The organism is Dysosmobacter sp. Sow4_B12 (genome assembly GCF_052116665.1).
GTDB lineage: Bacteria > Bacillota > Clostridia > Oscillospirales > Oscillospiraceae > Oscillibacter.
The window spans coordinates 1-56,863 of the sequence record NZ_JBQKKR010000010.1; the positions used below are offsets into that span (position 1 = coordinate 1).

Below are 56,863 nucleotides of genomic sequence, written 5' to 3' on the forward strand. Positions count from 1 at the left end.
GGCGGGGACCCCTCAATTTGAAAAAGCTCGGTGGAAATGAATTCCACCTTCGCCAAGGTTTTGCCTGGCGGCAAAACGCTTGAACGCGCAAAGCGCGAAAGGCGGCGGCCTGCGTCAGTTCTGGAAAAAGGCTTCGATCTCCGCCTTATTCGCCTGTACACTTCCCTGGGCAAAACCACCCCAGCCCTCCCCACCGAATGTCATTCGGCGGGGACCCCTCAATTTGAAAAAGCTCGGTGGAAATGAATTCCACCTTCGCCAAGGTTTTGCCTGGCGGCAAAACGCTTGAACGCGCAAAGCGCGAAAGGCGGCGGCCTTCGTCAGTGCTGGAAGAAGGCTTCAATTTCCGCTTTATTTGCCTGTACACTTCCCTGGGCAAAACCACCCCGGCCGCCGCCGCGGCCGTTGAGGGCGCGGTTGAGGTCCTTCACCAGGGGGGCGATGTCGCCGCCGTCGGTACGGACCAGGGCGTAGTTATACTTGTCGCCGTCGGCGCCGGCGAACACGGCGGCAAGGCCGCCGCAGCGGTGGGCCACGGCGTCCGCCAGCTTGCGGACGCTGTCGGACTTCATGGCGCTCTGGAACAGGACCGTGTCGCCCTTTCCGGTGTTTTCCTCCGCCATGTGGAAAAAGACCTGCTCTTCCAGGTGGGCCATGCGGACCTTGGCGGCGGTGAGCTCCTCCACCGTCCGCTCCACGGCGGCGGCGGTGTCCTGGGGCTTCACGCTCAGCTGCTGGCCAATGGCCTTGGCCTGGTCGTAGGTCCGGCCCAGGTACGCCAGGGCCCGCCGGCCGGAGATGATCTCCAGCCGGACGCCATCCCGGAACTTCTGGCAGGAGAGGACCTTCACCATGCCCACCTGGCCCGCACGCAGCACGTGGGTGCCGCAGCAGGCGCAGCAGTCCGCCCCCGGGAAGGTGACGATGCGGACCTGGCCGGTGAGCTCCTTTTTGCTGCGGTAGTCCAGGGCGTCCAGCGCCGCTTTGTCCGGGTAGGTGACCTCCACGGCCCGGTCCGCCCAGATGGACTCGTTGGCCTTCCGCTCCGCGTCCAGGGCCTGCTCCCAGGAGATGTCGGCGTTGTAGTCGATGGTCACCACGTCGGCCCCCAGGTGGAAGCCCACGTTGTCGCAGTGGTAGTCGGCGCAGAGGATGCCGGAGATGATGTGCTCTCCGGAGTGCTGCTGCATGTGGTCGAAGCGGCGGGCCCAGTCCAGTGTGCCGGTGACGGTGCTGCCGATTTCCACAGCTTTGTCGCAGGTGTGGAAAACGACGCCGTTTTTCTCGTGGACGTCGGTGACCCGGACGCCGCCCAGGGTGCCGTGGTCCGCCGGCTGTCCGCCGCCCTCGGGATAGAAAGCGGTGCGGTCCAGCGTCACGGCAAAGCCGCCCTTGGCCGCTTCACAGCCCAGGACCGTGGCGGTAAATTCCCGCAAAAAGGGGTCTGCGTAGTAGAGCTTTTCGGTTTCCATGGGGAAAACTTCCTTTCGTTACGAGATGGAGACGATGAATTTCCAGACAGGCTCCGCCAAAAACCAGCCCAAAACGGCGGAGCAGAGGTTGGCGGAGATGCCGTAAACCGTGGCGCGGCGCTTGCTGGTTTCCGTGAACAATCGGCGGTAGGCAACCGTCTCCGCCAGCAGGATGACCAGCTCCAGGGGGATGAACAGCAGGTAATAGCCGAAGCCCACGCCCTCTTTCAGGGCGGTGGTGCCTAAAATGAGGAACATGGCCAGCTGGGTGGCCACGTTGGCCGCCAGGAACACCAGAAGGTTCCGCCGGTTCCAAAGGCCTAATAGGGCAAGAAGCAGCCCCTCCAGCAGCAGGGTGGGCACCAGGGTGGACAGCAGCTCCAAGGCGTAGCCCGCCCACAGCGGCGCCGCGGACAGGGATTTTGCCGCCCAGTACACCGTGACGGAGGACTGGAGCATCCGCCGGGTCTGGACCTCGGAGAGGAACACCTCTCCGGACTCCGTCACCATCAAAACCCGGTACGTCCAGGGGACGCCGTAGTAGCTGAAGGTGTGGCAGCCGTTCTCATCCGGCGTCAGTTCGCCCCAGATGGGGGCGCCGTCGGTGCCCTGGGACACGCAGCCGTGCCAGCCCGCCGGGATGGCGGCAAGCAAAGCGCTGTACAGCTCCGGGTCCAGGGCGGCCAGCTCCTCCTCCGTGAGGCTGGGGTGGCGGGGCGCACCTTCCATGGACAGGAGGTCCAGGTAATAGAGCTCCTGGGGGGCGTTTTTTACTTTGACCGTCAGCTTGGACTTGGGTCCCGTGTCCGCCAGGGCGGTGACGGTCAGCAGCGCCAGGGACAGGCAGGCCAGCAAAAACACGCGGGAAAAGCGTTTCATCAGGAGACCTCCTTGTTGTGTTCTGCCGAAAAGGACGAAAAAATCATGCGTCCGGTTCCGTGGGCAGCAGCCCCAGGGCTTGCTTCCACTGGAGGACCCGGCGGCAGGCGGTGTCGATGACGTCCTCTTCCAGGGTGCCGTTTTCCACGGCTTCTAAAACTTTGGGGATCTGGGCGCGGTAGTCGGTGGTCAGCACCAGGTCGTTGCCGGCCTGGAGGGCCATGACCGCCACGGCGCCGTCCTGGGCGTAGGCGCTTACGGCGTCCATGGCCAGGTCGTCGGTCATGACCACGCCGTCAAAGGAAAGGTGGTTTCGCAAAATATCGTGGACGGCGGGGGAAAGGGAGGCGGGGAGGTCCGGGTCCATACATTCCACAATGTTGTGGGACACCAGCACGGCGGTTTTGTCCCCGCCGGCGGCTATGCCGGAAAGAAACGGGAGGAAGTCGCCGTTTACGAAGTCCTCGTAGGGCCGGTCATCCAGGGCGATGCCGGTGTGGGTGTCGGTGTTGCTGCCGTAGCCGGGGAAGTGCTTTAAGACGCTGCCCATGGTATCGGCCCGCATCTGCGCCGTGACGGCGGAGACATAGTCCGCCGTGGCGGCATCGTCCTGGCCGAAGGCGCGGGAATAAATGAAGTCGGCGGGGTCGGTGGACACGTCCGCCACCGGAGCCAGATTCACGTTGAAGCCCAGGGCGTGGAGCAAAACGTCCTTTTCCCGGGTATCGGCGGTGACGGCGTCCAGTCCGCCTTTGGCGAACAGCTTTTGAGGGGAGGCAAATTTTTCGCTGCGGAGGTGGGGGTTAGAGCTGAGGCGGACCACGGTGCCGCCCTCCTCATCCACGCCGATCAGCAGGGGGACGGAGGCGGCGTCCTGGTAGTGCTGGATGGTTTGAATGAGTTCGTTGGCTGTCTTGTCCTTCGTGTCCCGGCCAAAGAGAATGTAGCCCCCCAGGTGGTAGGCGGCAACGTCCTCCGCGGCGTTTTCCGCCGGACAGCGGACGAAGAACACCTGGCCCACCTTTTCTTCCAGTGTCATGGAGGAGAGCAGGTCCTCCACCACCTGGGCGGACAGCTCCTCCGCCGTGGGGGCAGGGGGGATCTCCTCCGGCTCCTGGACAGGGGCCGGCTCCGCAGGGGCGGGAGTTTCCGGTTGTTCCTGTGCGCCGCAGGCGGAGAGGGCGCAGAGGGTCAGGGCGGCCAGAATGGCGGCAAGTATCGATCGCATAGGAACCTCCTGGTGGGGGATGGGGATAGTGTATCACAGTTGTGCGTAAAAAGAAAGGTTGTCAACGCCGATGGACGTTGGGCAGACGCGACCCATTTCTCTCGCCGAGAGAAACGGGTCGCCCCCAAAGAGAGGCCAGGGGGAAACCCTTTCGGCTGGGTTTCCCCCTGGACCCCTTTCCTGAACGACCAGAAGGAAGGGACTGCGGCCCCTTCCTTTGGAATCCATCCCCATGGAGCGGCAGCGGGGCCAGAGGTAAGGCGTTTCGACAAGCACCCTGGAATTTGAAGAGACGTGACAGCTTGCGGCATAAGCGTGGGCGGAGAGGCGCGTTACAGCGCACCTGGATGGAACTGGGTAAATCTGCAGAAAGCTGGCTATCAGCCGCCGCATCCCCAAACTTGCCAGGACGGGCAAGTTTGGACCAAGCGGCTTTTTCTTCCACCGTGCACGGCCCGCCAAGGTGAGCCACGCAGCGGCGAGAAGGCCCTCTGGAGGGTTTTCTTTGGCAAGACCAACGGGGCCCCCGCGAAAACCCAGCGAAGCGGTTTTCGTGGGGAGAGGAGAAAGAAGCGGAGCGGTACGAACCCTGCCATTTAGGCGGGGCGAGTGTAGTGCAGCTTTTTTCGACGACAATGGGGGGTGCAAACTCCACGCCGCAAGTCTGCGGCAGCAAAAAAGGACCGGCCCTTTCGGGCCGGCCCTCCTGCGCCGCAAGCAAAAACCAGCGTTTATTCCTCGGGCTTCACCAGGGCGATATGCAGCTCATCCAGCTGCTTCTGGGTGACTTCCCAAAATGGACGGAGCCATTTTGGGAGCCCTTACACGATCAACATGCTCGGCGGAAATGAATTCCGCCTGCGCCAAGGTTTTGCCTGGTGGCAAAACACTTGTACGCGCCTGACGGCGCGGCTCGCCGATGGCTCGCGCGAAGTCACCGGGGGGAAGCTGGTGCGGTATTATTCCTCGGGCTTCACCAGGGCGATATGCAGCTCATCCAGCTGCTTCTGGGTGACTTCGCTGGGAGCGCTCATCATCACATCCTGGGCGTTTTTGTTCATGGGGAAGGGGATGATCTCCCGGATGGAGTCCTCGCCGGCCAGCAGCATGACCATGCGGTCCACGCCGGGGGCGATGCCTGCGTGGGGAGGCGCGCCATAGGTGAAGGCGTTGTACATGGCGGGGAACTTGGCCTTCACGTCCTCCTCGCCCAGGCGGACCAGCTCAAAGGCCTTGATCATGATCTCCGGGTCGTGGTTCCGGACGGCGCCGGAGCTGAGCTCCACGCCGTTGCACACCAGGTCGTACTGGTCGGCGGTGATGCTCAGGGGATCGATCTCGCCCCGCTCCGCCTTCAGCAGCACGTCCAGGCCGCCGGAGGGCATGGAGAACGGGTTGTGGCAGAACTCCAGCTCGCCGGACTCCTCGCCGATCTCGTACATGGGGAAGTCCACGATCCAGCAGAAGGCGTACTGCTCCTTATCCATGTGGCCGGGCACGGCGGCACCCAGCGTCTTCACCAGCACGCCGGCGGTTTTCTGGGCGGCGCCCAGAGTGCCGGCGGACAGGGCCACGAAATCGTTGGGCTTCAGATTCAGCGCGGACACCACCTGCTCCTTGATGGGGCTGACAAACTTGGCGATGCCGCCCACGAGCTCGCCCTTCTCATCCAGGCGGAACCAGTAGGGCTTGCCGCCGGAGACCACCTCCACGTCGGAGAGGGTCTTGTCGATGAACTTGCGGGTCTCGTGGAAGTCGCTGACCACCACGGCCTTCACCACGTTGCCCTCGAAGGGGCCGAAGCCGCAGCCGCCCAGGACTGCCGTCACGTCCTGCACCGTCAGGTCGATGCGCAGGTCCGGCTTGTCGGAGCCGTACTTCTCCATGGCTTCCAGGTAGGGGATGCGGACAAAGGGCGCGCCGCTGGCCCGGTCATAGGTGCCGTACTGGGCAAAGATGGGAGGCAGCACGTCCTCGCACACGGCGAACACGTCCTCCTGGGAGGCGAAGGCCATTTCCATATCCAGTTGGTAGAACTCGCCGGGAGAGCGGTCAGCACGGGCGTCCTCGTCCCGGAAGCAGGGGGCGATCTGGAAATAGCGGTCGAAGCCGGAGGTCATCAGCAGCTGCTTGAACTGCTGGGGGGCCTGGGGCAGGGCGTAGAACTTGCCGGGGTGGTTCCGGGCGGGGACCAGGTAGTCCCGGGCGCCCTCGGGGGAGGAGGCGGTGAGGATGGGGGTGGTGATCTCCAGGAAGCCGTGCTCCATCATGGCCTTGCGCAGGGCGGCCACCACGTTGCACCGCAGGACAATGTTCTTCTTCACGGCGGGGTTGCGCAGGTCCAGATAGCGGTACTTCAGCCGCTGGGCCTCGTCGGCCTCCCGGCTGCGGTTGATCTGGAAGGGCAGCTCGTTGTGCTGGCAGCGGCCCAGGACCTCTACCTTGGCGGGGACCACCTCAATGTCGCCGGTGGCCATTTTCGTGGTCTTGGAGTCACGCTCCCGGACGGTGCCCTCCACGGAGATGGTGGATTCCTTTGTGATGGCCTTGAAGGTGTTCACCATGTCCTCGGTCTCCGCCACCACCTGGGTGGTGCCGTAGAAGTCCCGGACCACCACGAAGGCCAGGCTGCCGGAGACCACGCGGACATTCTCCATCCAGCCCACGATTTTGACCTGCTTGCCTGCGTCAGAGAGCCGCAGCTCCCCGCAGGTATGGGTACGATTCTGCATCATAGTGTATTCGTTCCTTTCCTGTTAGAAAATCATTTGAAGTCGTATTGAACAAAAGCGCCCTTAGAAGGTGCCGCCCCAGTAGGGCAGAGCCTTCACACGGCAGGAGAGCTCGGAGAGGGGCAGGGTATCCCAGATCTCCGCAAACTCCGGCTGGGGCAGACGCTCGGCGGGAATGATACGTTCTCCCAGCCGGTCCAGGACTGCCTGCAGGAGACGCTCGTGGTACTGCTGCCATTCCTGGCCGTGGGCGGTGAGACCTTGATAGCCGGAGAAGTACACGGTGTTGGAGGGCGGGACATCCAGCTCCAGCTCCTCCGCCAGCGCTTCACACAGCACCAGCCTGCATACGGTGTCCACCGCCTCGTCCAGGGGAGTGCGGCCGCTCTGCTCCAGCATCATGGAGCCAAAGTGGGAATGGTTGTATGAGCTTTCCGTGCCCACCAGCGTGGGCATGAACTCCTCGGCGGTGATCTCCCGCCCAGAGATGGTCATCAGCACGGTGTCCGGGTCCACCGCCAGCAGCTCCCGGCAAAGCTCCAAAGGCTCCAGCTCCAGCGTCAGACGCTGGGCGGGGTCGATGAGGCGGGCCAGCATAGCCGCCGCCGCGCCCCGGCTGAGGGCGTCATCGCCCCGCAGCGTGCCGTATTTGTCCTTTCCGCCCAGGACACCCCAGCGGTAGAACGAAAGAATATCCTGGTCACAGCAGTCCGGCACGGCGTAAATGGTGTTGCGCTCCGGCAGAGAAGTACCGGCGGCCTTCACCACGGCGGAGAGCAGGTGGAAAAACTCGGACCGGCAACAGATGAATGTGGGCGTTTCCCGGATGCCGGCGTAGACGGTATCCTCTGCCAAGGCGGGGAGCTGTTCCTGAAGATAGCCGTCGTAAGGGGTCCACCGATCGGCGCCCTTTAAGGAGATGGGTTCGAAGTAGTCCAGGGTCCCGCCGGTGAGCAGCCGGTGGAGCCGGGCGGAGATGACAATGACCTGCGCATGGCTGAGGCCGCTGGAGGGCAGGAAGTGGCGGCTGTCCACGCCGTCCATCAGCCCCGCCCGGCAGCAGGTGGCCGCCGCCTCCTCGCAGATGGTGCCGGAGGTATCGGTAAAATCCCGGTACGCCCGCATGGGTGGGATGAGCCAGTCCTCACTTTCCGCCGCCAAGGCGGACGCAGGAAGCAGCGTCAGCAGCATTACCAAGGCCAGCAATGCGGCCAAAACGCGGCATTTTCTCATTAAAAACACTCCTAACCGTATAATTATAGAATAATATTACGATTTGGATTCAGCAGACTGTGCGGTGTTCGTCAGCCCAGAATGACGGCGCCCTTTTCCCGCTCCGCCAGGCCCGCCTTGATGCGGTAGATGGTGGCGGCGGGCTCCAGCTTCGTCTGCTCGCCGGTGGACATATCCTTGCAGGCCACCACGCCGGCGTTGATCTCGTCCTCCCCCAGGAAGATAACGTAGGGGATGCCCAGCTTGTCGGCGTAGGAGACCTTCTGCTTGAACTTCTTCTCCTCGCAGTGGAGCTGGGTGCGGATGCCGTTTTCCCGCAGGGCCGTGGCCAGGGAGATGGCGGCGGAGAGGTCGTCGGTCATGGGGAGGATGAGAACGTCGGCGGGAGCGGTGGGCAGGTCGGGGTTCAGCATGCCCTGCTCGCCCAGGACGTAAAACAGCCGGGTCAAGCCGATGGAGATGCCGGCACCGGGAAGCTGGCGATCGGTGTAGTACTCCGCCAGGTTGTCGTACCGTCCGCCGGAGCACACAGAGCCGATCTCCGGGTGGTCCAGGAGGGTGGTCTCGTAGACGGTGCCGGTGTAGTAGTCCAGGCCCCGGGCGATGGTCAGGTCCACGGCGAAGTTTTCCGCCGGGACGCCGAAGGAGGCCAGGTACTTCACCACGGTCTTCAGCTCGGCAAGGCCCTGGTCGAACATCTCATTGCGGCCCTGGTACCCCTCCAGGGCGGCCAGGACGGCGTCGTTGCCGCCGCCGATGGCGATGAATTTCAAGATCTCATCGGCGTCGGCTCCGCTGACGGCAAAATCCTCCACCAGGATGGCCTTCACCTTTTCGGGGCCGATCTTGTCCAGCTTGTCCACGGTGCGCATGATGTCGCCGGACTTTTCCGTGAGGCCCAGACAGGCATAAAAGCCGTTGAGAATTTTCCGGTTGTTCACCCGAATCTGGAAGCGCTTGAGGCCCAGGGTGGAGAAGGTCTTGTAAATGATGGCGGGGATCTCCGCCTCGTTGATGATGGAGAGCTTGCCGTCGCCGATGATGTCGATGTCCGCCTGGTAGAACTCCCGGAAGCGGCCCCGCTGGGCCCGCTCCCCCCGGTAGACCTTGCCGATCTGATAGCGGCGGAAGGGGAAGGAGAGGTCGTTGTAGTGCAGGGCCACGTATTTGGCCAGGGGGACCGTCAAGTCGAACCGCAGGCTCAGGTCCGCGTCGCCCTTCTGGAAGCGGTAGATCTGCTTTTCCGTCTCGCCGCCGCCCTTGGCCAGCAGCACGTCGCTGGATTCAATGACGGGGGTGTCCAGGGGGGTGAAGCCGTACAGGGAGTAGGTGCGGCGGAGGACCTCCATGATGCGCTCCATCTGCTGCTGGGGCGCCGGGAGAAGCTCCATAAAGCCGGACAGCGTCCGGGGGGTCATTTTCGCCATGATGATTGTCTCCTTTTTCAGAATATGCGCTGCCGATAGCGCCGCTTATGCGGCGTACAAGCATTTTTGCGGCAGCAAAAAATCTTGAAATCGACCAAATTCATTTCGGGCGATTTGAGTTAAATTGCGGGGGACCCCGGCGAATCAGAGATTCGCTGGGGCGGAAAAAATAATGCTCCCGTCCCAAGGCTTTTGGGACGAGAGCGAAAAACGCTTCGTGGTGCCACCCAAATTCGGGGCGCAATGCCCCCTTTGGCCTCCTTTTGCACGGGGAGGGCGCCGTGGGCGTTTCCGCCCCCGCTCCGCCGCTGTCCTTCGTCCAGGCCGGCCGGGGCGCTCTCAGCGCTGCGTCCCTCTCTGTGGGCCGATGATTGGAGTACTGCTGCGGCATCGTCGCGGTATGAACGATTGTAGGCGTTTTCAGCCGGCTTGTCAAGCGATGGGCCGGGTGGAGGGGTTCACGATGCAGCGCCAGTCCAGGTCGCCCCGGGCCAGGCCCAGCACCAGCATCTCCGCCGTGGCGATGTTGCTGGCGAAGGGGATGTTGTTCTGGTCGCACAGCCGGGAGATGTAGGACACGGCGCCGGCCATTTTCTCGTTGCTGGGATCGTTGAAGAACAGGACGAGATCGAACTCATTATAGGCAATGCGGGCGCCGATCTGCTGGCTGCCGCCGTGGTCATAGGACAAAAAGCAGTGGACGTTGAGGCCGGTGGCATCGGCCACCATGTGTCCCGTGGCGTTGGTGGCGTAAATGCTGTGCTGGGAGAGGATACCGGCGTAGGCGGTGCAGAACTGGACCATCAGTTCCTTTTTGTTATCATGAGACATGAGAGCGATGTTCATTGGCAGAACTCCTTTCTTCTCTGTTATTTGATCCGCAGCAGGGGCACGTGGATGCCCTGGATGCGTTTTGCAATGTTTCGGTAGGCGGTGGCGGCCATGCCGCTGTCCGCCAGCAGGAGGGGCACGCCCCGGTTCAGGCTCAGAGGGAGGGCGTCGTCCTCCGGCACCACCCCCAGCAGGGGCAGGCCCGCCTTGTCGATGGCGTCGTCGATGGTGGCGTGGAGCTGGCGGAGCATTTTCTTCCGCACCCGGTTGACGATGAGGTGCAGCGACCCGTTGGGGAAGCGCTTCAGCTCCATGACGGTGTGCTGGGCGTCCCGCAGGGAGGAGGCGTCCGTACAGGTGACCACCACGCAGCGGTCGGCGGCGCAGGTGGCCAGCTGAAAGCCGGTGCCGAGGCCCGCCGGCGCGTCCAGCAGGCAGTAGTCAAACCGCTTGCGCACCTCCCGCAGCAGGGCGGCCATCTGCTCCGGAGAGACCGGGCGGCCCCGGGTGCGGACCGGCGCCGTCAGCAAATACAGCCCCGGGATGCGGGAGTGCTCCACCACGGCGGTATCCAGGCCGCAGCGGTCCTGGGCCACGTCGGAAAAGTCCATGAGGGCCTTGTCGCTGAGGCCCAGGGCCAGGTCCAGGTTCCGCAGGCCGATGTCGCAGTCCAGGCACAGCACCCGCTTGCCGCCAAGGGCCAACGCGGCGCCGGCGCCCGCCACGAAGGAGGTCTTTCCCGTGCCGCCCTTGCCGGACACCACGGCGATACATTGTCCATGGGATGCCATGCGAGACCTCCTTACCACATTTTTGTCCTAAACGTTTCCAATACGTATTATAACGGATTCTTCTTGATCTTTGCAAATGGTCTGGGATATTTTTTTGGAGTTTCTTTGATTTTTTTGATAAAAATTACCCGGTGGGACACGCCAATTCCCGGAATTTGGTAATTTTCCGATTTGACCACCTCGCCGCCCAGGGTGGCGATGGCGCGGGCGGCGGACTGGAGCTCCTGGTCGGAGTCCACGGACTTCATGGCGAGAAACCAGCCGCCGGGCTTCACCAGGGGCAGGCACAGCTCCGAAAGCAGAGGCAGGGAGGCCACGGCCCGGGAGGTGGCGATGTCGAAGGACTCCCGGTGGGCGGCGGCGAACTCCTCGGCCCTGGCGTGGACGCAGTCCACATCGGAAAAGCCCAGCTCATCGCACACGCCCCGCAAAAACGCAATGCGCTTATTTAGGGAGTCCAGCAGCGTCAGATGAATGGAGGGCTCCAGAATGCGCAGAGGCATGCCGGGAAAGCCGGCGCCGGTGCCTACGTCCACCACCGACTTGTTCCGGAAATCCGCCAGGGTCAAAAGGGCGGCGCTGTCCAGAAAATGCAGGGCGGCGATGTCCGCCGGCTCGGTGATGGCGGTGAGGTTCATGACCTTGTTGGTCTCCACCAGCATGTCCGCGTAGCGGAGCAGGGCGGGGACGCCCTCCCCGGGCAGGCCCAGGGAGGTAAGACCGTCGCGCAGGAGCTGTTCCATTACTTCTGGTCCTTCAGCAGGTCCCGGATCTCCGTGAGGAGCTTTTCCTCGGCGGAGGGCTCGGGAGGAGCGGGAGGCGCGGCGGGGGCCTCCTCCTTCTTGCGGTGGAGGTTGTTGAGGAACTTGATCATGCAGAACACCGCGAAGGCGATGATGATGAAGTCCAGGATGGTGGAGAGGAAGGTGCCGTAGTTGATGGCCACGGCGGGAGCCAGCTCTGTGACGCCGTCAGCGTCCAGCACGGCCTGCTTCAAAACGATCTTCCAGTCGCTGAAGTTGATGCCGCCCACCAGCATGGACACGGCGGGCATGATGATGTCATTGACCAGGGAGGTGGAGATCTTGCCGAAGGCGCCGCCGATGATGACGCCGACAGCCATGTCCATCACGTTGCCCCGGGCGATGAATTTCTTGAATTCCGCGAAAAAGCCGGTGTCTTTTGCCATAGTGTGTGCCTCCTTATTGCTTTTGAAAAATGAGAGTTTCTCCAAACCCTTGCGGCCCAAGGGTTTCAGGCCACAGACCCGGATAGGGCCAACAGCGGGGGCCAAAATGGGGCTCCGGTGGTGCCGGAGGGCTCCCAGCGGCTGGAGAGCAGAGCGAATTTGGAAAAAATTACTATTTTCCTGCTTACTTCTTGGGGACCAGCACCTTGGTGCCGCCCATGTAGGGCCACAGCACCTCGGGGATCTTCACAGTGCCGTCAGCCTGGAGGTTGTTCTCCAGGAAGGCGATCAGCATGCGGGGAGGCGCCACGCAGGTGTTGTTGAGGGTGTGGCACAGCTGCATCTTGCCATTTTCGTCCTTGTAGCGGATGCGCAGGCGGCGGGCCTGGGCGTCGCCCAGGTTGGAGCAGGAGCAGACCTCGAAATACTTCTGCTGGCGGGGAGACCAGGCCTCGATGTCGCAGGACTTCACCTTCAGGTCAGCCAGGTCGCCGGAGCAGCATTCCAGCTGGCGGACGGGGATGTCCATGGAGCGGAACAGCTCCACAGAGTACTGCCACAGCTTCTCATACCAGTCCTTGGACTCCTCGGGCTTGCAGACCACGATCATCTCCTGCTTTTCGAACTGGTGGATGCGGTACACACCCCGCTCCTCAATGCCGTGGGAGCCCTTTTCCTTGCGGAAGCAGGGGGAGTAGGAGGTGAGGGTCTGGGGCAGCTTGTCGCTGGGGATGATCTGGTCGATGAAGCGGCCGATCATGGAGTGTTCGGAGGTGCCGATGAGGTACAGGTCCTCACCCTCAATCTTGTACATCATGGCGTCCATATCGGTCTGGCTCATGACGCCCTCCACCACGTTGCCGTGGATCATGAAGGGGGGGATGCAGTAGGTGAAGCCCTTGGAGATCATGAAGTCGCGGCCATAGGCCAGGACGGCCTCGTGGAGGCGGGCGATGTCGCCCAGCAGGTAATAGAAGCCGCTGCCGGAGACGCGGCCGGCGGCGTCCATATCAATGCCGTCAAAGGTCTCCATCAGGTCCACGTGGTAGGGGACGGGGAAGTCGGGCACCACGGGCTCACCGAAGCGCTGGACCTCCACGTTGCAGGAATCGTCGGGACCCAGAGGCACGGAGTCGTCGATGATCTGGGGAATGACCAGCATCCGCTTGTGGAGCTCGGCGTCCAGCTGGTCCTCCAGCTTCTCCAGGTCGGCCAGACGCTGGGCGTCCTCGGCCACTTCCTTCTTCACGGCCTCCGCTTCGGCCAGCTTGGAGGGGTCCTTCTTGGCCTGGCCCATCAGCATGCCGATCTTTTTGGACAGGGTATTGCGGGCGGAGCGGAGCTGGTCGGCCTCCACGATGGCGGCACGGCGCTTGGCGTCCAGCTCAATGACCTCATCCACCAGGGGCAGCTTTTCGTCCTGGAACTTCTTTTTGATGTTCTCCTTGACGATGTCGGGATTTTCCCGGATAAATTTGATGTCTAACATACGATCCTTCTCCTCAAATCTTTTGATGATTTATGCATATGTTTCACGTGAAACACAGGTCTTACTTATTTAAAACGGCTTCCTTCAGCTGCTCGTACCGCTGGGCGGGCGGCGTGACGTTGGGGTCCTCCTTGGGCAGCCGCTGGAGCAAGCCCTCGTCCTCCATCATCTGCATGGTGGAAAGGCAGGCGTCGTAATCGCCGGCGGCGTACTGCTGCTGCAGGGTGTACAGGGCCAGCAGGGCGTCCGCGTCCTTGGCGGCGTCAGCCACCGCCGCGTCCCGCTCCTGCAGCTGCTGGTTCAGCTCGTCCATCTGGTCCTCGGTCTTGTCCAGCTCTTCCTGCAGCTGGATGACCTTGTCCTGGACCGCCTGCACCTCCTGCATGGCGGTGACGGAGTTCTGGAGCTTGCCCAGGGCCTCCGTATTGCTGCGCTGGTGCATGAGGAACGACAGAGCCATCAGCAAAAACGCAACAATGAATAAAATCATAATATAGACAACAACGGGCTTTTTGCTGTGGGGCTCCTCCTGGGGGAGGGAGGTCTCCTCCGCTTCGCCGCTGCTGCGCTTTTCCAATTTCATTTGATTAGGTCCTTTCTTGGGATTTCTTCACTTGCAGGAGGGCCAGCGCCTCCAGCAGGTCGTTGAGGTCGTCCAGGCCGTAATATTCCAGCTCGATGCGGCCTTTTTTCCGGCCGTTGACGATCTTCACGCCCCGTCCCAGCCGGGAGCTGAGGTCCTTTTGGGCCTCGGCGGTGTAATCTACGCCGGCGGGGGGCGCTTTTTCGGGCTTTTTTTCGGCGGAGAGGCGCTTTGCCAGTGCCTCCGTCTGCCGGACGGACAATCCGCCCGACACCACGGCGCCGGCGGCGCTCTCCTGGAGGCTGGGGGACAGGGGCAGCAGGGCCCGGGCATGGCCGGCGGAGAGCTTGCCCTCCTCCACCAGCTTCCGCACGGCGGGGGTCAGTGACAGCAGACGCAGGGCGTTGGTGACGGCGCTGCGGGACTTGCCCACCCGGGATGCCGCCTCCTCCTGGGTCATGTGGTAGGTTTCGATGAGGGACTGGAAGCCGGCGGCCTCCTCCATGGGGTTCAAGTCCTCCCGCTGGAGGTTTTCGATCATGGCCAGCTCCGCGGCTTTCCGGTCGTCGGCTTCGATGACAATGACCGGCACCTCGCTAAGGCCTGCCAGGCGGGCGGCCCGCCAGCGGCGCTCGCCGGCAATGATCTGGTAATAGCCGGAGGCCAGCTTTCGCACCGTCAAGGGCTGAATGATGCCGTGTTCCTGGATGGAGGCGGCCAGCTCCGCCAGGGAAGCCTCGTCAAAGTGCTTCCGGGGCTGGGAGGAGCAGCTTTCCACCTGGGAGATGGGGAGGGACAGCGCGCCGGTGGTCTCGGTTTTCAAAACGTCGTCGCCCAGCAGGGCGCCGAGTCCCCGGCCGAGACCGGAGGGCTTTTTGGATGCCATGCAGATTCTCCTTTCGGATTCAGGCGTTCTGTTTCTTCAAAAATTCCGCGGCAAGGGCGGTGTAGGCCTCGGCGCCCCGGGAGGAGCGGTCATAGGCGGTGATGGGCTTGCCGTGGCTGGGCGCCTCGCTGAGGCGCACGTTGCGGGGAATGACGGTGGCGTAGACCTTGCCGGGGAAGTAGTGCTTCACTTCCTCCGCCACCTGGAGGGCCAGATTCGTCCGGCCGTCGAACATGGTCAGCAGCACGCCCTCCAGCTCCAGCCGGGGATTGAGGGACCGGCGGACGATGCGCACGGTGTTCATCAGATCGCTGAGCCCCTCCAGGGCGAAATACTCCCCCTGGACCGGCACCAGAATGGTGTCCGCCGCGCAGAGGGCGTTCAGCGTCAGCAGCTCCAGGGAGGGAGGGCAGTCGATGAACACGAAGTCGTAGCCGCCGCTCACCTGGGACAGGGCTTCCTTCAAAAGGTATTCCCGCCGCTCCATACCGATGAGCTCAATGCCGGCGCCGGCCAGGGCCTTGTTGGAGGGGAGCACGTCGCCGTACTTTGTGTGGGCCAGGGCGTCCCGGGCGGGAATGTCGCTGATGAGGACGTCGTAGACGCCCTTGGAGACGGTTTTGTCCACCCCCATGCCGGAGGTGGAGTTGGCCTGGGGGTCGAAATCACACAGGAGCACTTTTTTGCCGCGCTCCGTCAGAGCCGCCGCCAGGTTCACGCAGGTGGTGGTTTTGCCCACGCCGCCTTTTTGATTCACGATCGCAATGGTTTTTGCCACGCAGGCACCTACTTTCCTTTGAGATAAGGCGTTTTTACATACAGATACATTATATCAAGGTGTATAGGTGCTTGCAAGGCAAAAAGTGAAAAAGTGCGAAAAAAGAAGAAGGGGAATCCCCGTGAAAACGCCGAAACGGGGCAGCGAAAAAACCGGGAATGTTTCACGTGAAACATTCCCGGTTTTGGATGCTTTTAAACCAACAGCAGGCCGGTGCGGGGAGGGAGGCGCAGGGAGAGGACGCCGCTGGAGGCGGAGAACACACGGCCGGTCAAAAGGTCTTCGGCGGTCCCGCCGGACCAGGGCAGGCACAGCACCTCCGGCGTGGCACCGGCGTTCACCACGGTGACGGAGCGGGCGTCGCCCGCTTCCCGGGCGAAAGCCAGCAGGGAGCCTGCGGCGTGGAGGTAGCGGATGGTGCCGGTTTGCAGCTCTTCCCGCTCCAGCCGCAGCTTCCCCAGCAGGGTGAACCAGGTCTTTAGGCTCTTGTCCTCCCGGCCCCAGGGGTAGCCGCCCCGGTTGAAGGGGTCCTCAAAGCCCTCCATGCCGGCCTCGTCGCCGTAATAGACGGTGGGGGAGCCGGGGAAGGTGAACAGCACCAGGGCCGCCAGCTTCACCAGGGCCGCGCCCTTGGCCCGCTCGGCGGGGCTAAGGCGGTAATGGGCACGGTCGTCCTTGCTCTGGGGCACATGGTCGGCGCCCAGCACCGTCAGAATACGGCCGGTGTCGTGGGTGCCCAGAAAGTTCATGGCGGAGTAGAAAGCGGCGGGGGGATAGTTTTCCCGCAGGGTCTCCATGGCCTCCCGGAAGTCCTGGGCGATGCCCCCCTGGAGATAGGAGAGCAGGGCGGTGCGGAAGGGATAATTCATGACGCCGTGGAGCTCGCTGCCCTGGAGGTAGCGGCGGCGCTGGGAGTAGGCGATCTTGGTGCTGGCGTCCTCCCACACCTCGCCGATGAGGATGGCCTCCGGGTCCGTCTCCTCCACGACGGCGCGGATCTTCTGAATGAACCAGTCCGGCAGCTCGTCGGCCACGTCCAGCCGCCAGCCGGAGGCGCCGGCTCGGAGCCACCGGCGGATGATGGAGTCGTCGTTTTCGATGATGTAATCCACATAGCCGGGACACTCCTCCCGGACCGCCGGCAGGGTCTTGATGCCCCACCAGGCGTCATAGTCCTGGGGCCAGGGGTGGAAGGAGAACCAGTCGTAATAGGGGCTTTGTTGACTCTGGGCGGCGCCCAGAGTGGGATAAAAGCCGTCGGCGTTGAAGTAAAGGCTCTGGGAGCCGGTGTGGTTGAACACGCCGTCCAGAATCACCCGTATGCCCCGCTGCTTCGCCTGGGCGCAGAGGGTGCGGAAATCCTCCTCCGTACCCAGCATGGGGTCGATCTTTTTGTAGTCCGCCGTGTTGTAGCGGTGGTTGGAGGCGGATTCGAAAATGGGGCACAGGTATAGGGTGGTCACGCCCATGTCCCGCAGCTGGTCCAGCTTGGCGGTGATGCCCGCCAGCTGGCCGCCGAAGAAGTTGCGGTTGCGGATCTCGCCGTCGGGGTCCGGCCGCCACTCGGGGATGTCATCCCAGTTTTCCTGGATGTAACGGTCACCGATGAGGCCCTCCGGCTGGGGGGGCGTCACCTTGTGGAAGCGGTCTGGAAAAATTTGGTATGTCACGCCGGCGCCGAACCAGGAAGGGGTGCGGCTCTCCCGGTACACGGTCAGCTGCCAGGGGTCCGACCCGCCGTCGCTGCGGTAGCCGGTCCGGTCCAGGTCGCAGCCGGAGCCGTCCTCCCGCCACAGGCGGAAGTGATACCACACCAGCTCCGGCTCCGCCGGGGCCGGCAGCACCAGGGAAAAGAGGGTCCGGTCCCCCTCGGGGCCCACGCAGGTCAGCTCGTGGGACTCCTCGCAGCCCGCGAACTCCCGCCGCAGCACGATGGCGCAGTGGGTGAAGCCCTCCGCGGAAAGAGGGCGGCAGCGGTAGGTGACGGCGGTGGAGCAGGTGACGGCGCCGAAGGGATCTTTGCACAGGATACAGCGGGGATCGTATACAAAGGGTTCACTCATAGGGAACGGCTCCTTATTGCATCAGTTGATTTTCGCCCAGAATGGCGGTGCCGACCTCGTCGGCGGAGAAGTAGGCGTTGAGGATGTTCACAGCGGTGGAGGCCAGGGCGCTGCCGGAGCCGCCCTGCTCGATGACGATGGCGACGGCGATCTCCGGGTCGTCATAGGGGGCGAAGCACACGAACACGCCGTTGTTCTCCGTGTCCTTGTTGACCTGGGCGGTGCCGGTCTTGGCGCCGGCGTCCACCACGCAGTCCTTGAAGTAGGGGGACAGGGAGCCGGTGGTGGTCAAGTCGTGCATGCCCTTTTTCACGGCGGTCAGGGCCTCGCCGCTGATGTCCACGGTGTTTTTGGCATCGGAATTGCCGACGGAGAGCACCTGGGTGTTGTCGTAGGATTTCACGGCCTTCAAAAGGTGGGCCTCACAGTGCTTGCCGCCGGAGACCAACGTGGCGATGTAGTTGGCCAGCTGGATGGGGGTGAACAGGTAGGAGGCCTGGCCGAAGGCGGCCCAGGGAGCCTGGTTCTCGCCCACCCGGTTTTCCGTGAGGTTGCCGGCGGCGTCGCCGATCTCGATGCCGGTGTGCTCCCCCAGGCCGAAGGCCCTGGCGTATTCGTTCAGCTTGTCCAGCCCCAGGTAGTAGCCCATCTGGGCGAAGAAGTAGTTGCACGAGACCGTGATGGCCTCGGAGACGTTGATGCTGCCGTGATTGCCCCGGGAGGAGTTGTAGATCCAGCAGTTGGCGTAGCTGTTGGGATCGCCGGGGTAGGTCCAGTGGCCGGTGGTCTTGAGTTTTTGATAGGGGGTGATGATGCCCTCCATCAGCGCGGCCACCGCCGTCAGAGGCTTGAAGGTGGAGCCGGGGGCGTAGGTGCCCATGGTGGCCCGGTTCCACAGGGGCTTGGCCGGGTCGGTGGAGAGGATGTTGTAATCCTGGTTGTAGGTGGAAAGGTCAAAGTCCGGGTAGGAGGCCAGAGCCAGCACCTCGCCGGTGCCCACCTTGATGACGGTGGCGCCGGCGCCCCGGATGGTGTTGCCGTCCTTGGCGCTCATGGCGGAGACGGTCTGGGCCAGGGCGTCCTCCACAGACTTCTGGAGATTCAGGTCGATGGTCAGCTCCACGGTGCTGCCGGGCTGGGGCTCCTTTTCGTAGTATTCGCCGGTGATCTTGCCCTCGGCGTTGGTGGAGACGATGCGCTTGCCGTCAGTGCCCTTGAGGTACTCTTCAAAGGCCAGCTCCACGCCGGAGCGGCCGATGCGGTCGTTGTAGCCGTAGCCCTTGTCCTTCAGCTCCAGGTATTCCTCCCGCCAGATGGGGCCTACGGTGCCCAGGATGTGGGCGGCGGAGTCGGTCTTGTACTCCCGGACGGAGGAACTGGTGATCCTGGCGCCGGCGTAGGCGCCGTCATTCAAAAGGGAGATCATGGCGCTGTCGATGTCCTCCACCATGGCGTAGTCGGTGGTGCTCACCAGCTGGCGGATGGACAGCTCATACTGCACGCCGATGACCGCCCGGGCGTCCGCCAGGGAAAAGGAGCCGGGAATTTCGTATTTTTCCCGCAGCAGCTCCACCAGGGCATCCGCGTCCAGCCCCAGGCTCACCAGCAGGTCCTCGGTGATGCCGTCGGGGGAGAGGTTGGTGGACACCCGCTTGAGGTCCTTTTGCAGAAAGTCGGCGAAGCGGCTGCGTTGGGTGCTGTCCAGCGTGTCCAGCGTATAGGAGAAGGGGGCGGTGGAGGTGATGGGCAGATTGTCCGTCCATTGCACCTGCCGGGACTGACACAGCTTGATGAGCCGCAGGATGGCCAGGTTCTCGTCATCCCCCTCGCTCAGCAGGCTGGAATCAAAGGTCAGGTTATAGGAGGAGCGGCTGGAGACCAGCTCCCGGCCGTTGCGGTCGGTGATGACGCCCCGGGAGGCCTCCACCTTCTCCACACGGGTGATGGTGCGGATGGATTTGGCCAGGTAATAGTCGTGCTGGTTGACCTGGATGTTGTACAGCACGCCCACGTAAACCGTCAGCGCCGCCGCCAGAAGGCCGATCAAGATCAGCAGCCGTCTATGGTTGTTGGGAGGGGATTTGTGGTCCATGGGAACTCCTTAATCGTCCAGATGGGTCCGGCGGTAGACCGTCAGAAACAGCAGTGTCACGGGGATGGCCAGGGGCAGGCTCACCACCATCTCCCGCAGGCAGACAAACGCGCCGCTGCCCCAGGCGGCCTTGTCCCGGACCCACAGCAGCAGGCAGTGAAAGGCACCGGTGCACAAAAAGCCCAGGGCGCTGACGGCCAAGGAGCACAGGAAGCCGGCGGGAAGCCAGCTCTGGGAGATGAGGGCGGCGCACAGGCCCACCAGGGGGAACACGAGGGTATAAAAGCAGGGCAGAGCCTCCGGCAGCAGCAGGTCGCACACCACGCCCACAGCCAGGGCGAAGATGGTGCCGGGGACAGGGCCCTCGTAGGTGGCGGGCACCGCCGCCGCCACGGGATACACAAAGGGGATGACGCCCCAGATGGTGAGGCGCTGGAACAAAAAGGCCTGGGCCAGAAAGCACAGCAGCGTGGCCGCGGCGTACAGGGTCCACTTGAAGATCGTCTCGTTGCGCGCCAGCACGGCACGGCCTCCTTTCAATAGGGATGGACATTCCAAAATGACTTCCCCAGAGGGAGGTCACAGAGAGTCAAGTAACAATGTCGAAGGACTTGATGATGAACACCTCGCTGAGGGCGTCGAAGTCCGCCGCCGGGGCGATGACGGCGTAGGACGCGGAGCCGGACTCGTCCTTCTGGACCTCCTCGATGGTGCCGATGACCAGGTCCGAGGGGTAGTAGCCGCCCAGGCCCGACGTGACCACCAGGTCACCGCCCAGCAGCTGACAGTCCGCCGGCAAAAAGTCCAGCCGCAGACGTTCCTCGCCCATCATGGAGAAGTCGCCCTGGGCAAGGCCCAGGTCCTTGGTGCGGAACACCTGGGCGCCCAGGGAGGTGTCCGTGTCCACGATGGTCAGCACCGTGCACCAGTTGGACCCCACCTCGCTGACGATGCCCACCAGGTCGTTGGTGGAGGAGACCACGCAGTCCCCTGCCTCCACGCCGTGGACGGTGCCCCGGTCCAATGTCAGGGAGGAGGTCCAGTTGGTCACCGTGTGCTCCGTGATGACGGCGGATTCCAGCTCCAGCTCATATTTCTGCTCCCGCAGGTTCAGCCGCTCCCGCAGGAGCTTGTTTTCCTGGCTGTCCTTTTCCGCCTGGCGGGCGGCGGCCTCCAGCTCCGCGTTGCGCTTGCGCAGGGCCTCGTTTTCCGCCTCCAGAGCCTGCACGTCCTTAAAATAGGCCTGCTTGCCGTTGAACCAGGCGGCGGCGGAGGCGTAGGCGGAGCGGAAGGGGGAGGAGAGGGTCCCGGCCAGATTCACCAGGGGGGAGGAGGTGTTGGAGAAAAAGGACATGGCGGCCAGCGCCACGGAGATGACCGCCGCGGCGAACAGCACCCAGATGCCATGATCCTTCAAAAACTTTTTCAAAGCGAAGCCTCCTGCAAATCACGCAAAAAAGTGGACGCCGAACTGCTCCAGCATCCGGCTCAGCCGCAGCACCGGCAGGCCCATGACGTTGAAGTAATCGCCGTTGATCTTTTCCACCAGCAGCGAGCCCTTGCCCTGGATGCCGTAGGCGCCGGCCTTGTCCATGGGCTCGCCGGTGGCGATATAGCCCAGCAGCTCCTCCCGGGAGGCGGGGCGGAAATACACCTCCGTGGTCTCCGTCTCCGTCACGGAGCGGTCCCCCTGGCGAACGGTGACGCCGGTGCAGACCGTGTGGCGGCGGCCCTGGAGGGCCGTCAGCATCCGCAAGGCGTCCGCCTCGTCGGCGGGCTTGCCCAGGCGCGCCTCGTCCAGAAACACCATGGTGTCGGCGGTGATGACGATCTCCTCCGGCGTGCACAGCTTTGCCGCCGCCTCCGCCTTTTCCCGGGAGATGTAGGCCACCACCTGCTGGGGAGAGAGCCCCGCGGGAAAGGTCTCCTCCGTTTGGGGCACCCGGATGTCAAAGTCCGTGACGCCGATGTTCCGCAGCAGCTCCTGCCGCCGGGGAGAGCCGGAGGCCAATACGATGTGTGCCATGGCCGCCCTCACTTTCCCGTGGAGCCGAAGCCGCCCCGGTCGGGGCCGTCCAGACGCTCCACGCGGGTAAAGGTCAAGGGAGGCTGGTTGCGCACGATGCGGAACTGGCAGATGCGGGCGTTTTTTTCAATGGTCACGTCCCGGGTGGCGTAGACGGGCATCCGCCACTGGTCGTTGTCGCCCCGGTAGGAGCCGTCCACCACGCCCATGGAGTTGGTCTGCAAAATGCCGTAGTTTTTGAAGGTGGAGCTGCGGGGGACGATGTGGGCCTCGTAGCCCTCCGGCAGAGCCATGGCCACCCCCAGGGGGATGAGGCGAAACTCGCCCGCTTTTAAGGTGACCTCCTCGGCGGCGTGGAGGTCGATCCAGTCGGATTTGCCTGCCACGGCGCACAGCTCGTCAATGCCGTCCACAAAATATTTTACCTTGATCTCTTCCATGTGAAACTCCAAAAATAAAATACAATTTGTATAATTTTGATTGCATTATACAGTTTGTTTCCGAAATCGGCCTAAAAAGCCGGGCTCTTGCCTTATTCCACGCCCCGCTCGTAGAGGCCTCGGGTGAACTCCCCGGAGGCGGCGGCTCCCGCCAGGTAGTCCCGGAACACCCGGACGCATTCCTCCGGTGTCTCCGTGGTGAAGCGCAGGCGGGCGTAAACCAAACCCAGGCGGCGGTACTCCGGCCGGTCCGCCAGCCACAGCACCCGGCTGTTCTGGATCTCCGTCCGGTGGCCGTAGGCCGGCAGCAGGGGGAAGGCGGCGCCGGTGCGGTCCGTGAGGAAATTGGGGCGGTCGCAGCGGCACGCGCCGGCGTTTTCAATGAGGCAGTTCTCTGTGATCATCAATGGCAGCCGGCCGTAGACAATGGCCTCCGCCGGCAGGCACTTGGGCAGGTCCCGCAGCTGGGCGAAGCGCAGCTCAAAGGACAAGCAGGCGGAGGAGAGGCCCTTTTTCCGCAAGTAGTCCAAAGAGCGGCCGTTGAACACGTTGAGGCCGTAGTCGCCGTAAACGGCAAAGCCCATGTCCCGCACCAGGGACAAATGGCCGATGTTGCCTGCCAGCACGGCGGTGACGCCCAGGGACTTGGCGTGGTCCAGCCAGCGGCGAAGCTCCGCCTCGTCCCGGTCCCGCCAGACCCGGGGCAAAACGGCGCACCACTGTGTGTCCGCCTCCGGCAGGGCGGTGAAGGCGGCCAGCAGCTCCAAGGGCACATACACCCGGGCGGGGCCCAGGGCCAGCAGCTCCGGCGACAGCTGGGCGGCGGTGGTGACGGAAACGGTGAAGCGGGGGGAGGCAGCGGCACAATGTTCGACAGGCGGCGGGGGAACCGGCAGCTCCCGCCGCTGGGGGGGCGCTGTCCGGGCGTCTGTCAAGGCGGCCAGAGCGTCCCGCCGCAGGGCGTTGACGGCGCTGACGGGGAGGGAGAGCCCGTCGTCCACCTCCGCCGTGACTGCTTCGCAGCGGTAGGCGGTGCCGCCGGTCTTGCGCAGGCGCTGGCAAAGCTCCTCCGTCGTGACGGCCCGGGAACGGGCGGCCTCCGGCACGGGGCCGGTGACGGTGACGGCGTGGCCGTCCGGTGTGGCGGCTTCCAAAACGCAGGGGATGCCGGCGCGGACAGTGCAGCGGAAGCGGACCGGCACGGTCCGCAGACCGCCCTTTTCGTAGGCGGCCTTGGCCTGGGCGAACAGCTCCTTGGGCTCGGGGGCGTTTTCCGGCCGGGTGCCGAACATGCCGGCGCCGTGCTTGCCCTGCCAGTACCAGTCGGTAAAGCCGGAGCGGGAAAAGGCCTGCTCCAGCTCCGCTTTTTCAGCGGCGGTGGGCCTGCGGCCCTCGGCCAGGAGTCGGGCGTAGATGCGGGTGATGACGGCCACGTATTCCGGCCGCTTCATGCGGCCCTCCAGCTTGAGGCAGGCCACGCCCATCTCCGCCATCTCTCCCAGCCGGTCCGCCAGGCAGCTGTCCTTCAGGCTCAGGGGATAACTTTTTTTGGCAGGCTCATTGACACCATACGCCATCCTGCAGGGCTGGGCGCAGCGGCCGTCCCACCCGGCTTTCGCCGTGCGGGAACCCTTTGATCCATTTTCCTCGGCGGAAATGAATTCCGCCTGCGGCAAGGTTTTGCCTGCGGCAAAACGCTTGGACGCCGCTTGCGCGGCGCCGAGGCTTTGCTCCGGCGGGGCCGCGACCACGTCATAGGGCAGTCTGCACGGCTGGGCGCAGCGGCCCCGGTTGCCGGAGCGGCCGCCGATGAGGGCGCTCATCTCGCACTGGCCGGAATAGCACATGCAAAGGGCCCCGTGGACAAAGACCTCCACCTCCGCGGGACAGCTTTTGCAGATCGCGGCGGTATCCTCGGCGGAGCACTCCCGGGCGATGACCACCCGCTCGCAGCCGTCGGCGGCCATTTCCCGGCAGCCGCCGGAGGTGAACAGGCTCATCTGGGTGCTGGCGTGGAGGGGGAGGTCCGGCAGGGCCTGCCGCAGCAGGTCGAAAAGGCCCCAGTCCTGGACCAGCACGGAGTCCACCCCCATGCGGCAGGCGGCAGCGGCAGTCTCCAGAGCCTTGGGCAGCTCCCGGTCCGTCAAGAGGGTGTTCAGGGTCAAAAACACCCGCACACCCCGCTCGTGGCAGTACCGCAGGGCGTCGGCAAACTCCTCGTCGGAGAAGTTTTTGGCGTTTCGGCGGGCGTTGAAGTCGCCCCAGCCCAGGTACACGGCCCCGGCGCCGCTCTCCACAGCGGCCCGCAGGGACTCCGGAGATCCGGCGGGGGAGAGGAGCTCCATACTCATTCGCGGTTCCGGTTCAGACTGTCCAGCCGCTGCTGCAGGCGAAAGACCTCCCGCTTAAGCTCACTGGCCTCGCTCTGGGCCCGGCTGGCCTCGTCCAGATAGCCCTTGATCTGGGCGCGCAGCTGCTCGGAGGCGGCCTGGGCCTTGAACAGCTCGTCGGCGATGTTGGCGGCGGTGAGGATGGCGGCGTCGGTGCGGCCCACCTTGGCGCTGCTTAGGACCTCTTCCATTTTCTCACTGACATAGGAGCCCACCTTCTGCATATAGGCGGCGGATTCGTCCGCGATAAAGGTGTATTCCTCACCGCAGATACTGATGACCACACGGTTTGCCATAAAAAAGTCCTCCTCTTTTGTATTTACGAAACGGCGGGACACAGTCCGCCCATTTTTACAGCGTACAGTATATCATACCCGGCGGAAGTCTGCCAGAAAAAACGGGATGTTTTTCAAAAAAGTTCAAAAATGCCGGCGGCGGAAAAAGGAAGCGGCGACATTTTTGATCGGGTCTTGTCCTCCGGAGGAATTTCGTGTAGAATGAGGGGTACGAAAAACGGAAGGGAGGGACCACGGTGGCAAACGTACTGATCCGGACGGGGGACGAGAGCATCACCGTCACGGCCCAGGCGGCCCGGCGGCTGCTGGAAAAGGGCGACGGGGACGCGGCGCTTTTGTACCTGGCCCTCCTGCGTCACCAGGGCAACGTGCTGCCCCGCTCCCTGGCCGGGGAGCTGCGGTGGGACCGGGGCCGCATCGAGGCGGCGGAGGCCTCCCTCCGGGATCTGGGGCTCATCGCCCCGGCGGCGGATCTGCCGCCGGAGCCCGCCGACGAGCGCCCCGCTTACAGCCGGGACGACGTGGCGGAGCGGCTGGAAAGGAGCGGGGAGTTCCGCAACCTCACCGCCGAGGTGGAGCGGAAGCTGGGCAAGAAGCTCACCACGCCGGACGTCGCCGTGCTGCTGGGCCTCAACGACTATCTGGGCCTGCCCGCCGATGTCATCTATCTTCTGGTGTGCCACTGCGCCGAGCGGGTCCAGCGCCATTACGGCCCCGGCCGCCGGCCCGGCATGAAGCAGATCGAGAAGGAGGGCTACGCCTGGGCCCGCATGGGGATCGACACCCAGGCGGCCGCAGCGGAATATCTGAAAAAATACGCCCAGCGGCAGGCGTGTATTCCCCAGTACATGCGGGCGCTGCAGCTGGGGGACCGGCTGCCGGCCCCGTCGGAGGAGAAGTATCTCACCGCCTGGCAGGAGATGGGCTTCGGCCCGGAGGCGGTGGCCCTGGCCTACGACAAGACGGTTTTGAAGTGCCACGAGCTGAAGTGGGCCTACTGCAACGGCATTTTGAAGCGGTGGCATGAGGCGGGCCTCCACACGGTGGACCAGATCCAGTCCGGGGACCGGCCCGCTCCCCGGCAGGATGGACAGCCGGCGGCCATGGACGACGCCTGGAAATACGTGTAACAGCCGTGGAGGGTACATATGGCATACGACGGAAAGATCATGCGCCTGGCGCTCCAGGAATTTGAAAAGGACAAAAACGCCCGGGAGGCGGAGCTGCGGGACCGGCGGGAGCGTATTTTCCAGCGGCAGCCCCGGCTGCGGCAGATCGAGGGGGAGCTTCACTCCACTATGAGCCGCATCATCTCCGGCGCCCTCCGCCGGGGTACGGACCCCCGCCCGGCCATCGCCGCCCTGCGGGAGGAAAACCTCAGCCTCCAGGCGGAGAAGCGGGAACTGCTGGAGCGCATGGGCCTGCCGGAGGACTGCCTGGAGGAAGCGCCCGCCTGCCCCCTGTGCGGGGACACCGGCTACCGGGGCGGCCAGGTGTGCCGGTGCCTGCGGCGGTATTACGCCCGAGAGCAGCAAAAGGAGCTCTCCCACATGCTGGACCTGGGGAGCCAGAGCTTTGACACCTTCGACCTGGACTGGTACTCCGACCAGCTGCTGCCGGGGCAGAGCAAGTCCGAGCGGGAGCAGATGGAGGGGAAGGTGTACGAGACCTGTGTGGCCTTTGCCCACCAGTTCGGCCGCCGGGCGGAGAACCTGCTGCTGTTCGGTGCGCCGGGGCTGGGCAAGACCCACCTGTCCGCCGCCATCGCCCGGGACGTCAGCGACAAGGGCTTTTCCGTGGTGTACGACACCGCCTCCCACGTGTTCGAGCGGTTCGAGGCCCAGAAGTTCGGCGGCCGGGAGGACCAGGAGACGGCGGCGGATGTGGAGCGGGTGCTGAACTGCGACCTGCTGATCCTGGACGACCTGGGCACGGAGATGACCACCGCCTTCGTCCAGAGCGCCCTGTACCAGATCATCAACACCCGGCTCATGGAAAAGCGCTCCACCATCATCAGCACCAACCTGTCCCCGGATAAGCTGGCCCAGCGGTACACGCCCCAGATCGCCTCCCGCATCGAGGGGGAGTACCGGCTGCTGGCCTTCGTGGGGGAGGACATCCGCAAGCAGAAAAAGCGCCGGGAGATGGCCCGGTAAACATGCGAAGATACGAAAAATCAGCCAGCCCCAACGGGCTGGCTGATTTTTATGTGCTTACGCCGCCGGCTCCTCCGGGGCTATGACGATGATGGAGGGGCTTTCCTCCATGGGGACCTCCGGTTCTGCCACCGGCGTTTCCGGCTCCTGGACAGGCGGGGCGGCAGGCTCTGTGGGCGTGGTCTCCGCCGGTGCTGTGGGCGAGGTGGGGCTCTCCGGCACGGTGGTGCCGGAGGCGGGGACCTGGACCGCGGGACCCTTTACAATGACCTTGTTGCGGACCTTGTAGTCGCTGGAGGCCTCGAAGGAGGTGGAGAGGAGCTTGCCGTCCTTGTCATAAACGCTGCGGTAGCTCTTTACCTTGGCGCCGCCGTAGGGGGTCACCTTCACCTGCTCCGTGCCGGCGGGAAGGGTGTCGTCCTCCTCGTACACGGTCTCCCAGGCGGTTTTGGACAGGACCTCCGTGGTCATTTTCACGGAGGTGCCCTCCGCGTTGGTGCCCAGGACCTTCACGGTCAAATAGCCGTTGGAATAGGAGGTGACGATCTTCACGGGATAGTCCGTGTCGTTGGTGAACTTGTAGTCGGGGCCGCCCCAGGACACGGTGGCGTCCAGGCCCCAGTCGATGTAGGCGGGGGTGTAGCGGTGGGCGTAGCGCTCTGTAATGGCCAGGTTGGACCGCAGGCAGGCCAGGTACAGTGTGGAGGAGGTCTGGCAGATGCCGCCGCCGATCTCGTCCACCGTTTCGCCCTTGACGTAGGCGGGGGCCGCCTGGTAGCCCCGGGCGGCGGTCCGCTGGCCCACGGTCTCGTTGTAGGAGAACACGTCGCCGCAGTTGAGGACGGTGCCGTTGATGGTGGAGGCGGACAGCTTCACATTGGAGATGCGGGCCGCCGTGCCGCTGACATGGGTGGTGGCGGTGCCCAGCACGTCCCGGAAGAGGACGCCCTTCAAATCTTTCGCCGTCACACGGGGATGCTCGATCACGGCGTCCACCCGCACGGTGCTGCCGGGCTCCGCCGCGTCCAGGGCCGCCTGGGCGGCGTCCACGTCGAACTCCGCGCCCAGCTGCTCCGGGGTGATGGAATCCGTGGCGGCGTCGTAGCCGGCGTTTTTCATCTCGCCGGCGATCTCCTCGTGGACCTCCCGGGCGGTGAGGACCCGGGCGGGAACGGCGGTAAAGGAGAAGGGCACCTGGTAGCCGGTCTCGCTGTATGCAGCCACATCCGCCAAAGCGGTCTCCAAAGCGGCCGCGTCCAGGGTCCGGCCATCCCGGGCCTTGGTAAAGACCACGGCGTTCTCCGCCAGCTCCCAGCTGCCGTCCAGCGGCTCCCGGGAGAGGTCACCGGAAAGGCGGGTCACCGTTTCCCGCAGGGCCGCCCGGTCCATGTCCGGCCAGTTGGCGCCGCCGCTCCAGCGGCCCGTGGCGTAGGCGATGTAAGCCCAGCCCTTGCGGAAAAAGCCCATCTGCCGGTCCGTGTCCATCCAGAACCGGGCGTCACCGGCGAACTCGTCGGCTGTGTAGCCCAGGTCCGCCACGGTGATGACGGCCTGCGTCCCCGTATCGGGGTCGGTGAGGGTGATCTCCTGGGACAAAAGCGATGTCTCCAGGGTTTCCTGGGCCTGGTCCACGGTGAGGCCGCCCACGTCGATGCCGTTGATGCGGCGGTTCGGCTGGAAGGTGTCCCTGCCGGCGGCGTAGGCGCACAGGCCTATGTAGGCTGCCAATAGGACGGCCAGGACGGCGCCCACGATGATCAGCGGCGCCTTTCCGCCGGATTTCAGGCGTTTGCCGCCCTTGCTTTCCACAATGGCTTCTGTTGTTGTCTGTTCCATGAAGCCCTCCTGTTGTTACAAGTAATGGGGGACAGGCCGCACACAACCAGCCTATTCCACTGGCTACCCATTCTAGCACACTTTTGTGGAAAAAGCATTACAATCTCGTAACAACAGCGGCTGCCTTAAGCGCCGGGCCGCTTCTGCTTGGGGATGCGGATGGTTAGGAGAATGGCGTCCTCCGTCTCATCCCGTTTCGTCTGGGCGTCCACGCCCGCCTCCCGGATGAGCCGCAGCCCCCGGTCCACACTGTTGAGGAACAGCCGCACATCCTTGAGGATGAAGGTCCGGTGCCCGGCGGCGGGGGAGGACTGGATGGCCTCCAGCCGCCGGTCCACGTACTGCTCCGCCTGGGCCACATTCAGCTGGTGGTCCGCCATGTACCGGGCGGCCGCCAGCTGCTCCCCTTCGTCCTCCAGCCGCAGCAGGCAGCGGGCGTGTCGCTCCGTGAGGCCGGCGGCGGTGAGGGCCTCCCGGCAGGCGGGGGACAGCCGCAGCAGCCGCAGCTTGTTGGCCACGGCGGAGGGAGAGCGGCCCAGGGCCTGGGCGGCGGACTCCTGGGTGGCGCCGGTGCGGCGGAGGTAGGCGGCGATGGCCTCCGCCTCCTCGAAGTAGTGAAGGTCCTGCCGCTGAAGGTTCTCCACCAGGGCCAGCAGGGCGGAGCGCCGGTCATCCGCCGCGGTCTCCAGGCAGGGCACATGGGTGAGACCCGCCAGCTTGGCTGCCCGCAGCCTCCGCTCCCCGGCCACCAGCTCCCAGCCTCCCGCCGTACGCCGCACCGTCAAGGGCTGGAGGATGCCGTTTTGCCGGATAGAGGCCGCCAGGTCCTTTAGGCCCGCCTCCTGGAACACCTGCCGGGGCTGCATGGGATTGGGACGGATGGCATCCGTGGGGATGTCCAGCACCCGCCGTTTCGTCCTGTGGACCACAGGACCACCTCCTCTCGTTTTCCACCATTGTACAGCCCGGCGTGGAAAAAGGAGAAAGAACGGTGTCGAAGGTGTCGGACAAACGAAAAAAACACGCGCGAAAATTTCGCGCGTGCTTTTATTTGGCGGATTCCGCCTGCCGGTCAAATTCTTTTCCGCCTTTGGTGGCGTGAAGGATCTTCACAATGACGGCGGTGGTGGCCTGGAGAAACAGGGGGGAGAAGGCCACCGGAAACAGTACGTCCCCCGGAAAGTACTGGATGGCCAGCACGCTGCCGGCGGCGATGTTGCGGATGCCGCTGTTGAGGCTCATGGTGACGGCGGTGGGGAAGTCGACTTTCATGAGCAGTGCGGCCCGGTAGCCCAGGAAAAAGCCCAGCAGGCACAGCGCGAACACGGCGCAGATGAGCTTGATCAAAGTGGGGGTGATGCTCCGCAGGAAGGGGGCGCAGCCGGTGGCGTTGGCCAGCACCAGCACCAGCATGGTCAGCTTGGCGAAGGGGGCCAGCCGGGGCTTCACCGTGACGGCCGCCCGGCCGTGGGACAGCTGAAACAGCGTCATGGCGATGAGGGCCGGGATGGCCACCATGACCATCAAGTCTCCCATCATGGCAGCCGTGTCCATCTCCACCACGGACCCCAGCAGCAGCCGCAGCGTCAAGGGAATGACGAAGGGGGCCAGCAGGGTGTCCAGCAGCACCACGGAAAGGCACATGGAGGTGTTGCCCCGGCCAATGGATACCCACAGCAGGGAGGCAACGCCGGTGGGGATGGCGTATTCCAGCACCAGTCCCGTGGTGAACAGCGGCGCCTCGGGAAACAGCACGGAGCCCAGCGCCAGGGCCAGCAGGGGCATGGCCGCGTGGAGAATGGCGAAGATGACCACCACCGGCAAGGGGCGGCGGGCCACGGCGGCCATTTCCCGGAAGCCGCCGCCCAGGCTGTTGGCGAAGGTCATGAAGGCGAACAGGGCCACGGTGCGGTCATTGATGGGGGAGAAGACGTCCGGAAAGGTGATGCCCACCAGTACGAACGCCACGATGAGGACGGCCATGTGCTTTCCCAGAAAGGCGTCCAGTTTTTCCAAAGGGCTCAAGGGAAGGACCTCGCTTTGCAGGGGATGGGCCGCTCAGCGGCAGAGATAGGAGAACCAGCCGTCGGCACTGTAAGTCTCCTGGATGGTGAGGCCGGCGCTCCGGAGCTTTCCGGCCACCTCCTCCGCCCGGTCGTCGATGATGCCGGAGCAGAGGAAGTATCCGCCCGCCTTCAAAAGGGGACGCACCGCCGGCGCCAGGGCGATGATGACGTCGGCGACGATGTTGGCCAGCACGATGTCGTACCCGCCGCCGATGCGGGCTTTTAAAGCCTCGTCCGTCAGAATGTCGCCGGCCAGGACGGTGTAGCGGTCACGGCCGATGCCGTTCATGGCGGCGTTTTCATAGGCCACGTCCAGGCACTTGTCGTCGATGTCCACCGCCAGGGCGGTGTCCGCCCCCAGCTTCAGCGCGGCAATGGAGAGGATGCCGCTGCCGCAGCCCAGGTCCAGCACCCGCTGCCCGGGACCGGCCAGCTTTTCCAAGGCCGTCAGGCACAGCCGGGTGGTGGCGTGGCTGCCGGTGCCGAAGGTGAGGCCCGGCTCCAGGATGAGGGGTACCCGCCGGGCGCACTCCGCCCGGACCTGGGGGTCCTCCTGCTCCCACTGGGGGACCACCAGCAGCCGCTCGCCGATCTCCATGGGCTTATAATACTGCTTCCAGTTGTTCTCCCAGTCGGCGTCCTCCATGGTGTCCATGGTCATGAGCAGGGTGCCCAGGCCGGTTTGGGTCTTTTTCAGCTCCTCCAGCTTCAGCCGGACCTCCGCCATTTTGGCAAAGCCCTCGTCCCCGGCCTCCAGGTAAAAGGTGACGCGGGAGCGGCCCTGCATCCGCTGCTCCAGCGCCTCGTCCACATAGTCCCAGTACTGGTGGTTGTTTTCCAGAAAATCCTGGAACTCCGTTTCGTCATCGATGACCACGTTGTCGATGCCGAGGCCGGAGAGCATGGCCTCCACGGTGTCCAGCCCGGCGTGGTTGGTGTCAATATGCAGTTCCAGCCATTTCATGCGCGCTACCTCCTTGCGTTCGCGTTCCTCAGCGCTTGTGACCCACGAAGAACAGCGCCACGGTGCCGGGGCCGGCGTGGTTGCCGATGACAGGACCCACGTAGTTGAGGTGGATGTCGTTGTTGCCGAACCGGCGGACGATCTCGTCCGCCACCAGCAGGGCGTCCCCCTCGCAGTCGCCGTGGCTGATGAACACGGGGCCGTGGGCGGGGTCCACGGCGTTTTTCTCCATCTGGTCCACCAGGGCCAGCAAAGAGGCTTTCCGGCCCCGGGCCTTGCTGACGGGAGTCAGATGGCCGCCGTCGTCCACGTGCATGACGGGCTTGATGGAGAGCATGGTGCCGAACAGGGCGGTGGCGGCGCTGATGCGGCCGCCCCGCTTCAAGTGGTTCAGGTCGTCCACGGTGAACCAGTGGCAGATATTGCCCTTGGTGGCTTCCGCGTAGGCCCGGACCTCCCCGATGGAGCGGCCCTCCCGCTTCTGCTGGGCGCAGAGGTACAGCAAAAGCCCCTGGCCCAGGGAGGCGCACAGGGAGTCCACCACAAAGATCTTGGCCTCCGGGAACTCGGTGCGCAGGTCGCCGGCGGCGATGACGGCGGACTGGTAGGTGGTGGACAGGGCGGAGGAGAAGTTGATGCACAAAATGTCCTTCCCCTGGGCCAGAATGGGCCGCATGGCGTCCTCAAACTCCCCCACGCTGACGGCGGAGGTGGTGGCGGTCTCGCCGCCGCGGATGCGGGCGTAAAATTGTTCGAAGCCGATCTCCCGGCCGTCCAGCCAGTTGCGGTATACGTCCTGGCCCATATGGAGGCTCAGAGGCTGGACCACCAGGTCCAGCTCTTTGGCCATTTCGTCTGTCATGTCACAGCAGCTGTCCGTCATGATCACATAATCACGCATTTGATAACTCCCCTTCCTTGTCCTTCCTGCCTTTTTTGGGAGGCTTGCTTGCTTTTTCCGGCTGTTCCTTCCGCTGCCGCAGCAGCGCCACATAGCGGCTGCTGGCGGCGCCGGCGGCATAACTGATGAGGGCGAAGTGGATGGCGGCGTCCGCCAGGGCCTCCTCGTCCGTGTACTGCTCCATCTCCCGGGCCGTCAAGGTCAAGGCGCTGTCCAGGCTAGCGCAGAAGTCGCCGTAGCCCTGGGCAATGGTGCGCCCGCCTTGGAGCTCCTCATGGAAAAGGAGGTCGATGTCCCGGGTGCTCATCACGTGCTTGAGCACGCAGATGGCGGTGAGATAGGCCAAATGCTCCCGGCCGTACCGCTTGCCGGCGGCACGGGGCACCAGGCCGCTTTTCGTGTAGTTGTTTACCATGGCGGCGGTGAGACCGTCGTCCGCGTCAAAGCGGATCACCTGCCGGTCCATGTAGCTGAGGACCTGGTCCATGTACAGGGCGAAATCCGGCAGCTGGTCCCAGGCCACCGGCCGCTGGGAGCCGAGGCTTTCCCGCAGTTCCATCAGATCGTCCACGCTTGCGTCACTCCTTCACATCAGGTCTGAAATGATTTCTTCTCAAGTATAGCACCGTGATGTGGTTGTGTAAACCGGATTTTACGGGAGTGGGAACCACTTTCTCATTTTCCCACGCAAAACCGGGAGAAAATACGGGAGACGATCTCCTCTCTGGCGGTGCGGCCCGTCAGTTCGCCCAGGGCGTCCAGGGCCTCCTCCGCGTCGGTAAGGATGGCGTCGGGGGTCAGACCTGCCGCCAGTGCCTCCCTGGCCCGGCGGGTGGCGTCCCTGGCCCGGACCGCGGCCTCCTCCTGGCGGCGGTCCGTCAAAAGACTGCCGGAGTCTGTGTCCTCCCCGGCGGGGAACAGCGCCGCCACGGCATCTTCAAGACGCTCCAGTCCCTCGCCGGTGACGGCGGAGAGGGAAACGGAGGCGGCGGGGGCGTTTTCCCGGCCGATGACGCCCACGGAGCGGGCCTTGGTGTCCCAGAGGTCGCACTTGGAAAACACGGCGATCCACCGGGGGGCCTGGGCGGCCAGCCGCAGGACCTCCCGGTCCTCCTCCGTCATGGGGACGGACCCGTCCACCACCGCCAGCACCAGGTCGGCGGCCTCCGCCGCCTTGCGGCTGCGCTCCACACCCAAGCGCTCCACGGCGTCCTCTGTGTCCCGGATGCCAGCGGTGTCCGTCAGCCGCAGCAGCACGCCGCCGCAGAGGACGGATTCCTCCACCGTATCCCGGGTGGTGCCGGGGATGTCGGTGACGATGGCCCGGTCGTAGCCGGCCAGGGCGTTGAGCAGGGAGGACTTGCCGGCGTTGGGCCGGCCCACGATAGCCGTCCGCACGCCGGATTTGAGGACCTTACCCCGCCGGCAGGTGGCCAGCAGCCGGTCCAGGGCAGCGGCGGAGTCGTCCAGGGCCCGGGCCACCTGCTCCGGGCGGATGTCCTCGATGTCCTCGTCGGGGTAGTCCACCACGGCGTAGAAGCGGGAGGTGACGTCCAGCAGGGCGTCCTGGATGGGCTCCAGCACCCGCCGCAGCCCGCCGTCCAGCTGGGCGGCGGCGTTCCGGGCGGCGGCGGCGGTCTCCGCGTCGATGAGGTCAATGACGGCCTCGGCCTGGGTCAGGTCCAGGCGGCCATTCAAAAAGGCCCGCCGGGTGAACTCGCCGGCCTTGGCCTGCCGGGCACCGGCGGCGAACAGGGACCCCAGCAGCTCCCGCAGCACCACGGGGGAGCCGTGGCAGTGGAACTCGGCGGAGTCCTCGCCGGTGTAGCTGCGGGGGCCGGGAAAGCGGACGGCAAGGCCCTGGTCGATGACGCGGCCCTGGCTGTCCAGCATCTCGCCGAATACCATTTTCCGGGGCTCCTGCTGGGAGAACGGGCGGCCGTTAGCGGCCCGGAACACCCGGTCACAGCAGGCAAAGCAGCCCTCGCCGGACAGGCGGACGATGCCGATGGCGGTGGGGGAGTGGCCGGTGGCGATGGCGGCGATGGGGTCCATAAAGATCAGCTCCTTTTCGTAGGCAAGGATAGCATATTTCCGGGGAAAAGAAAAGGGGCATCCTCGCGGGATGGGGCAGGTGCGACCCATTTCTCTCGCCGAGAGAAACGGGTCGCCCCCAAAGAGAGGCCAGGAGGAAACCCTTTCGGCTGGGTTTCCCCCTGGACCCCTTTCCTAAACGACCAGAAGGAAGGGGCTGCGGCCCCTTCCTTTGGAATCCATCCCCGGCGGAGCGGCAGCGGGAAGAGAAGCTGAACGCATTGACAAGCACCCTGGAATGAGATATTACGTCGTAGCTTGCGGCATAAGCGTGGGTGGCGAGGCGCGTTACAGCGCACCTGGATGGAACTGGGCAAATCTGCGGAAAGCTGGCTATCAGCCGCCGCATCCCCAAACTTGCCCGTCCGGGCAAGTTTGGACCAAGCGGCTTTTTCTTCCACCGTGCACGGCCCATTTTCTTTGGCAAGACCAACGGGGCCCCCGCGAAAACCCAGCGAAGCGGTTTTCGTGGGGAGAGGAGAAAGAAGCGGAGCGGTACGAGCCCTGCCATTTAGGCGGGGCGAGTGTAGTGCAGCTTTTTTCGACGACAATGGGGGGTGCAATGCCCACGCCGCAAATCTGCGGCAGCAAAAAAGGACCGGCCCTTTCGGGCCGGCCCTCCAGCGATTCAAAAAAGCACAGCGAACTTACTTGATCCGCTCGCCGGCGGCCTCCTTGGCCTTGATCTCCTTCACGGCGTCCTTGTGAGAGAGGTTCACGCGGCCCTTCTCGTCGATGTCGGTGACCTTCACCCACATCATGTCGCCGATCTTGCAGGCGTCCTCCACCTTCTCAATGCGGTGGTCGGCCAGCTTGGAGATGTGCACCAGGCCGTCCTTGCCGGGCGCCAGCTCCACGAAGGCGCCGAAGGTCATCAGCCGCACCACGCGGCCGTAGTACAGGGCGCCCACCTCGGGCACGAACACGATGTCGTCGATGCACTTCTTGGCGGCGTCGCAGGAGGCGGCGTCCACGCCGGCGATGAAGATGGAGCCATCGTCGTTGATGTCGATCTTGGCGCCGGTGTCGGCCACGATCTTCTGGATGACCTTGCCGCCGGAGCCGATGACCTCCCGGATCTTGGAGGGGTCGATGTGCATGGTCAGCATCTTGGGAGCGTACTTGGAAACTTCCTTCCGGGGCTCGGAAATGCAGGGCAGCATGATCTGGTCCAGGATCTGGCAGCGGGCGTCGTAGGTGATGTCCAGGGCGTTGCGGATGATCTCCATGGTCAAGCCGTCGTTCTTCAAGTCCATCTGGATGGCGGTGATGCCCTTCTTGGTGCCGGCCACCTTGAAGTCCATCTCGCCGTGGAAGTCCTCCACGCCCTGGATGTCGATGAAGGTGGTGAAGGAGCCGTCGTCGTCCTGGATGAGGCCGCAGGAGATGCCGGCCACGGGGGCCTTGATGGGCACGCCGGCGTCCATGAGGGCCAGGGTGGAGCCGCAGATGGAGCCCTGGGAGGTGGAGCCGTTGGAGGAGACCACCTCGCTCACCACACGGATGGCGTAGGGGAACTCGTCCACGGAGGGGATGACGGGCAGCAGGGCCCGCTCGGCCAGCGCGCCGTGGCCGATCTCCCGGCGGCCGGGGCTGCGGGCGGGCTTGGCCTCACCCACGGAGTAGCCGGGGAAGTTGTAGTGGTGCATATAGCGCTTCTCGGTCTCTTCCCAGATGGTGTCCAGCTTCTGGTTGGCGGACAGGGTATCCAGGGTGCAGGCGGACAGGACCTGGGTCTGGCCGCGGGTGAACAGGCCGGAGCCGTGGACCCGGGGCAGCACGCCCACCTCGGCGCTGAGGGGACGGATCTCGTTCTTCTGGCGGCCGTCCACACGGTGGCCCTCCAGCAGCCAGGCCTTGACGATCTTCTTCTGGAACTTGTAGGTAATCTCCTCCAGGAACTGGTCCATGTCGGGATGGGTGTCCAGATACTTCTCGTGCCACTTCTCGATCATGGCGTTCCAGCGGGCCTCCCGGACGTTCTTGTCGTCGGTGTCCATGGCGGCCTTGGCCTCGTCCATGAAGTTGGCAACGATGTCGTCAAACAGCTCCTGGTCGAAGGCGGCGTGGGGGTAGTCGAACTTGGGCTTGCCGATCTCCGCCACCATCTGGTTGATGAGGGCGATCTGCTTCTGGTTCTCCTCGTGGGCCTTCTGAATGGCCTCGAACATCTTGTCGTTGGGGACCTCGTTGGCGCCGGCCTCGATCATGACCACCTTCTTACCGGTGGAGACCACGGTCACGTCCAGGTCGGAGACCTTCCGCTGCTCGCTGGTGGGGTTGAACACCAGCTCACCGTCCACCAGGCCCACCTTCAACGCGCCCACGGGGCCGTTCCAGGGAATGTCGGAAATGGCCAGGGCGGCGGAGGTGCCGATGAGGGCGGCGATCTCGGGAGAGCAGTCATGGTCCACGCTCATGACGGTGGCCATGATGGAAACGTCGTTGCGGAAGTCATAGGGGAACAAGGGGCGGATGGGCCGGTCGATGACGCGGGCAGTCAGGATGCCCTTTTCGCCGGGACGGCCCTCCCGGCGGTTGAAGGAGCCGGGGATGCGACCCACGGCGTACATCTTCTCCTCAAAGTCCACGCTGAGGGGGAAGAAGTCGATGCCGTCCCGGGGACGGGCGGAGGCAGTGGCGCACACCAGCACGCGGGTGTCGCCGTAGCCCACCATAACGGCGGCGTTGGCCAGCTCGGCCAGCTTGCCCACCTCCAGGAACAGGGGGCGGCCCGCCAGCTCCATCTCATAGCGGTGGTAGTTGGGGAACTGTCTTTTGGTGATGATGGTTGACATGGTTTTTCTCCTTTGCTTTGATGCTCGGGAGCGGCTCTTTTCGTATTTGAAAATATGTCCGAAAGCATCGGGCACAATTTCAAACACAAAAAGCAACGGCTCCCGGCGGAAATGATTTTTTTAATAAAGAGCGGCGCGGAATTCCGCGCCGCTCTTCGTTTCTTCTCGTCTATATATCCCGCCGAAGCCCAGCGAAGCGGGTTCGGTGGGAAGAGGAGGAGCAAGGGAGCGTGCGAAGTTTTCCGCAAAGCGGGAAACGCAGCTTAGCGGACTTTGCGACGACTTACTTGCGGATGCCCAGCTTGGCGATCAAGGCGCGGTAACGCTCGATGTCCTTCTTCTGCAGGTAGTCCAGCAGGCTGCGGCGCTTACCGACCATCTTCAGCAGGCCACGGTTGGAGTGCTTGTCCTGGGGGTTGTTGCGCATGTGCTCGGTCAGGACGTTGATGCGCTCGGTCAGAATGGCGATCTGGACCTCGGGAGAGCCGGTGTCGGTGGGATGGGTGCGGTTGGCGTCGATGATAGCGGTCTTCTGTTCTTTGCGGAGCATGGAATGATTCCACCTTTCAAAAAGATTCCCCACGGGACTGCGTTTCGGGCCGGTGAAAGTCCGCGAAACGAAGCGCCGGGGCGTTCGCGCACATTGGCGTGCTTTAAAAATATAACACAGGAAAATCCGCTTGTAAAGAGGGATTTCCGCCTTTTTCCTATAAAAATAAAGAAAAAACGGCCTAAAATCAGGGGTTGACAAGTGCTCTCCGGCGTAGTATCCTAACTGTACTAGAACGGTTAATACAGTTGACACAGGAGGCAACCATGGTTTTCAGCATTTCCCTGCTGGCGCTGGTGGGCGCGCTGGTGCTCGCGGGGGGCCATTTTCCTGGCATTTTTCTTGATTCGGTAAAGGAGGGAGCGGCGTGATCAGCCTGAATTACCGGGATTCCCGGCCCATCTACGAGCAGATCAAGGATGGCCTGCGGAAGCTGATCGTCACCGGCGCGCTGCGGCCGGATGAAAAGCTGCCGTCGGTGCGGGCCCTGGCGGCCCAGCTGGCCATCAACCCCAACACCATCCAGCGGGCATACAACGAGCTGGAGGGTGAGGGGTACATCTATTCCGTCCCCGGCAAGGGCAGCTTTGCCGCGGGGAACGCCGGCGCCGATGCCCAGCGCCGGACGGAGCTGCTGGCCCAGGTGCGGGAGCTGGCGGCGGAGCTGAACTATCTGGGCGTTTCCCGCCAAGAGCTGGAGACGCTGATCGAGGAGGCGTATGAATCATGATCGAAGTGAAAAACGTCGTCAAGCGCTTTGACGGCTTCACGGCCCTGGACGGCGCGTCGCTGTCCGTCCCCACCGGCAGTGTGTACGGCCTGGTGGGCCCCAACGGCGCCGGCAAATCCACCATCATCCGTCATTTGACGGGCATTTACCGCCAGGACGAGGGCAGTGTTACCATCGGCGGGGAGGACGTGTGGGAAAACGCGGCGCTGAAAGGGCGGATCGCCGCCATTCCCGACGACTGGTACTATTTCCTGCAGTCCACCGTACGGGATATGATGCGCTTTTACAGGGGTTTTTATCCCCGGTTTTCCGTGGAGCGGTATGAAAAGCTGAAGGAAGTGTTCAGCATCGATGAAAAGCGGGTCATCCGCCGCCTCAGCAAAGGTATGCAGAAGCAGGTGGCCTTCTGGCTGGCCCTCAGCTGCATGCCGGACTACCTCATTCTCGACGAGCCGGTGGATGGCCTGGACCCGGTCATGCGGCGGCAGGTGTGGTCCCTGGTGATGGGAGATGTGGCGGAGCGGGGCACCACGGTGCTGGTCTCCTCCCACAACCTGCGGGAGCTGGAGGACGTGTGCGACCACGTGGGCATCATGGACAAGGGCAAGGTGCTGCTGGAGCGGTCCCTGGCCCAGCTGCAGGACAACATGGTGAAAATGCAGGTGGTGTTCCGGGACGGCCAGGAGGTGCCGGCGGACCTGCCGGTGCTCCACGTGTCCCGGGTGGGCCGCATCCACACCCTCATCATGCGGATGAACGCCCAGGAGGCCGCCGCCCGGCTGGCGGTGTACGACCCTATGCTGGTGGACGCGGTGCCCCTAACGCTGGAGGAGATCTTCATTTACGAACTGGGAGGTGCGGACTATGCAGTCAAAGACATCGTTCTCTAAGTATTTCAACGCCACCCTCTTCCGCAGGAACCTAACCCGGTTCTGGCCCCTGTGGGGCATGGCGTCCTTCGCCGGGAGTTTGTTCCCCCTGGCCCTGCTGGTACAGTTCCTTCGCGACGAGGATTTTTACCTGTGGAACAGGCCCCTGGACTTCACGGAGATATACTACTACGCCGCGGCCTACGCGGTGCCCATCGTGTCGCTGCTGTACGCCATCTTCTGCGCCATGCTGGTGTGGAGCTACCTTTATAACAGCCGCAGCGTGGGACTGCTGCACACCCTGCCCATCCGGCGGGAGGGTCTGTTTTTCACCAACTTCCTCTCCGGCATGGCCATGATGCTCATCCCCTACGTCATCGTGGGCGGGCTGTGCGTGGTGGTGAGCCTGGTGGGCGGCTGCTTTGACGTCAAGGGCCTGGGCGTCACCATTCTGGCGGTGCTGGGACAGAGCTTTTTCTACTTCGCCACCGCCACAGCGGCGGCCTTCATCACCGGCAACGTCTTCGCCCTGCCGGCGGTGTACTTCCTGCTGCACTTCCTGGCGGTCATGCTGGACTGGCTGGTGTGCACCTTCTCCCAGGGCTTCATCTTCGGTCTCAGCGGCGGCTATTCCGGCGTGGTGGAGTGGCTGAGCCCCACGGTGTATCTGGAAAACCAGATGCGGGTGAGCGGCACCTATGAAGAGGTGTTCCAGCGGGGAGAGCTGACCGGCACGGGCTACTACACCGACGTCCTCACCTCTGTGGAGCTGCAGAACCTCTGGCTCATCGGCGTGTACGCCCTGGTGGGGGCTGCGCTGCTGGCCATCGCCTGGCTGCTGTACCGCCGGCGCCGCAGCGAGTCCGCCGGCGACGTGGTGGCCGTGGGCTGGATGAAGCCGCTGTTCCGCTACGGCGTCACGGGCCTTGCCGCCCTGCTGGGGGGATTGCTCCTCTACGAGCTGTTCTGGCGGAGCTTCCAGAGCGGCCGGTACTACGAGGTGGTGCCCCTGCTGGTGTGCATGCTGGTGGCGGGGACCATCGGCTACTACGCCGCCTCCATGCTGCTGGCCAAGTCCCTGCGGGTGTTCCGGGGCAGCTGGCGGGGCCTGCTCCTCACGGCGGCGGGCTGCGCCGTGGTGTGCGCCGTGCTGCACTTCGACCTCTTCGGCGTTGCCGACCGGGTGCCGGAGGTCAGTCGGGTGGAAAAGATGACGCTGTACACCGCCGACAATAATTATACCTTCTATCCTGATGAGGACACGGCGCTCATGGAGCGGGTGCGGGCCGTCCACCAGGCCATCACGGCGGACCGGGACTACATTGTGGGCTTCACCGGCCAGGAGGACTGGCGGAGCCAGCCGGTCATCGGGGAGGCGTCCTTCCATGTGACCTATTATCTTTCCAGCGGCCTGAAGGTGGACCGCAACTACTACCTGCCCATCTCCCGGCAGCGGTTGACCCAGGAAGGCACTTACGACAACCTGCTGGATTCCCTGGTGAACAGCAACGAGATGAAGGACCGCCGCATCCACCTGAATGACGCCCGCTTTGCGCCCTCCGGCGGCAGCGTCTACGTGGAGCGGCAGAAGATGGGCTACGACCTCAGCAGCCGGGAATGCGCCGCGCTGCAGGCGGCTGTGGCGAAGGACGCCGCGGCGGGCGCCTGGGGCCAGTACAGCTGGCTGGAATCGGATTGGGGCGGCGAGTACGCCCTGAGCCTGGAGCTGAGCTTTGCCTACACGGGCGAGGATGGGAATCCCCGCCGCGACTGGATCAGCATCACCCTTCGCCCCGGCATGGAGAACACCATCTCCTGTCTGAAGGAGCTGGGCTTCATCACGGAGGCGGATCTGGTGACCAACCGGGAGCTGTACCCCGAGGATACCTGGGAAATGGAGGAAAAGTTTACCCAGGAGATGGCGGCTGTTGAATCCGCGGACGTCATCGGCGGCGCCGACGGCTCCACCACCGTGTATGTCACCGACTGAGTTATGAGCGCGTACAAAAGAAAAAGGCGCCGGCGTCTGAACCCCCGGTTTGCCCTGCTGTGCCTGGCGCTGGTGCTGGGGGCCGCCGCCGTGGGCCTGTGGTGGGCGAGCCGGGGCCTGCCCGGGGAGGACATCGCCGTGCCGGACTACGTGGAGCGGGACTACATCCCCGTCAACGAGTGGTCCCGGCCCGGTACGCCCCTGGAGGACATCAACGCCGTGGTCATCCACTACGTAGGCAATCCCGGTACCACCGCCCGGGCCAACCGCAACTATTTCGCCTCCCTTTCCTCCGGGGAGGAGGGGACCTACGCCTCCAGCCACTTCGTGGTGGGCCTGGAGGGGGAGGTGGTCCAGTGCGTGCCCCTAACGGAGATCGCCTACGCCTCCAACGGCCGCAACGGCGACACCGTGTCCATTGAGGTGTGCCACCCGGACGAAACGGGGGAGTTTTCTTCCGTCACCTACGGCCGCTGTGTGGAGCTCACCGCCTGGCTGTGCCGGGAGTTCAAGCTGGACCCGGAAAAAGACGTCATCCGCCACTATGACGTGACGGGGAAGGAGTGCCCCCGGTACTACGTGGAAAACCCGGACGCCTGGGAACAGTTCAAGGCGGACGTGGCGGCGGAGCTGGCGGCCGGCGAAAAAAATTAAAAATTTTTTCGCGGAAGATGAAACAAACCGGGAAGTCAAATCGTCTTATAGACAGAAGCGCAAAGGAGCGTGTACGATGCAAGAAAGGAGCCTTCCTATGGAACCGAATCATGCCGTTGAAAATATGTGGCGCATTTGGGTGGACACCAAGCGCCGTATCGTCTCCTTCCACGAAGAGGAAGGCTGTCAGATGCTGGAGTTTCGCAATCACGACATGTTCCTCAGCTGCGTGGACCAGTACTCCGGGAAGCAGTACCGATACCAATAAATCAAAAAGGAACGCCCTTCGGGGCGTTCCTTTTTCGCGTGCAGGAGCGCAGAGTTGGACGTGACGTGGGGACTGCAAATGGAAAAACCGGCTTTGGCGCCTTTTTCGGGGAAGAAACGGTTGACAAACAGGCAAAACGTGATATTATGAATCAGGAATTGAACAGTTTGGCGTGGATAGGGACGAGTACGTCCCCGCCCCCTGGGAAGAGAGCCGCCGGTTGGTGCGAGGCGGAGAGGGGAGGGGCGGAAAATCACCCTGGAGCCTCCTGCTGAAAGACGACGCGAGTAGGTGTGGACGTGTGACGGGCGTTATACCGTCGGCCTGTGACAGCAGGCAGTGAGCGGTCGTGTCCGCAAGGCCACGGCAACCGAGAGTGGTACCGCAGAGTGTTGTTTTGAACGCTTTGTCTCTTGAAGGAGACAGGGCGTTTTTATTTTTTGCTTGTTCAATCAATTCACGATAGAAAAGGAGAAACGCGGATATGGATTACAACAAGACCATCAATCTGCCGAAAACCGACTTCCCCATGCGGGCGGGCCTGCCCAAGCGGGAGCCGGAGATGCTCAAGCGCTGGCAGGAGCAGGACGTGTACAACGAGATGCTGAAGAAGAACGAGGGCAAGCCCCTGTTCAACCTCCACGACGGCCCTCCGTTCTCCAACGGCGCGCTGCACATGGGCCACGCTCTCAACAAGTCCATCAAGGACTTCATTACCCGTTCCTACGCCATGCGGGGTTATTACACCCCCTATATCCCCGGCTGGGACAACCACGGCATGCCCATCGAGTCCGCCATCATCAAGCAGAACAAGCTTAACCGCAAGGAGATGAGCGTGCCCGATTTCCGCTCCGCCTGCCATGACTTCGCCAAGCACTACATGGATGTCCAGAGCGAGGGCTTCCAGCGGATGGGCGTCCTGGGCGACTGGGAGCACCCCTACGCCACCATGAACCCCGGCTTCGAGGCCGAGGAGGTGAAGGTGTTCGGCGAGATGTACAAGAAGGGCTACATCTACAAGGGCCTCAAGCCCGTGTACTGGTGCCCCCACGACGAGACCGCCCTGGCCGAGGCTGAGATCGAGTACCAGGACGACCCCTGCACCACCGTGTATGTGAAGTTCCCCATGCACGATGACTGCGGCAAGCTCCCCGGCTATGACAAGAGCAAGCTGTTCTTCGTCATTTGGACCACCACCATCTGGACCCTGCCCGGCAACCTGGCCATCGCCCTGCATCCCGACGAGTCCTACGCCCTGGTGAAGGTCCCCTCCGGCGACGTGTTCATCATGGCCGAGGCCCTGACGGAGAAGGTCATGGGCATCGGCGGCTATGAAAGCTATGAGATCGTGGAGACCCACCCCGGCTCCTTCTTCGAGAACATGCTGGCGGACCACCCCTTCCTGCCCAAGACCTCCCGCCTGCTGCTGGCGGACTACGTCACCATGGACTCCGGTACCGGCTGCGTCCACACCGCTCCCGGCTTCGGCGCCGACGACTACCAGACCTGCAAGCGCTACGGCATGGACATGGTGGTGCCCGTGGACGACCAGGGCCGCCACACCGACTACGCCGGCAAGTACGCCGGCATGACCACCGATGAATCCAACCCCGTCATCCTGGCGGACATGAAGGAGAGCGGCGCCCTCTTCGCCCAGGAGGACATCGTCCACAGCTATCCCCACTGCTGGCGCTGCAAGGGTCCCATCATCTTCCGGGCCACGCCCCAGTGGTTCTGCTCCGTGGAGTCCTTCAAGGACGAGGCCTGCGCCGCCTGCGACGACGTGCGCTGGGTGCCCGGCTGGGGCATCGACCGCATGAAGTCCATGGTCCGGGAGCGCACAGACTGGTGCATCTCCCGCCAGCGCAAGTGGGGCCTGCCCATCCCCGTGGTGTACTGCAAGGACTGCGGCAAGCCCATCGTCACCGACGAGACCATCCAGGCCATTTCCGACCTGTTCGCCGCCGAGGGCTCCAACGCCTGGTTCGCCAAGGACGCCGCCGACATCCTGCCGGAGGGCTTCACCTGCCCCCACTGCGGCTCCAAGAGCGGCTTTGACAAGGAAGAGGACACCCTGGACGGCTGGTTCGACTCCGGCTCCACCCACTTTGCCGCCATGAAGCGGGACCAGGGCTTCTGGCCCGCCTCCATGTACATGGAGGGCCTGGACCAGTACCGCGGCTGGTTCCAGTCCGCTCTGCTGACCGCCGTTGGCTCCACCGGCGTGGCCCAGGCGCCCTTCAAGGAGTGCGTCACCCACGGCTGGACCGTGGACGGCGAGGGCAAGGCCATGCACAAGTCTCTGGGCAACGGTATGGACCCCTACGAGATCTTCAATAAGTACGGCGCCGACCTGCTGCGCCTGTGGGCCGCATCCGCCGACTACCACGCCGACATGCGCTGCTCCGACGCCATCTTCAAGCAGCTGAGCCAGAACTATCTGAAGTTCCGCAACACCGCCCGCTACTGCCTGGGCAACCTGGACGGCTTTGACGCCGACCGTCTGACGCCCGCCTGCGAGATGGAGGAGCTGGACCGCTGGGCCGTCACCCGTTTGAACGACCTCATCGACAAGTGCTTCAAGGCCTACGATGACTATGAGTTCAACGCCGTCACCCACGCCGTCAACGACTTCTGCGTGGTGGAGCTATCCAACTTCTATCTGGACATCATCAAGGACCGCCTGTACTGCGAGGAAAAAGACGGCGCCCTGCGCCGCAGCGCCCAGACCGCCCTGTTCCTCATTCTGGACACCATGACCAAGATCATGGCCCCCATCCTGGCCTTCACCTGCGATGAGATCTGGCAGGCCATGCCCCACCGCGCCGCCGACGACGGCCGCAACGTGGTGTTCAACGAGATGAACAAGCCCTTCGCCGACTACGCCCTGGACGAAGCCGCCATGGCCAAGTGGGACAAGATCATCGCCGTCCGCACCGCCGTCAACGGCGTGCTGGAGACCGCCCGCGCCGAGAAGAAGATCGGCAAGGCCCTGGAGGCCCGGGTGGACTTGACCGTCCCCGCCGAGGACGCCTTCCTGGCGGAGATGGACGGCGCGCTGCTGGCCGACCTGCTCATTGTCTCCCAGGTGAACGTCACCGTGGGCGGTGAGCTGGCCGCCTCCGTGGCCAACGCCGAGGGCACCAAGTGCCCCCGCTGCTGGAAGCACTCCGCCCAGGCCGACGAAAACGGCCTGTGCCCCAGATGTGCCAGCGTCATCGCAAAGTTCGCTGACCTCGGAACACCCTGACGGGTATTCCTCGCCGCGCTTCCTTGCGCTGTCGCTTCCCCGCGTGACCCGCTTCGCTGGGCTCCCGCGGGGCACCCCGGCGTAGCGAAGCTCCCCGAGTTCTGAGACACTCCCCCAAATACGCAAAATATCCCCGGCCAGATGGCCGGGGATATTTTTTAGGATTTGTCAGTCCAGGGGCACCCGGATGACGGCGTCCAGGGCGATGGAGATCTCGTCCTCCACAGCCTGGGCCACGTTGCCGGCGCCGGCGGTCTGGTTGTAGCCGTCCACGCCCACCAGCTCGAAGGCCGGGGCGTCCACGGCAATGATGGCGCCGGCCTTCACGCCGTGGAGGGAGGATACCACCAGCAGGGAGGCCACCTCGTTTTCCATGGCCTTCACGCCGGCTTTGGCGTACAGCTTCACCGTGGATTCCAGGAAGCCGGGGTAGAACAGGGCCTGGGTGAGGACGATGCCCTTGTGGACGGGGATGGACTGTTGCCGGGCGGCGTCCAGCAGGGCGGAGACCACCTCGCCGTCGGCCACCGCCGGGTAGGACAGGGGAATCATCTTCTCCGTGACGCCCTCCTCCCGGCAGGCGGCGGTGGCCACCACAAGGCTGCCGGCGGTGACGTCCGGCTGCATGCCGCCGCAGGTGCCGGTGCGGATGATGACCTTGGCGCCGGCCCGCCACAAACTCTCAAAGGCGATGGCGGCGCCGCCGCAGCCCACGCCGTGGGACACCACCGCCACGTCCACACCCTTGTGCTTGCCCACGTAGGTCCAGTACTCCCGGTTCTGGGCCAGGCAACGGGCGCCCTCCAGCCGCTGGGAAATGCGCTCCGCCCGCTGGGGGTCGCCGCACACCAGCACCCGGGGCGGGATGTCCCCTTCGGCCACGTGGATGCAGGGGAGCAGGTTCTTTTCAGACATAGATGGTTCCTCCTTTGGAAAACTCCGAATATGGGACCGGCCCGCGTCAGCGGGCCGGTTTTATCTTTACTTTTTCAGCTTGGCGGAGCCGTTCCGTTTGCTGAAAACGACCAGGGCCACGATGGTGGCGATGTAGGGCAGGGTGTTGGTCAGCTGGGCCTTCACCACGTTCTGCAGCGCCAGGCCGATGCCCTGGCACAGGCCGAAGAACAGGCTGGAGGCAATGACCAGCAGGGGATGGGACATGCCCAGGGAGGAAGCCGCCATGGCGATGAAGCCCCGGCCGGAGGTCATGTTCTCCGTGAACATGGTCACCTGGCCCATGCTCAGCACCACGCCGCCCAGGCCGCACAGGGCGCCGGAGAGAATGACCATCTCCATCTGGATGCGGGTGGCCTTGGTGCCCAGGCTCTCCGCCGCGGACTTGTTGATGCCCACGGACAACGTGCGGAAGCCCACCACCGTCTTGAAGAGGTAGACGAACAGCACGATGGCGATGATGTAGGACAGGTAGTCGATGATGGTGAGGTTCTCCAGGACGCGGCCCAGGAAGGGGATGTCCTTGATCACAGGCAGGTTGATCTTGTTCAGGGACACCAGCCGGTTATCCACCAGCTTGCCCCGCAGGCCGAACACCAGGTACAAGAGGAACGTGGTGATGGCGCCCACCAACAGGTTCAGCGCGGTGCCCACCACCATGTCGGCGGCCTTGTATTTCACCTGCAGCACAGCCACCACGGCGCCCACCACGGCGCCGGAGAGGACGCCGGCCAGCACGGACAGCAGCACGCTGGAGGTGAAGTAGTTCACGGCGATGGAGGTAAAGCACGCGATGAGCATCTGGGCTTCCAGGGCCACGTTGAACACGCCCACGCGGCTGCACATGGCGCAGCCCAGAGCGGCCAGCAGGATGGGGGTGGTGGAGCGGAGGGTGGAGTTGATGACGGAGGCGATATATGCGCTGTTCATGCCTGCTTCCCTCCTTCCTTGGCGGCGGCCTTGGGCTTTTTGGCAAAGCGGATGACCACCTTCACGGATACGAACAATGTGATGCAGCACTGGATGATGGTGGCGATCTCCAGGGGGATGCCCAGGGAGCGCTGGATGGCGCTGCCGCCGATCTGCAGCCCGGAGAGGAAGATGGACACGAAGAACATGCCCACGGGGTCCAGTCCCGCGATCAGTGCGGCCTGCAGGCCCGTCCAGGCGTAGCTGGTGGAGGAGAGCATGCCGTCGGCGTAGCGGTATTTCAGACCAAAGACCTCGGCGGAGCCGGCCATGGAGGCGATGGCGCCGGCCAGGGCCATGGTGATGAGCATGACCTTCACCTGCTTCGTGCCGCCGTATCGGGCGAAGGAGGGGTTGAAGCCGCCCATCTTGGACTCATAGCCAAACACGGTCCGGCGGGTGATGAACACCATGAACACCACCACCAAAATGGCGACGATGAAGCCGGCGTTGAAGGTGGAGGTGGAGGACAGGCGGGGCAGGCGCATGCCCGCGGCGATCTCCGGGGTCTGGAGGGCCAGGCCGTCGCCGGAGGTGTCCTTGAGGGGATAGGTGACGAAGTAGCTGGTGATGTAGTTTGCCACGTAGTTGAGCATCAAGGTGGTGATGACCATGCTGACGTTGAACTTCCACACCAGAACAGAGGGCAGAAGGGCGTACAGGGCGCCGGCGGCCATGCCGGCAAGCCACGCGATGACGGCCACCAAAACCGGGGGGCCGGGCATAAACAGGGCCACCACCGTGGCCACCAAGGTGCCGGTGACCATCTGCCCCTCCACGCCCAGGTTGATGTAGCCGGCCCGCCAGCTCATGCCGGTGGCCATGGCGCAGATGATGATGGGTGTGGCGCGGGTGAGGGTGGAGAAGAGGTAATAGGGCTTGAAGAAGGATTTTTCGAACATTTCCTTATAGACCTCGATGGGGTTGTGGCCGCAGGCCAGAATGACCACGGCGCCCACCAGCAGGCCGAAGACCGTGGCCACCAGCGGCTGGCGCAGGGCCTGCCAGCCCCGCAGGGCCACGGTCTTCCACACCGCGTCCCGGGTCTCGTTAGTTTTCATGGAGCGCACCTCCCATCATCAGAATGCCGAGGGCTTCCTCCGTAGCGTCCGCCTTGCGGAACTCGCCGGCGGCGCGGCCCTCGTAAATGACGTAAATGCGGTCGGACAGGGACATGATCTCCGTCAGCTCCGAGGAGATCAGCAGCACGGCGTCGCCCTTTTCCCGCTTTTCCAGCAGCTTGCTGTGGATGAACTCGATGGCGCCGATGTCCACGCCCCGGGTGGGCTCCGCCGCGATGAGCAGGGGGGAGTTCTGCTCCATCTCCCGGGCGACGATGAGCTTTTGGATGTTGCCGCCGGAGAGCTCGCCGGCCTTCTGGGACTGGCCGCTGTTGCGCACGTCGTAGTCGTCCAGCAGCTTCTGGGTGAAGGCCTTGGCGCCCTTGCTGTTCAAAAGGCCGTGCCGGGACAGCTCCGGCTTGTACTGGTGGGCCATGATGGAGGTCTCCGTCAGCGTGGCCTGGGCGGCGCAGCCCCAGAGGTAGCGGTCCTCGGGGATGCAGGCGCAGCCGGCGTTTCGGATGTCGCCCACGCTGCGGCCCGCCATATCCTCGCCCTTCAGCACCACCTGGCCGGAGGTGGGGGGCAGCAGGCCCGTCAGGCACTGGATCAGCTCCGACTGGCCGTTGCCGGACACGCCGGCAATGCCCACGATCTCGCCGGCGTCCACGTGGATGCTGAAGTGGTCCAGAATGTTTTTCTCGTCGGGGCCGGCCAGCACCAGGTCCCGCACATCCAGCACGGTGCCGGTGGTCTCCTGGGGGGGCACTTCCCGCTCCACGATGTGGCGGCCCACCATGAGGAAGGACATCTCCTCGATGGAGGTCTCGCTCTTGGGCATCTCCTGGATGTACTTGCCCAGCCGCATGACCATGACCCGGTCCGCCACGGCCATGACCTCGTGGAGCTTGTGGGTGATGATGATGATGCTCTTGCCCATTTGGGCCAGCTTGCGCATGGTGAGGAGGAGCTCGTTTACTTCCTGGGGGGTCAGCACGGCGGAGGGCTCGTCAAAGATGATGATGTCCGCGTCCTGGTACAGGACCTTCAGGATCTCCACCCGCTGCTGCAGGCCCACAGGGCAGTCCTTCACCAGCCGGCGGGGGTCAATGTGGAGGCCGTACCTCTCGCACAGCTCCTCCGTGATGCGGACGGCGGCGTCCCGGTCAAAGAAAAGGCCGTTTTTCCGGGGCTCCCGGCCGTAGACGATGTTCTCCGCCACGGTGCAGGGCTCCAGCAGCATGAAGTGCTGCTGCACCATGCCGATCTTCTTGGCGATGGCGTCGTGAGGGGAGCGGAAGTGCTGCAGCTCGCCGTTGAGGTAGATCTCGCCGGCGGTGGGCTGCTCCAGTCCGTAGAGGATCTTCATCAGGGTGGATTTGCCGGCGCCGTTTTCGCCCACGACTGCTAAGATCTCACCCTTGTCCAGGGTGAGGTGCACGTCGTCGTTGGCGTAAAGGGAGCCGTATACCTTGGTGATGTGTTTCATTTCCAGCAGCAAGGGAATACACCTGTCCTTTCCTTGATAATATCTGTACCGTCTCCCCGGCGGCAGGAGCCCTGCCGTCCGGGAGGCGGAACATTTTGAAAAAAGCAGACGGGAAGAGACTTTCTTCCCGTCTGCTTTTCATGAGGTAGGGGATTTGGAAGGACCGGGCGGACCTTCCAAGCAGACTTCCTTGTATCGGGCTCAGCCAGCGAAGTACTCTTCCTCGGTGGGATAGTTGGTCAGGTCCAGCTTGCCGGTGCGGATGTCGTCGGCAACCTGCTTCAGATAGGCGATGTCGTCGTCGCTCAGACGCTCGCTTCTGGGGTTGGCGGTCTCGTGGGTGACATACACGGCGCCGATGGTGCCCTCAGACACGCCCCAGACGGAGTTGTCGTTGGTGTAGCTGCCGCTGAAGAACTCATCGATCAGGTTCCAAACGGACTGATAGGTGTCCTTGATCTGGGAGGAGACAATGTAGGGGTTCTCGGGGTCGGTCAGGTCCACGTCCTGGCCGGAGGTGTAGAAGCCCTTCTCCTTGGCGGCCTCGAAGGTGCCGCTGTCGCCGCCGGCGGCGGCGGAGTTGATGAACACGCAGCCCTGCTCATACTGCTGGATGGCCAGCTCCTTGGCCTTGGCGGGGTCGGAGTAGGAGGCGGTATAGTTGAACACGAACTGGGCGTCGGGATCGATGGACTTCACGCCCTCCATGTAGCCGTAGCGCCACTTCCAGGAGCCGGGGCCCTCGTTGACGTGGACGGCGCCGTAGGTGTGGGACTCGCCGTCGGTGGTCAGAGCGGCGATGACGCCGATGAGGTAGGCGCCCTCCTGCTCACGGTAGGAGATGCACTTGACGTTCTCGGCCTCCACCTCGGAGTCGATCAGCGCGTAGTTGGCAGCGTCGGGATACTCGGTGGCCACCTTGTTGATGGCGTCGCCGGCCTGCCAGCCGCCGCCGATGATGAGGTCATACTCCTCGGCCACCAGGGCGCGCATGTTGTCCTCGAACGCGGCGCTGTCGGCGCACTCGGCCACGGTGGGCTCGAAGCCGTACTTGGCGGCGGCCTCGTTCAGAGCGTCCACCATCTGGGTCAGGAACACCTGGGTGCCCACCTTGTCGCACACCAGAGCGATCTTCATGCCCTCGCCGGGCAGGGTGTCGCTGCTGGCCGCATTCTCCGCGGGGGCGGGAGCGGGGGTCTCTTCCTTCTTGGAGCCGCAGGCCGTCATGAGGGACATGGACAGCACCAGGGCCAGGAACAGTGCAAGAGCCTTTTTCATGTTTTTTCCTCCAACTGATTTTCATTTTAAAATGTGGGAAAGGAGAGATCCGCCGCGGGGCGTGGGAAAAGCGGCAAAAAATCTCCGTTTGGTTGATATTATAGAACGCAATCAAGCATTTTGTCAATTTGAGTTTTGAAAAAGCGGAAGGTACTACGTAAATTCAACATAATTAAACAAAAACAAACGGATAGCTTTGCTGAAAACAACAATAGTGACGGAAATAAGGGCGGCTGAGATTGACAAAAAGATGAAAAACCATAATAATACAACACAAGAACAAACCGCGGAGCTTTCGGAACGGCCGCGGAAGCAGGAGGGACGCGCAGTGAACAAGCAGATCGAAGAGGCCCGCCGGGGACTGTCCGCCTCGGAGCTGGGGCATGTGGACGAGGCGGCGCCGGAGCGGGCGCCGGGATATGTGCTGCTGCCGGGAGACCCCAACCGGGTGCCCAAGATGGCGGCCCAGTGGGACGGCGGCGCCAAGCTGTACACCCTGTCCCGGGGACTGACGGCGGCGGTGGGCACGTATCACGGCGCGGAGATCGGCGCTTGGTCCACCGGCGTGGGCGGACCCAGCACGGAGTGCACCTTGACGGACCTGGCCGCCCGGGGCGCACACACCTTCATCCGGGTGGGGACCACCGGCGCCATCCAGGAGGACATCCGCATCGGCGACATCATCATCAACGACTCCAACGTCCGCCTGGACGGAACCTCCCGGCTGTACGTCCGGGACGAGTACCCCGCCGTCTCCTCCTATGAGGTGGTGCTGGCCCTGGTCCAGGCCTGCGAGAATCTGGGGCTGCGGTATCACGTGGGCACCGGCTGCACCTGCGCCTCCTTCTATACCGGCCAGTGCCGCACCACCTACGGCGGCTACCGGCCCTCTTGGCTGGACGCGGAGTTTGAGGACCTGCGCCGGGCCGGGGTGCTGAACTTTGAAATGGAGGGCGCCACCGTCACCACCCTCAGCCGCGTCTTCGGCAAACGCGCGGCCATGTGCGCCTCCGTGGTGGCCCAGCGCATCACCGGAGAGTGGGACGAAACGCCCCAGGGGGAGTACAACGCCTGCCTGGCCGGCGCCGAGGCTGTCCGCATTCTAACGGAGTGGGACCGGAAAAAGGCGGAGCAGGGGAAGAAGTACTACTTCCCCGGACTGTGAGGGCGCCATGGAAGAGAATTTGAAAAAGAAGCTCATCGCCATGGCGGCGGAGGCCCGGCACAACGCCCGGGCCTTCAGCGGCTTCCATGTGGGCGCCGCCCTGCTGACGAAAAGCGGTGAGATCGTCACCGGCTGCAACGTGGAGCTCCACACCACCCTCTCCAGCATCTGCGCCGAGCGCACCGCCATGGTGAAGGCCGTGTCCATGGGATACACGGACTTCGAGGCCATCGCCGTGGTGTCCGACGCGGAAAAGCCCGTCTCTCCCTGCGCCTTTTGCCGGCAGTACCTGGTGGACTTCGACCCGGACATCCTGGTCATCATGGCCAACGCCGCCGGCACCGAGGTGGTGGAGATGACGGCGGCGGAGCTGCTGCCTATGGCCTTTATGGGCAGCGGACGGGACGAACCGCAGTAAAAAATACACGCAAAAAACCGCCCCGGGAGCGTCGCTCCCGGGGCGGTCTTGCGGTTACAGGCTCATCTTCAGAATGTTCAGAATGTCCTCCTCGCTGAGGGGGACGAAGGTGCGGTCGAAGCTGCCGGTGCGGGCCTTCTTGGCCATGAGGGGCAGCTTCTCCTCATCGATGCCCACCTCCCGCAGCGTGGCGGGCAGGCCCAGGGAGTTGAAGAATTCCCGGGTCTTGTCGATGGCGGCCTCCGCCAGCTTCCGCTGGGGCAGCTGGGGGTCCAGGCCCCAGACGTTGACGCCGTAGGCGGCGAAGCGGTGCTCCGTCTGGTCGTTGAGCACGTAGCGCATCCAGTTGGGGGTCAGAATGGCCAGGCCCACGCCGTGGGTGATGTCGTAGAAGGCGGAGAGCTCATGCTCAATGGCGTGGACGCTCCAGGCCACGGGCTTGCCCATCTCCAAAAAGCCGTTGATGGCCCAGGAGGCGCACCACATGAGGTTGGCCCGGGCCTCGTAGTCATCGGGGGTGGCCAGGGCCTTGGGGCCGTAGTGGATGCAGGCCTTCAAAATGGCCTCGGCCATGCTGTCGGCCAGGTAGGAGGTCTCCACGGGGCTGAAATAGTTTTCAAAGGTGTGGGACATGATGTCCGCCGTGCCGGCCGCCGTCTGGGAGGCGGGCAGGGAGCAGGTGTAGGTGGGGTCCAGAATGGACACGGAGGGCAGGCAGGCGGGAGCGCCGAAGGCCAGCTTTTCATTGGTGTCCATGTCGGAGATGACGGCGATGTTGTCCATCTCGGAGCCGGTGGCGGCCATGGTCAGCACCGTGAAGATAGGCAGGGCCTTCTGAGGCACGGCCTTGCCGGCGGGGAAGTCCCAGGGGTCGCCGTCATAGCAGGCGCCGGCGGCGATGGCCTTGGAGCAGTCGATGACGCTGCCGCCGCCCAGGGCCAGCACGCCGTCCAGACCGTTCTCGCGGCACAGCTCCACGCCCTTGCGGACGGTGGTGATGCGGGGATTGGGCTCCACGCCGCCCAGCTCGACCCATTCGATGCCATGCTCCTTCAGCTGGGCCACGGCGCCGTCATACACGCCGTTGCGCTTGATGCTGCCTCCGCCGTAGACCACCAGCACCCGGCTGGCCCGGCTGGCGATCTCCCTACCCAGCTTGCTGATCTGCCCCTTGCCGAAGTGGACCACCGTGGAAATGGAATAGGTGAAATTTTTCATAGGTGTGAACCGACCCTTCCCGCTGCGCAGCAGCGATTATTTTGCGTCCGCGCCCCGGCGGACGCTGTATTCTGTTTCATATTTTATCACAGAAAACAACAACAGTCAACAATTACGGGCACATATCAAAAAAGGGAACGGTGGAAACAGGAGGAAATTTTCGTTGACGAAAAGAGCGCTATGTGGCATAATAAAGCAGAAAAACTGAAAAATTTAGGAAAAATGTGACATATGTCGCGCCCGGCGAAAAAGAATGGGATCTTCCATGAATTTCCGAAAAGATGGAAGAGTTCCATGCCCGCCTCCGAAAACTGTGGAATGCTTGGTCAAGCCGGCAGAAGGGAAAGCAAACCGATATGATGACAGCGCAGCGAAGAGAAGAACTGAAAAAATACATGCTGGAGCACAAGAGCGCCTCCGTTCTGGACATGGCGCGGCGGTTCCAGGTCAGCGGCCAGACCATTCGCCGGGACTTCGAGGCCCTGGAGAAGGAGGGCTTCCTCCAGCGGTCCTACGGCGGCGCCATGGTGAAGGAGCGGAAGGTGACCTTCGTGCCCAACACCGTGAAAAGCGAGCTGTTCGTGGATGAGAAAAAGGCCATCTGCCGCCGGGCGGCGGAGCAGATCTGCCCCAACGACTGCATTTTTATCGACCACTCCACCACGGCCCTGGCCCTGTGCGACGAGATCCGCCAGATGCCCCTAACGGTGGTCACCAACTCCTACCGGGTCATCGGCCAGCTGGCGGACTGCTTCAATATCCAGCTGGTGAGCACCGGCGGCACCTACCACGGCGGCATCGAGGGCTTTTCCGGCCTGGAGACGGTGCGCTACCTCCAGCAGCACTGCGTGGACAAGGCCTTTTTGTCCTGCCGGGCCATCGACCCCCTGCGGGGCGTCAATGACGCCTATGAGACCATCGCCAACGTCCGCCAGACCGTCGTGGAGAACGCGGACAGCGTGTATCTGCTGGCGGACCACACCAAATTCGGCAAATCCGGCTTCATTACCGTCTGCGGCATCGACCAGCTGGACTATGTCATCACGGACCGGCCCCTGGACCGGGCGTGGCGGGAGCTCTTCGCCGAGAACCAGGTGGAGGTGCTGGACGGCTCCGACGAATAAACGGAATGAAAAAAGGTCCCCGGAATTTCCGGGGACCTTTTTTATCAGCATCAGCGGTACAGCCGCTCCACGCAGGTCTTGGCGGCGTGGAGGATGCGGTCGGCGTCCAGCGTCAAAAACTCGCCGTTTTCGTAGAGGATGCGGCCGTCCACCATGGTCATGACCACATCGCTGCCCTGGGCGGAGTAGGTCATGAGGGCCAGGGGGTCCACATTGGGGAACAGGTGGGGGCGGGTCAGGTCGATGGCGATGATGTCCGCCTTCTTGCCCACTTCCAAAGAGCCGGTGTCGCCGCGGCCCTGGAGCCTGGCGCCGTTGCGGGTGGCCATGTTCAGCACCTGGGCGGGCTTCATGAGGGTGGGGTCGTGGGTGAAGCCGTTGTGGAGGACGGCGGCCAGGTGCATCTCCTCCATCATGTTGAGGTTGTTGTTGCTGGCGGCGCCGTCGGTGCCCAGGGCCACATTCAGCCCCAGCTCCAGCATCCGGGGGATGGGGGCGAAGCCGCTGCCCAGCTTCATGTTGCTGGTGGGGTTGTGGACGGGGCTGACGCCCTTTTCCCTCATGAGGACCATGTCCTCCTCCGTCACCCAGACGCAGTGGGCGGCGAAGGTGGGGGAGTCGAAGGTGCCCAGGTCGTTGAACCACCGGGCCGGGGTCTTGCCGTACTTGGCCACGCACTCGTCGTGCTCCTTCTTTGTCTCGGACAGGTGGATGTGCATCCGCCCGCCCAGGGCCTTGCAGTCGGCGCTGTACGCCTCCACGATGTGGGGGAAGTTGGTGTATTCGGCGTGGATGGAAAAGTCGATGAGGATGCGGCCATCGGCCATGCCGTTGCAGTCCTTGAACAGCTGGATGGACTCCTGGGCCCGGGTGTTCTGGGCGTAGGTCTCCTCCGGGTTGAAGCACTGGTTGGGCCGGCAGAGGTTGGCCTTGATGCCGGCGGCCACGGCGTTTTCCACGGCGGTGTCCGCGTGGAAGTACATGTCGGAATAGCTGGTGGTGCCGGTGGAGATCATCTCCAGCAGGGCCAGGGCGTTGCCCACCTGGATGTCCCGGGCGGTGAATTTGTCCTCAATGGGCATCATCTTTTCAAACAGCCACTCCTGCAGCGGCAGGTCGCTGCCCACGCCCCGCAGCAGCGTCATGGCGGTGTGGCCGTGGCAGTTGATAAGGCCCGGGGCCAGCAGGCGGCCGGACATGTCCTTTTCCCGGTCGTAGGGTGCCGCGGGACGGCTT

The 56,863-nt window shown here is 63.8% G+C and carries 49 protein-coding genes (1 of these 49 cut by a window edge); 11 read left to right on the top strand and 38 right to left on the bottom strand.

Features of this window, described 5'->3' with window-relative positions; genetic code table 11:
- Positions 1–320: 320 nt before the first annotated feature.
- From ACTQ4R_RS09410 to ACTQ4R_RS09515, 22 genes are all read right to left on the bottom strand, one after another.
- Positions 321–1,472 carry an alanyl-tRNA editing protein gene (locus ACTQ4R_RS09410; RefSeq protein WP_441628047.1) on the bottom strand — a complete coding sequence of 384 codons (1,152 nt, stop codon included), beginning with the start codon at positions 1,470–1,472 and terminating at the stop codon, positions 321–323.
- A gap of 18 nt (positions 1,473–1,490) precedes the next feature.
- On the bottom strand, positions 1,491–2,351 hold the full coding sequence (locus ACTQ4R_RS09415; RefSeq protein ID WP_441628049.1) for a hypothetical protein: 861 nt from the start codon (positions 2,349–2,351) through the stop codon (positions 1,491–1,493).
- 43 nt (positions 2,352–2,394) lie between these two features.
- Positions 2,395–3,579, bottom strand: a complete 1,185-nt coding sequence (locus tag ACTQ4R_RS09420; RefSeq protein ID WP_441628051.1) for a glycoside hydrolase family 3 N-terminal domain-containing protein — start codon at positions 3,577–3,579, stop codon at positions 2,395–2,397.
- Positions 3,580–4,538: 959 nt separating this feature from the next.
- Complete coding sequence (aspS, locus tag ACTQ4R_RS09425; RefSeq protein ID WP_441628053.1) at positions 4,539–6,314, bottom strand: aspartate--tRNA ligase; 1,776 nt, start codon at positions 6,312–6,314, stop codon at positions 4,539–4,541.
- 60 nt (positions 6,315–6,374) lie between these two features.
- Positions 6,375–7,544, bottom strand: coding sequence for a hypothetical protein (locus ACTQ4R_RS09430; RefSeq protein ID WP_441628055.1), 1,170 nt, complete (start codon positions 7,542–7,544; stop codon positions 6,375–6,377).
- Between the two features lie 71 nt (positions 7,545–7,615).
- Positions 7,616–8,971 carry a histidine--tRNA ligase gene (gene hisS, locus ACTQ4R_RS09435; protein ID WP_441628057.1) on the bottom strand — a complete coding sequence of 452 codons (1,356 nt, stop codon included), beginning with the start codon at positions 8,969–8,971 and terminating at the stop codon, positions 7,616–7,618.
- Positions 8,972–9,403: 432 nt separating this feature from the next.
- Positions 9,404–9,817: a methylglyoxal synthase gene (locus ACTQ4R_RS09440; RefSeq protein ID WP_441628059.1), complete on the bottom strand. Its 414-nt coding sequence runs from the start codon at positions 9,815–9,817 to the stop codon at positions 9,404–9,406.
- A 23-nt stretch (positions 9,818–9,840) separates the two neighbouring features.
- Positions 9,841–10,593: a nucleotide-binding protein gene (locus tag ACTQ4R_RS09445; RefSeq protein WP_441628061.1), complete on the bottom strand. Its 753-nt coding sequence runs from the start codon at positions 10,591–10,593 to the stop codon at positions 9,841–9,843.
- A gap of 47 nt (positions 10,594–10,640) precedes the next feature.
- A complete protein-coding gene (rsmG, locus tag ACTQ4R_RS09450) occupies positions 10,641–11,336 on the bottom strand; it encodes a 16S rRNA (guanine(527)-N(7))-methyltransferase RsmG (protein ID WP_441628063.1) in 696 nt (231 codons plus the stop codon).
- Positions 11,336–11,782 carry a large-conductance mechanosensitive channel protein MscL gene (mscL, locus tag ACTQ4R_RS09455; RefSeq protein WP_441628065.1) on the bottom strand — a complete coding sequence of 149 codons (447 nt, stop codon included), beginning with the start codon at positions 11,780–11,782 and terminating at the stop codon, positions 11,336–11,338. The genes rsmG and mscL overlap by 1 nt, the downstream gene beginning before the upstream one ends.
- A 184-nt stretch (positions 11,783–11,966) precedes the next feature.
- Positions 11,967–13,271 (bottom strand): serine--tRNA ligase, encoded by a 1,305-nt coding sequence (gene serS / locus ACTQ4R_RS09460; RefSeq protein ID WP_441628067.1) that lies wholly within the window; start codon positions 13,269–13,271, stop codon positions 11,967–11,969.
- Between the two features lie 61 nt (positions 13,272–13,332).
- Positions 13,333–13,854 carry a hypothetical protein gene (locus ACTQ4R_RS09465; protein WP_441628069.1) on the bottom strand — a complete coding sequence of 174 codons (522 nt, stop codon included), beginning with the start codon at positions 13,852–13,854 and terminating at the stop codon, positions 13,333–13,335.
- A gap of 4 nt (positions 13,855–13,858) precedes the next feature.
- A complete protein-coding gene (locus ACTQ4R_RS09470) occupies positions 13,859–14,740 on the bottom strand; it encodes a ParB/RepB/Spo0J family partition protein (RefSeq protein WP_441628071.1) in 882 nt (293 codons plus the stop codon).
- A gap of 19 nt (positions 14,741–14,759) precedes the next feature.
- Positions 14,760–15,518 (bottom strand): ParA family protein, encoded by a 759-nt coding sequence (locus ACTQ4R_RS09475; RefSeq protein ID WP_441628073.1) that lies wholly within the window; start codon positions 15,516–15,518, stop codon positions 14,760–14,762.
- Positions 15,519–15,712: 194 nt separating this feature from the next.
- Positions 15,713–17,581: a glycoside hydrolase family 13 protein gene (locus ACTQ4R_RS09480; protein WP_441628075.1), complete on the bottom strand. Its 1,869-nt coding sequence runs from the start codon at positions 17,579–17,581 to the stop codon at positions 15,713–15,715.
- A 13-nt stretch (positions 17,582–17,594) separates the two neighbouring features.
- On the bottom strand, positions 17,595–19,673 hold the full coding sequence (locus ACTQ4R_RS09485) for a penicillin-binding transpeptidase domain-containing protein (protein ID WP_441628077.1): 2,079 nt from the start codon (positions 19,671–19,673) through the stop codon (positions 17,595–17,597).
- Positions 19,674–19,682: 9 nt separating this feature from the next.
- Positions 19,683–20,195, bottom strand: a complete 513-nt coding sequence (locus tag ACTQ4R_RS09490; protein WP_441628079.1) for a hypothetical protein — start codon at positions 20,193–20,195, stop codon at positions 19,683–19,685.
- Between the two features lie 67 nt (positions 20,196–20,262).
- Entirely contained in the window at positions 20,263–21,102 is an 840-nt protein-coding gene (gene mreC, locus ACTQ4R_RS09495; protein WP_441628081.1) for a rod shape-determining protein MreC, read from the bottom strand.
- Between the two features lie 18 nt (positions 21,103–21,120).
- A complete protein-coding gene (locus tag ACTQ4R_RS09500) occupies positions 21,121–21,699 on the bottom strand; it encodes a Maf family protein (RefSeq protein ID WP_441628083.1) in 579 nt (192 codons plus the stop codon).
- 8 nt (positions 21,700–21,707) lie between these two features.
- Positions 21,708–22,139, bottom strand: a complete 432-nt coding sequence (locus ACTQ4R_RS09505; RefSeq protein WP_441628085.1) for a dUTP diphosphatase — start codon at positions 22,137–22,139, stop codon at positions 21,708–21,710.
- A gap of 92 nt (positions 22,140–22,231) precedes the next feature.
- Positions 22,232–24,490 carry a DUF3656 domain-containing U32 family peptidase gene (locus tag ACTQ4R_RS09510; protein ID WP_441628087.1) on the bottom strand — a complete coding sequence of 753 codons (2,259 nt, stop codon included), beginning with the start codon at positions 24,488–24,490 and terminating at the stop codon, positions 22,232–22,234.
- On the bottom strand, positions 24,487–24,825 hold the full coding sequence (locus ACTQ4R_RS09515; RefSeq protein WP_441628089.1) for a cell division protein ZapA: 339 nt from the start codon (positions 24,823–24,825) through the stop codon (positions 24,487–24,489). The genes ACTQ4R_RS09510 and ACTQ4R_RS09515 overlap by 4 nt, the downstream gene beginning before the upstream one ends.
- Before the next feature lie 236 nt (positions 24,826–25,061).
- Here ACTQ4R_RS09515 and ACTQ4R_RS09520 point away from each other — a divergent pair, with 236 nt between their 5' ends.
- Positions 25,062–25,955 (top strand): DnaD domain protein, encoded by an 894-nt coding sequence (locus tag ACTQ4R_RS09520; RefSeq protein WP_441628091.1) that lies wholly within the window; start codon positions 25,062–25,064, stop codon positions 25,953–25,955.
- An 18-nt stretch (positions 25,956–25,973) separates the two neighbouring features.
- Positions 25,974–26,981, top strand: coding sequence for an ATP-binding protein (locus ACTQ4R_RS09525; protein ID WP_441628093.1), 1,008 nt, complete (start codon positions 25,974–25,976; stop codon positions 26,979–26,981).
- A 57-nt stretch (positions 26,982–27,038) separates the two neighbouring features.
- Here the strand turns inward: ACTQ4R_RS09525 and ACTQ4R_RS09530 are convergent, their stop codons facing one another.
- From ACTQ4R_RS09530 to rpsO, 9 genes are all read right to left on the bottom strand, one after another.
- Positions 27,039–28,817, bottom strand: a complete 1,779-nt coding sequence (locus ACTQ4R_RS09530; RefSeq protein WP_441628095.1) for a VanW family protein — start codon at positions 28,815–28,817, stop codon at positions 27,039–27,041.
- Positions 28,818–28,942: 125 nt separating this feature from the next.
- Positions 28,943–29,746 (bottom strand): ParB/RepB/Spo0J family partition protein, encoded by an 804-nt coding sequence (locus tag ACTQ4R_RS09535; protein ID WP_441628097.1) that lies wholly within the window; start codon positions 29,744–29,746, stop codon positions 28,943–28,945.
- A 118-nt stretch (positions 29,747–29,864) separates the two neighbouring features.
- Positions 29,865–30,833, bottom strand: a complete 969-nt coding sequence (locus ACTQ4R_RS09540; protein ID WP_441628099.1) for a bile acid:sodium symporter family protein — start codon at positions 30,831–30,833, stop codon at positions 29,865–29,867.
- A 42-nt stretch (positions 30,834–30,875) separates the two neighbouring features.
- Complete coding sequence (gene prmA, locus ACTQ4R_RS09545; RefSeq protein WP_441628101.1) at positions 30,876–31,847, bottom strand: 50S ribosomal protein L11 methyltransferase; 972 nt, start codon at positions 31,845–31,847, stop codon at positions 30,876–30,878.
- 28 nt (positions 31,848–31,875) lie between these two features.
- On the bottom strand, positions 31,876–32,748 hold the full coding sequence (locus tag ACTQ4R_RS09550) for a DegV family protein (RefSeq protein ID WP_441628103.1): 873 nt from the start codon (positions 32,746–32,748) through the stop codon (positions 31,876–31,878).
- Entirely contained in the window at positions 32,741–33,319 is a 579-nt protein-coding gene (locus tag ACTQ4R_RS09555; protein WP_441628105.1) for a DUF1836 domain-containing protein, read from the bottom strand. The genes ACTQ4R_RS09550 and ACTQ4R_RS09555 overlap by 8 nt, the downstream gene beginning before the upstream one ends.
- A 104-nt stretch (positions 33,320–33,423) precedes the next feature.
- Positions 33,424–34,803, bottom strand: coding sequence for a tRNA uridine-5-carboxymethylaminomethyl(34) synthesis GTPase MnmE (mnmE, locus tag ACTQ4R_RS09560; protein ID WP_441628107.1), 1,380 nt, complete (start codon positions 34,801–34,803; stop codon positions 33,424–33,426).
- Between the two features lie 686 nt (positions 34,804–35,489).
- On the bottom strand, positions 35,490–37,640 hold the full coding sequence (locus ACTQ4R_RS09565) for a polyribonucleotide nucleotidyltransferase (RefSeq protein WP_441628109.1): 2,151 nt from the start codon (positions 37,638–37,640) through the stop codon (positions 35,490–35,492).
- Between the two features lie 283 nt (positions 37,641–37,923).
- Complete coding sequence (gene rpsO, locus ACTQ4R_RS09570; protein WP_441628111.1) at positions 37,924–38,190, bottom strand: 30S ribosomal protein S15; 267 nt, start codon at positions 38,188–38,190, stop codon at positions 37,924–37,926.
- A 367-nt stretch (positions 38,191–38,557) separates the two neighbouring features.
- Here rpsO and ACTQ4R_RS09575 point away from each other — a divergent pair, with 367 nt between their 5' ends.
- From ACTQ4R_RS09575 to ileS, 6 genes are all read left to right on the top strand, one after another.
- The gene (locus ACTQ4R_RS09575; protein WP_441628113.1) at positions 38,558–38,920 is read left to right on the top strand and encodes a GntR family transcriptional regulator; all 363 of its coding nucleotides are present in this window, start codon (positions 38,558–38,560) and stop codon (positions 38,918–38,920) included.
- Positions 38,917–39,810 carry an ABC transporter ATP-binding protein gene (locus ACTQ4R_RS09580; RefSeq protein WP_441628115.1) on the top strand — a complete coding sequence of 298 codons (894 nt, stop codon included), beginning with the start codon at positions 38,917–38,919 and terminating at the stop codon, positions 39,808–39,810. Before ACTQ4R_RS09575 ends, ACTQ4R_RS09580 begins: the two co-directional genes overlap by 4 nt.
- Positions 39,785–41,779 carry a hypothetical protein gene (locus tag ACTQ4R_RS09585; protein ID WP_441628117.1) on the top strand — a complete coding sequence of 665 codons (1,995 nt, stop codon included), beginning with the start codon at positions 39,785–39,787 and terminating at the stop codon, positions 41,777–41,779. Before ACTQ4R_RS09580 ends, ACTQ4R_RS09585 begins: the two co-directional genes overlap by 26 nt.
- Positions 41,780–41,782: 3 nt before the next feature.
- Positions 41,783–42,433, top strand: a complete 651-nt coding sequence (locus tag ACTQ4R_RS09590; RefSeq protein ID WP_441628119.1) for a peptidoglycan recognition protein family protein — start codon at positions 41,783–41,785, stop codon at positions 42,431–42,433.
- 97 nt (positions 42,434–42,530) lie between these two features.
- Entirely contained in the window at positions 42,531–42,701 is a 171-nt protein-coding gene (locus tag ACTQ4R_RS09595; protein ID WP_441628121.1) for a hypothetical protein, read from the top strand.
- 484 nt (positions 42,702–43,185) lie between these two features.
- The gene (ileS, locus tag ACTQ4R_RS09600; RefSeq protein WP_441628123.1) at positions 43,186–45,951 is read left to right on the top strand and encodes an isoleucine--tRNA ligase; all 2,766 of its coding nucleotides are present in this window, start codon (positions 43,186–43,188) and stop codon (positions 45,949–45,951) included.
- A 168-nt stretch (positions 45,952–46,119) separates the two neighbouring features.
- Here ileS and ACTQ4R_RS09605 read toward each other — a convergent pair whose 3' ends face one another.
- From ACTQ4R_RS09605 to ACTQ4R_RS09625, 5 genes are all read right to left on the bottom strand, one after another.
- A complete protein-coding gene (locus ACTQ4R_RS09605; RefSeq protein WP_441628125.1) occupies positions 46,120–46,866 on the bottom strand; it encodes a nucleoside phosphorylase in 747 nt (248 codons plus the stop codon).
- Positions 46,867–46,932: 66 nt separating this feature from the next.
- Complete coding sequence (locus tag ACTQ4R_RS09610; RefSeq protein ID WP_441628127.1) at positions 46,933–47,835, bottom strand: ABC transporter permease; 903 nt, start codon at positions 47,833–47,835, stop codon at positions 46,933–46,935.
- On the bottom strand, positions 47,832–48,935 hold the full coding sequence (locus tag ACTQ4R_RS09615) for an ABC transporter permease (protein ID WP_441628129.1): 1,104 nt from the start codon (positions 48,933–48,935) through the stop codon (positions 47,832–47,834). The genes ACTQ4R_RS09610 and ACTQ4R_RS09615 overlap by 4 nt, the downstream gene beginning before the upstream one ends.
- Entirely contained in the window at positions 48,925–50,424 is a 1,500-nt protein-coding gene (locus tag ACTQ4R_RS09620) for an ABC transporter ATP-binding protein (RefSeq protein ID WP_441628131.1), read from the bottom strand. The genes ACTQ4R_RS09615 and ACTQ4R_RS09620 overlap by 11 nt, the downstream gene beginning before the upstream one ends.
- Before the next feature lie 201 nt (positions 50,425–50,625).
- Positions 50,626–51,702, bottom strand: coding sequence for a BMP family ABC transporter substrate-binding protein (locus ACTQ4R_RS09625; protein ID WP_441628133.1), 1,077 nt, complete (start codon positions 51,700–51,702; stop codon positions 50,626–50,628).
- A 328-nt stretch (positions 51,703–52,030) separates the two neighbouring features.
- On the opposite strand from ACTQ4R_RS09625, the gene ACTQ4R_RS09630 reads away from it, so the two are divergent.
- Together ACTQ4R_RS09630 and ACTQ4R_RS09635 are read left to right on the top strand one after the other, a co-directional pair.
- Positions 52,031–52,867, top strand: coding sequence for a nucleoside phosphorylase (locus ACTQ4R_RS09630; protein WP_441628135.1), 837 nt, complete (start codon positions 52,031–52,033; stop codon positions 52,865–52,867).
- 7 nt (positions 52,868–52,874) lie between these two features.
- Entirely contained in the window at positions 52,875–53,285 is a 411-nt protein-coding gene (locus ACTQ4R_RS09635) for a cytidine deaminase (protein WP_441628137.1), read from the top strand.
- Positions 53,286–53,339: 54 nt separating this feature from the next.
- On the opposite strand, the gene ACTQ4R_RS09640 is transcribed toward ACTQ4R_RS09635, so the two are convergent.
- Complete coding sequence (locus ACTQ4R_RS09640; RefSeq protein ID WP_441628139.1) at positions 53,340–54,503, bottom strand: iron-containing alcohol dehydrogenase; 1,164 nt, start codon at positions 54,501–54,503, stop codon at positions 53,340–53,342.
- A 356-nt stretch (positions 54,504–54,859) separates the two neighbouring features.
- Here ACTQ4R_RS09640 and ACTQ4R_RS09645 point away from each other — a divergent pair, with 356 nt between their 5' ends.
- Positions 54,860–55,627: a DeoR/GlpR family DNA-binding transcription regulator gene (locus tag ACTQ4R_RS09645; RefSeq protein ID WP_441628141.1), complete on the top strand. Its 768-nt coding sequence runs from the start codon at positions 54,860–54,862 to the stop codon at positions 55,625–55,627.
- 50 nt (positions 55,628–55,677) lie between these two features.
- Here ACTQ4R_RS09645 and ACTQ4R_RS09650 read toward each other — a convergent pair whose 3' ends face one another.
- Positions 55,678–56,863, bottom strand: the 3' portion of a protein-coding gene (locus ACTQ4R_RS09650; RefSeq protein WP_441628143.1) for an amidohydrolase. The gene runs 113 nt beyond the window's last position; 1,186 of the gene's 1,299 nt are visible here — the last part of the coding sequence; its start codon lies off the right edge, out of view; it ends in the stop codon at positions 55,678–55,680.

Bases quoted from the DNA above. Each gene is read 5' to 3' on its own strand.
- ACTQ4R_RS09410 (WP_441628047.1), bottom strand. From the start codon at position 1,472: ATGGAAACCGAAAAGCTCTACTACGCAGACCCCTTTTTGCGGGAATTT.
- ACTQ4R_RS09415 (WP_441628049.1), bottom strand. From the start codon at position 2,351: ATGAAACGCTTTTCCCGCGTGTTTTTGCTGGCCTGCCTGTCCCTGGCG.
- ACTQ4R_RS09420 (WP_441628051.1), bottom strand. From the start codon at position 3,579: ATGCGATCGATACTTGCCGCCATTCTGGCCGCCCTGACCCTCTGCGCC.
- aspS (WP_441628053.1), bottom strand. From the start codon at position 6,314: ATGATGCAGAATCGTACCCATACCTGCGGGGAGCTGCGGCTCTCTGAC.
- ACTQ4R_RS09430 (WP_441628055.1), bottom strand. From the start codon at position 7,544: ATGAGAAAATGCCGCGTTTTGGCCGCATTGCTGGCCTTGGTAATGCTG.
- hisS (WP_441628057.1), bottom strand. From the start codon at position 8,971: ATGGCGAAAATGACCCCCCGGACGCTGTCCGGCTTTATGGAGCTTCTC.
- ACTQ4R_RS09440 (WP_441628059.1), bottom strand. From the start codon at position 9,817: ATGAACATCGCTCTCATGTCTCATGATAACAAAAAGGAACTGATGGTC.
- ACTQ4R_RS09445 (WP_441628061.1), bottom strand. From the start codon at position 10,593: ATGGCATCCCATGGACAATGTATCGCCGTGGTGTCCGGCAAGGGCGGC.
- rsmG (WP_441628063.1), bottom strand. From the start codon at position 11,336: ATGGAACAGCTCCTGCGCGACGGTCTTACCTCCCTGGGCCTGCCCGGG.
- mscL (WP_441628065.1), bottom strand. From the start codon at position 11,782: ATGGCAAAAGACACCGGCTTTTTCGCGGAATTCAAGAAATTCATCGCC.
- serS (WP_441628067.1), bottom strand. From the start codon at position 13,271: ATGTTAGACATCAAATTTATCCGGGAAAATCCCGACATCGTCAAGGAG.
- ACTQ4R_RS09465 (WP_441628069.1), bottom strand. From the start codon at position 13,854: ATGAAATTGGAAAAGCGCAGCAGCGGCGAAGCGGAGGAGACCTCCCTC.
- ACTQ4R_RS09470 (WP_441628071.1), bottom strand. From the start codon at position 14,740: ATGGCATCCAAAAAGCCCTCCGGTCTCGGCCGGGGACTCGGCGCCCTG.
- ACTQ4R_RS09480 (WP_441628075.1), bottom strand. From the start codon at position 17,581: ATGAGTGAACCCTTTGTATACGATCCCCGCTGTATCCTGTGCAAAGAT.
- ACTQ4R_RS09485 (WP_441628077.1), bottom strand. From the start codon at position 19,673: ATGGACCACAAATCCCCTCCCAACAACCATAGACGGCTGCTGATCTTG.
- ACTQ4R_RS09500 (WP_441628083.1), bottom strand. From the start codon at position 21,699: ATGGCACACATCGTATTGGCCTCCGGCTCTCCCCGGCGGCAGGAGCTG.
- ACTQ4R_RS09505 (WP_441628085.1), bottom strand. From the start codon at position 22,139: ATGGAAGAGATCAAGGTAAAATATTTTGTGGACGGCATTGACGAGCTG.
- ACTQ4R_RS09510 (WP_441628087.1), bottom strand. From the start codon at position 24,490: ATGAGTATGGAGCTCCTCTCCCCCGCCGGATCTCCGGAGTCCCTGCGG.
- ACTQ4R_RS09515 (WP_441628089.1), bottom strand. From the start codon at position 24,825: ATGGCAAACCGTGTGGTCATCAGTATCTGCGGTGAGGAATACACCTTT.
- ACTQ4R_RS09525 (WP_441628093.1), top strand. From the start codon at position 25,974: ATGGCATACGACGGAAAGATCATGCGCCTGGCGCTCCAGGAATTTGAA.
- ACTQ4R_RS09530 (WP_441628095.1), bottom strand. From the start codon at position 28,817: ATGGAACAGACAACAACAGAAGCCATTGTGGAAAGCAAGGGCGGCAAA.
- prmA (WP_441628101.1), bottom strand. From the start codon at position 31,847: ATGAAATGGCTGGAACTGCATATTGACACCAACCACGCCGGGCTGGAC.
- ACTQ4R_RS09550 (WP_441628103.1), bottom strand. From the start codon at position 32,748: ATGCGTGATTATGTGATCATGACGGACAGCTGCTGTGACATGACAGAC.
- mnmE (WP_441628107.1), bottom strand. From the start codon at position 34,803: ATGGACCCCATCGCCGCCATCGCCACCGGCCACTCCCCCACCGCCATC.
- ACTQ4R_RS09565 (WP_441628109.1), bottom strand. From the start codon at position 37,640: ATGTCAACCATCATCACCAAAAGACAGTTCCCCAACTACCACCGCTAT.
- rpsO (WP_441628111.1), bottom strand. From the start codon at position 38,190: ATGCTCCGCAAAGAACAGAAGACCGCTATCATCGACGCCAACCGCACC.
- ACTQ4R_RS09580 (WP_441628115.1), top strand. From the start codon at position 38,917: ATGATCGAAGTGAAAAACGTCGTCAAGCGCTTTGACGGCTTCACGGCC.
- ACTQ4R_RS09585 (WP_441628117.1), top strand. From the start codon at position 39,785: ATGCAGTCAAAGACATCGTTCTCTAAGTATTTCAACGCCACCCTCTTC.
- ACTQ4R_RS09590 (WP_441628119.1), top strand. From the start codon at position 41,783: ATGAGCGCGTACAAAAGAAAAAGGCGCCGGCGTCTGAACCCCCGGTTT.
- ACTQ4R_RS09595 (WP_441628121.1), top strand. From the start codon at position 42,531: ATGGAACCGAATCATGCCGTTGAAAATATGTGGCGCATTTGGGTGGAC.
- ileS (WP_441628123.1), top strand. From the start codon at position 43,186: ATGGATTACAACAAGACCATCAATCTGCCGAAAACCGACTTCCCCATG.
- ACTQ4R_RS09605 (WP_441628125.1), bottom strand. From the start codon at position 46,866: ATGTCTGAAAAGAACCTGCTCCCCTGCATCCACGTGGCCGAAGGGGAC.
- ACTQ4R_RS09610 (WP_441628127.1), bottom strand. From the start codon at position 47,835: ATGAACAGCGCATATATCGCCTCCGTCATCAACTCCACCCTCCGCTCC.
- ACTQ4R_RS09615 (WP_441628129.1), bottom strand. From the start codon at position 48,935: ATGAAAACTAACGAGACCCGGGACGCGGTGTGGAAGACCGTGGCCCTG.
- ACTQ4R_RS09620 (WP_441628131.1), bottom strand. From the start codon at position 50,424: ATGAAACACATCACCAAGGTATACGGCTCCCTTTACGCCAACGACGAC.
- ACTQ4R_RS09625 (WP_441628133.1), bottom strand. From the start codon at position 51,702: ATGAAAAAGGCTCTTGCACTGTTCCTGGCCCTGGTGCTGTCCATGTCC.
- ACTQ4R_RS09635 (WP_441628137.1), top strand. From the start codon at position 52,875: ATGGAAGAGAATTTGAAAAAGAAGCTCATCGCCATGGCGGCGGAGGCC.
- ACTQ4R_RS09640 (WP_441628139.1), bottom strand. From the start codon at position 54,503: ATGAAAAATTTCACCTATTCCATTTCCACGGTGGTCCACTTCGGCAAG.
- ACTQ4R_RS09645 (WP_441628141.1), top strand. From the start codon at position 54,860: ATGATGACAGCGCAGCGAAGAGAAGAACTGAAAAAATACATGCTGGAG.